Annotated in this window: 44 protein-coding genes (1 of these 44 running past the window's edge); 24 read left to right on the forward strand and 20 right to left on the reverse strand. The window is 72.8% G+C overall.

Going from position 1 to position 57,671, the window contains the following annotated elements; all coding sequences use genetic code 11:
- Positions 1-288 precede the first annotated feature (288 nt).
- Entirely contained in the window at positions 289-1,035 is a 747-nt protein-coding gene (locus ACLQ2X_RS20565; protein ID WP_425682691.1) for an alpha/beta fold hydrolase, read from the forward strand.
- A 6-nt stretch (positions 1,036-1,041) separates the two neighbouring features.
- On the opposite strand, the gene ACLQ2X_RS20570 is transcribed toward ACLQ2X_RS20565, so the two are convergent.
- From ACLQ2X_RS20570 to ACLQ2X_RS20585, 4 genes are all read right to left on the reverse strand, one after another.
- Positions 1,042-2,718 (reverse strand): CDP-glycerol glycerophosphotransferase family protein, encoded by a 1,677-nt coding sequence (locus tag ACLQ2X_RS20570; RefSeq protein WP_425682692.1) that lies wholly within the window; start codon positions 2,716-2,718, stop codon positions 1,042-1,044.
- Complete coding sequence (locus ACLQ2X_RS20575; RefSeq protein WP_425682693.1) at positions 2,718-4,235, reverse strand: D-ribitol-5-phosphate cytidylyltransferase; 1,518 nt, start codon at positions 4,233-4,235, stop codon at positions 2,718-2,720. The genes ACLQ2X_RS20570 and ACLQ2X_RS20575 overlap by 1 nt, the downstream gene beginning before the upstream one ends.
- Before the next feature lie 144 nt (positions 4,236-4,379).
- Entirely contained in the window at positions 4,380-5,180 is an 801-nt protein-coding gene (locus ACLQ2X_RS20580; RefSeq protein ID WP_425682694.1) for an ABC transporter ATP-binding protein, read from the reverse strand.
- Entirely contained in the window at positions 5,173-6,075 is a 903-nt protein-coding gene (locus ACLQ2X_RS20585) for an ABC transporter permease (RefSeq protein WP_425682695.1), read from the reverse strand. Before ACLQ2X_RS20585 ends, ACLQ2X_RS20580 begins: the two co-directional genes overlap by 8 nt.
- Positions 6,076-6,232: 157 nt before the next feature.
- On the opposite strand from ACLQ2X_RS20585, the gene ACLQ2X_RS20590 reads away from it, so the two are divergent.
- From ACLQ2X_RS20590 to ACLQ2X_RS20610, 5 genes are all read left to right on the forward strand, one after another.
- Entirely contained in the window at positions 6,233-6,865 is a 633-nt protein-coding gene (locus ACLQ2X_RS20590; RefSeq protein ID WP_425682696.1) for a TetR/AcrR family transcriptional regulator, read from the forward strand.
- A gap of 155 nt (positions 6,866-7,020) precedes the next feature.
- Positions 7,021-8,130, forward strand: a complete 1,110-nt coding sequence (locus tag ACLQ2X_RS20595) for a DegT/DnrJ/EryC1/StrS family aminotransferase (RefSeq protein ID WP_425682697.1) — start codon at positions 7,021-7,023, stop codon at positions 8,128-8,130.
- Entirely contained in the window at positions 8,127-9,146 is a 1,020-nt protein-coding gene (locus ACLQ2X_RS20600) for a Gfo/Idh/MocA family protein (RefSeq protein ID WP_425682698.1), read from the forward strand. Before ACLQ2X_RS20595 ends, ACLQ2X_RS20600 begins: the two co-directional genes overlap by 4 nt.
- Positions 9,143-10,825, forward strand: coding sequence for a glycosyl transferase family 1 (locus ACLQ2X_RS20605; RefSeq protein ID WP_425682699.1), 1,683 nt, complete (start codon positions 9,143-9,145; stop codon positions 10,823-10,825). The genes ACLQ2X_RS20600 and ACLQ2X_RS20605 overlap by 4 nt, the downstream gene beginning before the upstream one ends.
- Positions 10,826-10,872: 47 nt before the next feature.
- The gene (locus ACLQ2X_RS20610; protein ID WP_425682820.1) at positions 10,873-12,486 is read left to right on the forward strand and encodes a glycosyltransferase family 4 protein; all 1,614 of its coding nucleotides are present in this window, start codon (positions 10,873-10,875) and stop codon (positions 12,484-12,486) included.
- 59 nt (positions 12,487-12,545) lie between these two features.
- On the opposite strand, the gene ACLQ2X_RS20615 is transcribed toward ACLQ2X_RS20610, so the two are convergent.
- Together ACLQ2X_RS20615 and ACLQ2X_RS20620 are read right to left on the reverse strand one after the other, a co-directional pair.
- Positions 12,546-14,696 carry a glycosyltransferase family 1 protein gene (locus ACLQ2X_RS20615; RefSeq protein WP_425682700.1) on the reverse strand — a complete coding sequence of 717 codons (2,151 nt, stop codon included), beginning with the start codon at positions 14,694-14,696 and terminating at the stop codon, positions 12,546-12,548.
- The gene (locus ACLQ2X_RS20620) at positions 14,693-16,135 is read right to left on the reverse strand and encodes a glycosyl transferase (RefSeq protein ID WP_425682701.1); all 1,443 of its coding nucleotides are present in this window, start codon (positions 16,133-16,135) and stop codon (positions 14,693-14,695) included. Before ACLQ2X_RS20620 ends, ACLQ2X_RS20615 begins: the two co-directional genes overlap by 4 nt.
- Before the next feature lie 174 nt (positions 16,136-16,309).
- Between ACLQ2X_RS20620 and ACLQ2X_RS20625 the strand changes: the two genes are divergently transcribed.
- Entirely contained in the window at positions 16,310-18,217 is a 1,908-nt protein-coding gene (locus ACLQ2X_RS20625; protein ID WP_425682702.1) for a hypothetical protein, read from the forward strand.
- Between the two features lie 16 nt (positions 18,218-18,233).
- Here ACLQ2X_RS20625 and ACLQ2X_RS20630 read toward each other — a convergent pair whose 3' ends face one another.
- Positions 18,234-19,415 carry a hypothetical protein gene (locus tag ACLQ2X_RS20630; protein WP_425682703.1) on the reverse strand — a complete coding sequence of 394 codons (1,182 nt, stop codon included), beginning with the start codon at positions 19,413-19,415 and terminating at the stop codon, positions 18,234-18,236.
- A gap of 351 nt (positions 19,416-19,766) precedes the next feature.
- Between ACLQ2X_RS20630 and ACLQ2X_RS20635 the strand changes: the two genes are divergently transcribed.
- From ACLQ2X_RS20635 to ACLQ2X_RS20650, 4 genes are all read left to right on the forward strand, one after another.
- Entirely contained in the window at positions 19,767-21,332 is a 1,566-nt protein-coding gene (locus tag ACLQ2X_RS20635) for a glycosyltransferase family 4 protein (RefSeq protein WP_425682821.1), read from the forward strand.
- A complete protein-coding gene (locus ACLQ2X_RS20640) occupies positions 21,329-22,894 on the forward strand; it encodes a glycosyltransferase family 2 protein (RefSeq protein ID WP_425682704.1) in 1,566 nt (521 codons plus the stop codon). Before ACLQ2X_RS20635 ends, ACLQ2X_RS20640 begins: the two co-directional genes overlap by 4 nt.
- 3 nt (positions 22,895-22,897) lie before the next feature.
- Positions 22,898-24,181 (forward strand): nucleotide sugar dehydrogenase, encoded by a 1,284-nt coding sequence (locus ACLQ2X_RS20645; RefSeq protein ID WP_425682705.1) that lies wholly within the window; start codon positions 22,898-22,900, stop codon positions 24,179-24,181.
- Positions 24,182-24,383: 202 nt separating this feature from the next.
- Positions 24,384-26,132 carry a CDP-glycerol glycerophosphotransferase family protein gene (locus tag ACLQ2X_RS20650; RefSeq protein WP_425682706.1) on the forward strand — a complete coding sequence of 583 codons (1,749 nt, stop codon included), beginning with the start codon at positions 24,384-24,386 and terminating at the stop codon, positions 26,130-26,132.
- A 71-nt stretch (positions 26,133-26,203) separates the two neighbouring features.
- Here the strand turns inward: ACLQ2X_RS20650 and ACLQ2X_RS20655 are convergent, their stop codons facing one another.
- The gene (locus ACLQ2X_RS20655) at positions 26,204-26,746 is read right to left on the reverse strand and encodes an acyltransferase (protein WP_425682707.1); all 543 of its coding nucleotides are present in this window, start codon (positions 26,744-26,746) and stop codon (positions 26,204-26,206) included.
- A 201-nt stretch (positions 26,747-26,947) separates the two neighbouring features.
- Between ACLQ2X_RS20655 and ACLQ2X_RS20660 the strand changes: the two genes are divergently transcribed.
- On the forward strand, positions 26,948-27,604 hold the full coding sequence (locus tag ACLQ2X_RS20660) for a response regulator transcription factor (RefSeq protein ID WP_425682708.1): 657 nt from the start codon (positions 26,948-26,950) through the stop codon (positions 27,602-27,604).
- Positions 27,605-27,617: 13 nt separating this feature from the next.
- On the forward strand, positions 27,618-29,051 hold the full coding sequence (locus ACLQ2X_RS20665; RefSeq protein WP_425682709.1) for a sensor histidine kinase: 1,434 nt from the start codon (positions 27,618-27,620) through the stop codon (positions 29,049-29,051).
- Between the two features lie 6 nt (positions 29,052-29,057).
- Here ACLQ2X_RS20665 and ACLQ2X_RS20670 read toward each other — a convergent pair whose 3' ends face one another.
- From ACLQ2X_RS20670 to ACLQ2X_RS20685, 4 genes are all read right to left on the reverse strand, one after another.
- Complete coding sequence (locus ACLQ2X_RS20670; protein WP_425682710.1) at positions 29,058-30,011, reverse strand: TAXI family TRAP transporter solute-binding subunit; 954 nt, start codon at positions 30,009-30,011, stop codon at positions 29,058-29,060.
- A 56-nt stretch (positions 30,012-30,067) separates the two neighbouring features.
- Positions 30,068-30,715, reverse strand: coding sequence for a hypothetical protein (locus tag ACLQ2X_RS20675; RefSeq protein WP_425682711.1), 648 nt, complete (start codon positions 30,713-30,715; stop codon positions 30,068-30,070).
- A 106-nt stretch (positions 30,716-30,821) separates the two neighbouring features.
- On the reverse strand, positions 30,822-31,625 hold the full coding sequence (yaaA, locus tag ACLQ2X_RS20680) for a peroxide stress protein YaaA (RefSeq protein ID WP_425682822.1): 804 nt from the start codon (positions 31,623-31,625) through the stop codon (positions 30,822-30,824).
- Positions 31,626-31,641: 16 nt separating this feature from the next.
- Positions 31,642-33,246 (reverse strand): hypothetical protein, encoded by a 1,605-nt coding sequence (locus ACLQ2X_RS20685; protein ID WP_425682712.1) that lies wholly within the window; start codon positions 33,244-33,246, stop codon positions 31,642-31,644.
- Positions 33,247-33,364: 118 nt separating this feature from the next.
- Here ACLQ2X_RS20685 and ACLQ2X_RS20690 point away from each other — a divergent pair, with 118 nt between their 5' ends.
- Entirely contained in the window at positions 33,365-34,408 is a 1,044-nt protein-coding gene (locus tag ACLQ2X_RS20690) for an App1 family protein (protein ID WP_425682713.1), read from the forward strand.
- 108 nt (positions 34,409-34,516) lie between these two features.
- Here ACLQ2X_RS20690 and glgB read toward each other — a convergent pair whose 3' ends face one another.
- From glgB to glgA, 5 genes are all read right to left on the reverse strand, one after another.
- A complete protein-coding gene (gene glgB / locus ACLQ2X_RS20695) occupies positions 34,517-36,619 on the reverse strand; it encodes a 1,4-alpha-glucan branching protein GlgB (protein WP_425682714.1) in 2,103 nt (700 codons plus the stop codon).
- Positions 36,607-38,703 (reverse strand): maltotransferase domain-containing protein, encoded by a 2,097-nt coding sequence (locus tag ACLQ2X_RS20700; protein WP_425682715.1) that lies wholly within the window; start codon positions 38,701-38,703, stop codon positions 36,607-36,609. Before ACLQ2X_RS20700 ends, glgB begins: the two co-directional genes overlap by 13 nt.
- Positions 38,704-38,804: 101 nt before the next feature.
- Positions 38,805-39,650 carry an SDR family oxidoreductase gene (locus ACLQ2X_RS20705; RefSeq protein WP_425682716.1) on the reverse strand — a complete coding sequence of 282 codons (846 nt, stop codon included), beginning with the start codon at positions 39,648-39,650 and terminating at the stop codon, positions 38,805-38,807.
- Between the two features lie 366 nt (positions 39,651-40,016).
- The gene (locus tag ACLQ2X_RS20710) at positions 40,017-40,745 is read right to left on the reverse strand and encodes a class I SAM-dependent methyltransferase (RefSeq protein ID WP_425682717.1); all 729 of its coding nucleotides are present in this window, start codon (positions 40,743-40,745) and stop codon (positions 40,017-40,019) included.
- A gap of 19 nt (positions 40,746-40,764) precedes the next feature.
- Complete coding sequence (gene glgA, locus ACLQ2X_RS20715; RefSeq protein ID WP_425682718.1) at positions 40,765-41,958, reverse strand: glycogen synthase; 1,194 nt, start codon at positions 41,956-41,958, stop codon at positions 40,765-40,767.
- A gap of 93 nt (positions 41,959-42,051) precedes the next feature.
- On the opposite strand from glgA, the gene glgC reads away from it, so the two are divergent.
- Both glgC and pgm read left to right on the forward strand, forming a co-directional pair.
- Positions 42,052-43,284: a glucose-1-phosphate adenylyltransferase gene (gene glgC / locus ACLQ2X_RS20720; RefSeq protein WP_425682719.1), complete on the forward strand. Its 1,233-nt coding sequence runs from the start codon at positions 42,052-42,054 to the stop codon at positions 43,282-43,284.
- A 34-nt stretch (positions 43,285-43,318) separates the two neighbouring features.
- A complete protein-coding gene (pgm, locus tag ACLQ2X_RS20725) occupies positions 43,319-44,962 on the forward strand; it encodes a phosphoglucomutase (alpha-D-glucose-1,6-bisphosphate-dependent) (protein WP_425682720.1) in 1,644 nt (547 codons plus the stop codon).
- Positions 44,963-44,965: 3 nt separating this feature from the next.
- Here the strand turns inward: pgm and ACLQ2X_RS20730 are convergent, their stop codons facing one another.
- Positions 44,966-45,895, reverse strand: a complete 930-nt coding sequence (locus ACLQ2X_RS20730; RefSeq protein ID WP_425682721.1) for an NAD(+)/NADH kinase — start codon at positions 45,893-45,895, stop codon at positions 44,966-44,968.
- A gap of 107 nt (positions 45,896-46,002) precedes the next feature.
- Here ACLQ2X_RS20730 and wecB point away from each other — a divergent pair, with 107 nt between their 5' ends.
- A complete protein-coding gene (gene wecB, locus ACLQ2X_RS20735) occupies positions 46,003-47,127 on the forward strand; it encodes a non-hydrolyzing UDP-N-acetylglucosamine 2-epimerase (RefSeq protein ID WP_425682722.1) in 1,125 nt (374 codons plus the stop codon).
- Here wecB and ACLQ2X_RS20740 read toward each other — a convergent pair.
- On the reverse strand, positions 47,075-48,532 hold the full coding sequence (locus ACLQ2X_RS20740) for a hypothetical protein (protein WP_425682723.1): 1,458 nt from the start codon (positions 48,530-48,532) through the stop codon (positions 47,075-47,077). The two genes, wecB and ACLQ2X_RS20740, sit on opposite strands and share 53 nt — an antisense overlap.
- A gap of 216 nt (positions 48,533-48,748) precedes the next feature.
- Between ACLQ2X_RS20740 and ACLQ2X_RS20745 the strand changes: the two genes are divergently transcribed.
- The 3 genes from ACLQ2X_RS20745 to ACLQ2X_RS20755 are packed head-to-tail and all read left to right on the forward strand — an operon-like array spanning position 48,749 to position 52,069.
- On the forward strand, positions 48,749-49,402 hold the full coding sequence (locus tag ACLQ2X_RS20745; RefSeq protein WP_425682724.1) for a hypothetical protein: 654 nt from the start codon (positions 48,749-48,751) through the stop codon (positions 49,400-49,402).
- Between the two features lie 44 nt (positions 49,403-49,446).
- On the forward strand, positions 49,447-51,012 hold the full coding sequence (locus ACLQ2X_RS20750) for a hypothetical protein (protein WP_425682725.1): 1,566 nt from the start codon (positions 49,447-49,449) through the stop codon (positions 51,010-51,012).
- 10 nt (positions 51,013-51,022) lie between these two features.
- Positions 51,023-52,069 carry a glycosyltransferase gene (locus ACLQ2X_RS20755; RefSeq protein ID WP_425682726.1) on the forward strand — a complete coding sequence of 349 codons (1,047 nt, stop codon included), beginning with the start codon at positions 51,023-51,025 and terminating at the stop codon, positions 52,067-52,069.
- A gap of 62 nt (positions 52,070-52,131) precedes the next feature.
- Here the strand turns inward: ACLQ2X_RS20755 and ACLQ2X_RS20760 are convergent, their stop codons facing one another.
- Positions 52,132-53,361 carry a glycosyltransferase gene (locus tag ACLQ2X_RS20760; RefSeq protein WP_425682727.1) on the reverse strand — a complete coding sequence of 410 codons (1,230 nt, stop codon included), beginning with the start codon at positions 53,359-53,361 and terminating at the stop codon, positions 52,132-52,134.
- 196 nt (positions 53,362-53,557) lie between these two features.
- On the opposite strand from ACLQ2X_RS20760, the gene ACLQ2X_RS20765 reads away from it, so the two are divergent.
- The 4 genes in view from ACLQ2X_RS20765 to ACLQ2X_RS20780 are tightly spaced (at most 48 nt apart) and all read left to right on the forward strand, a layout consistent with a single transcriptional unit that may run on beyond the window.
- Entirely contained in the window at positions 53,558-54,598 is a 1,041-nt protein-coding gene (locus ACLQ2X_RS20765) for a polysaccharide biosynthesis protein (protein WP_425682728.1), read from the forward strand.
- Positions 54,592-55,713 (forward strand): NAD-dependent epimerase/dehydratase family protein, encoded by a 1,122-nt coding sequence (locus ACLQ2X_RS20770; RefSeq protein ID WP_425682729.1) that lies wholly within the window; start codon positions 54,592-54,594, stop codon positions 55,711-55,713. The genes ACLQ2X_RS20765 and ACLQ2X_RS20770 overlap by 7 nt, the downstream gene beginning before the upstream one ends.
- Before the next feature lie 48 nt (positions 55,714-55,761).
- A complete protein-coding gene (locus tag ACLQ2X_RS20775; protein ID WP_425682730.1) occupies positions 55,762-57,066 on the forward strand; it encodes a glycosyltransferase family 4 protein in 1,305 nt (434 codons plus the stop codon).
- A gap of 12 nt (positions 57,067-57,078) precedes the next feature.
- Positions 57,079-57,671, forward strand: partial view of a sugar transferase gene (locus ACLQ2X_RS20780; RefSeq protein ID WP_425682731.1) — the 5' portion only. 133 nt of this gene lie beyond the right edge of the window; only the first 593 of its 726 coding nucleotides appear in the window; it begins with the start codon at positions 57,079-57,081; its stop codon lies off the right edge, out of view.

Here is a 57,671-nt window from a genome sequence, read left to right on the forward strand (position 1 = left end):
CAACGCCACCGACCCGACCGCGATTCCGCCGCCAGAGTGCCGCCCACCACCGCCGAACCGGACACCCCACCCACACCACCCCAGCCACCCCGATCCTGCCTGCCCCGGCGGCGACATGTCGCATTCGCGAGGTTCGCCGGGGCGACAAGCGCAGGATCGGCGAGGTGGTGGCCCCGCCGCCACCCCCGACGCCGACGCGAGGGTCGGGACAGGGGCTGAGGGCGGAGCGGGGCTTTGGTGGTGTGGTTGCTCTCGCGTGTCCGGTTCTGGCGGTGGCAGACTGCGCCAATGGGCGACGCGACGGGGACCCGGCATCTGGTTCTCCTGCACGGCATGGGCGCCACCGGCGAGGTGTGGTTGCCCTGGGCGCCACTGCTGGAGCGCCGCTGGCCGGGACCGTGGCTCGCTCCCGACCTGGCCGGCCACGGCTGGTCACCGCCACTGCCCGGATACTCGTTCGCGGGTCTGGCGCAGCGCGTGGCGGACGGGCTCGACGCGGCCCGGCTGGGCCCGCGCGACCGGCTGGTCCTGCTCGGGCACTCGCTGGGCGGGGTGGTGGCGCTCACGTTGGCCGCCCGCCGGCGCGGCCTGCCGGTCGACGCCGTGGTCGGGCTGGGCATCAAGGCGGTCTGGTCACCGACCGAGCTGCTCAGGACGCAGGAACTGGCCGCCCGACCGGTGACCTGGTTCGCCACCCGGGACGAGGCGGCTCGCCGCTACCTGCGGGTCGCCGGGCTGTCCGGGCTGTTCGCCCCCGACCATCCGGTGGTGGAGGCGGGGGTGCGGCGGGTGGACGGGCGCTGGCGGCTGGCGATGGACCCGGCCGCGTTCGCGGTGGGCGAGCCCCGGTTGCCGGCCCTGCTCGCCGACACCGACGTGCCGGTGCTGCTGACCCGGGGAGAGCGGGACCCGATGGTGACCGACGCGCAGCTCAAGGAGTTGGGCGTGCCCGTGGCCACCCTGCCGGGCCTGGGTCACAACGCGCACGTCGAGGACCCCGCGTCGGTGCTCGCCCTGCTCGACCCGTACCTGTGAGCTGGGTCAGGCCACCGCGTGCGGGGTCGGCACCGCCCAGTCGGGTTCCAGCTCGCGGCGGGCCGCGGCGAGGAACGCCTCGGCGTAGCCGTCGGCGGGGAAGTCGCCCAGGTAGCGGGTCCGGGCGGCCCAGCGCCGCGCCGCCTTCGGATCGGTGTCCAACAGGTCGGCCAGCACCGCGTCCACGTTGGACATGTCGCGCCGCAGCACGTAGCCGGACGCCGCGAGGGGGAACCGTTCGGCGAAGTGTTCGCCGTCGACCCCGGTGTCGGTGACCGCGTACGGCTTACCGGAGTAGAGCCAGTCGGAGATGACCCCGGACACGTCGGAGACCAGTGCGTCGGCGCGGTTGACGCACTCGGTGAGGGTCAGCTCCCGGGTGGCCGCCGCGCCCCACAGGTGCGCCCGGCCGCTCTTGGCCCGGTCGGCGGCGAGCAGTTCGGTGAGCCGGGCGAGCCGGCGTGCCGAGGCCGGGTCCTTGTCGGTGTAGGGGTGGGCGCGCAGGATCACCGTCGCCCCCCGGTCGAGCAGGCGGCGGACGAGCGTCTCGGCCACCGGCAGCGAGCAGTAGTTGGCGTCGGCGTGGTGTCCGGTCCACGTCGGCGTGTAGAGGACGGTCGGGTGCGCCGAGGCGGGGACCGGCTCCCGGCGTACCTCGATCGCCTCGACCTGGGGGCGGCCCACCACGACGAACTTCTCGGCGGGGATCTCCACGCCGGCCCGGGCGTACCTGTCGATGGCGGCCTGCCCGGCCACGAAGATCTTGTCGAAGATCGCCGACACCGGGTTGGCGCTCGGTGCCTTGTCGCTGTCGCCGTGGTGCAACTGCACGTGGGTGAGCTGGTGGAACCGGATGCAGTGGCTGTTCTTCGCACCGTGGTTGACGTAGAACGCCGCCCGCAGGCTGGGCACCAGCACCTCGTCGAGGGCCTTCAGCGTGGGGCAGAGCACCACCGGGGCGCGGGTGGCCGCGGCCACCGCGGCCAGGAACTCCGGCTCGCGCAGCACCACCACGAACGGCCGGCCGATCCGCTCCAGGTACGGCAGCCACATGGTGACCTGGTACTCGGAACCGGGCGGGGCGGAGAAGTGCAGCAGGAACTCCGGCTGGTGCCGGCGCAACGCCCGGCCGACCGGGCCACCACCTGCGGGCGGCCGGAACCGGTGCCGGGCCAGGTCGAGGGCGACCGCGGCCCAGCCGGCGCCGGCGAGCAGCGTTGCGGCGAACGCCAGCCAGGCCGGAAGCGTCAGCGCGGCGGCGCCGGCCACCAGCGCGAGCAGCACCGGCAGCGCGTCGCCGAGCCGGCCGGCGACCACCGGGGTCCAGGTGCGTACGGGCAGGTTCGCGGCCCGGATCTCCAGCGCACCGGCCTGCCGCAGCGGGCCGACCAGCAGCACCAGGGCCAGCAGAACGAGCGCGGTGCCGGCCAGCGCCGGGTCGAAGCCGTCGTCGAGCCGACGCGCATAGCCGACCAGGATGCCGGCGGCGACCAGCACCGTCTCGGCGATGCCGTCGGCCGACGGTCGGACCCGGCGTTCCCAGGCGCCGGCGGCCAGCGCGGCGAGCGCCAGCGCCAACCCCCAGCCGGTGGCCCCGGTGAGTGCCACGACGAGGAAGGCCGACACCGCCAGCCCGGTGGTCAGCACCCGGGCGAGCAGCTTCCGGGCCAGGTCACCACGCATCAGACGCCGGCACCGCTGGACAGCTTCGACGGCTCGTCGTCACGCGCTCCGGGCTGGGTGGGCACCACGGCCGCCGGCTCGCCGGGCGGCCGGCGCACGTCGATCACCTGGCCGGTCAGTTCCGAGATCAGCACGTCCAGGGAGGCCTGGGCGACCGTCTCGGAGGAGAGCAGGGTGTGCTCCGGCTCCTCCCCGAACGCCTTGGTCCGCATCGGGGTGGCGGTGCGTTCGGGGTTGATGCAGTTGACCCGTACGCCGAACTCCGCCCACTCGTCGGCGAGCGCCTGGGTGAGGTTGACAAGCGCGGCCTTGGTGGCCGAGTAGAGCGCGTAGCGTGCCCGGCCCCGGGTGTAGGAGCTGGACGTGTAGAGCAGCAGTTGACCCTTGGTCTGCTGCAGGTACGGCAGGGAGTGGCGGGCGATGGTGACCGGGCCGACGAAGTTGACGTTCAGGAGACGGTCCATCGTCTCGGAGTCCATCTCGGCGAGGGCGCCCTTCTCCAGGATGCCCGCGGTGACCACCACGTGGTCGATCCGGCCGGTGGCCTCGAACGCGGTCTTCAGCGCGGCGGCCACGTCCTCGGCGCGTTCCACGTGCGTGCCGGTGGTGGAGCGGCTGAACGGGAACACCTGGGCGCCGTACCCGCGGGCCAGTTCGGCCAGGTCGTGGCCGATGCCGTAGCTGCCGCCAAACACCACGACGGTCCGGCCGGTCAGTTCCTCGGCGTAGCTGCGGTCGTCGGTGAGCCGGGGCGCCTGGGCGGCGGCGAGCTGGAACAGCTTGTCGGCCAGGTGCACGTCGACCGGGTGGGTGACCTTGATGTTCTCGTCGGAGCCGTCGATCACCTTGATCGGCGTGCCGGGCAGGTAGCGCAGCACCACGCCGCAGTCGTCGGTGGCGGCGAAGTCGGGGTCGCCCTCGGCCCGCCGGTACGCCTCGCGGATGGTGCCGGACCGGAACGCCTGCGGCGTCTGGCCGCGGCGCAGGCGGGCGCGGACCGGGATGTCGGTGATGCAGTCGTCCGCGTCCACCTGGACGATCGTGTCGGCGGACGGGATGGCCACGTCGACCGCCGAGTAGGTCCAGAGGGCGTTCACGCACTCGCGCACGATCCGGGCGCTGACAAGTGGGCGGACCGCGTCGTGGAAGAGGATGTTGACGTCGCCCTCGCCGACCGCGTCCAGCGCGATGCGGGTGGTGTCGTTGCGGGTCTCGCCACCCTCGATCACCTTGCCGACCTTGCGGAAGCCGGCGTCGGTGACGATCCGCTGCGCGTCGGGCACGTGGCCGGCGGCCATCAGCACGATGATCTCGTCGATCTCCGGCGCGGACTCGAAGACGGCGAGGGTGTGCTCGATGATCGGCTTACCGGCGATCTTGAGCAGCTGCTTCGGGATGCCCAGCCCGAGGCGGGTCCCGGTCCCTCCGGCGAGGATCACGGCCACCGTACGCGCGGGCCGCCAGGGTGCCGGGCTCGCCGGCGGGGCGTCCGGTGCGGCGGTGTGGTCCTGCGTCATTGCCGTTCCTCACTCTGCGTCTATGGGGGATGGGTGGTGCGGTGACCGAATCGTGAAGATTCAACGACGGTCGAGAAAACCTTAACGCGGACGACGGAGCGCACCGAGCCGGGCGATCACCCGGGCCGGTGCGCTCCGCGGGGGCTACTTCTGGCCCTCGTACGCGTCGCAGACCTCCTTGGTGGGCCCGTCCATCCTCAGGACGCCGCTCTCCAGCCAGATGGTCCGCTCGCAGGTGTCCCGGATCGAACCGATCGAGTGGCTCACCAGGAACACCGTGCCGGCGCTGTCGCGCAGCTCACGGACCCGCTGCTCGCTGCGGGCCCGGAACTTGCGGTCGCCGGTGGCCAGCGCCTCGTCGATGAGCAGGACGTCGTGCTTCTTCGCCGACGAGATGGCGAAGCGCAGCCGTGCCCCCATGCCGGAGGAGTAGGTGCGCATCGGCAGGGAGGCGAAGTCGCCCCGCTCGTTGATGCCGGAGAACTCGATGATCTCCGGCGAGATCCTCCTGACCTCATCCGGGTGCATGCCCATGGCGAGGCAGCCGAGCACCACGTTGCGCTCGCCGGAGAGGTCGTTGAGCAGCGCGGCGTTCACCCCGAGCAGCGACGGCTGCCCCTGGGTGTAGACCGCGCCGCGGGCCGGCGGGAGCAGCCCGGCGATGGTGCGCAGCAGGGTCGACTTGCCGGAGCCGTTGCTGCCGATCAGGCCGATCGCCTCACCCTCGTACGCGGTGAAGCTCACACCCTTGACCGCGTGGACCTCGCGGATGTTCGGCGCCTTGGTGCGGGAGACGATGCGCTTGAGCGCGGAGACCGGGTTGCCGCCGCTGCTCGCGCCCTTGTGGATCCGGTAGATCACGTGCACGTCGTCCACCACGACGGTGGGGACGCGACCGGAGTCGATCACCGGACCGGCGTTCAGTGGCAGGGTCTGCTCAGCCACGGCCGTACTCCTTCTCTCCGCGCCAGAAGTAGACGAACCCGCCGATGCCCATCACGACCGCCCAGAACAGGCCGAGCGCCCAGAGCTTCGGCGGCGAACTCACCAGGCTCGCCTGATGCGAGTCGAGCAGCGCGTAGCGGGCCAGCTCGATGAAGACCAGTGGCGGGTTCCACTCCAGGATGCTCGCGGCCCAGTTGGGCAGGTGCTCGCGGATGAGCGTCACCGGGTAGAGCACGCCGGAGGCGTACAGCCAGGTGCGCATCACGAACGGCATGATCTGCTTCAGGTCGGTGATCTTGGAGCCGAGGCGGGCCATCGTCATGCTCAGCCCGACGTTGAAGATCGTCTGGAGCAGCAGCATCGGGATCAGGAGCAGCCAGCGGAAGGTGATCGGCTCGCCGGTGATCAGCACGATCACGGCCAGCACCACCATCGACATGAGCAGCTGCTGGAGTTGCACCAGGGTCACCGTGATCGGCAGGGCCGCCCGCGGGAACTGGAGTGCCCGGATGAGGCCCAGGTTGCCGGTGATCGCGTTGGTGCCGTTGGACGCCGCGGTCTGGGTGAAGATGAAGACGAACACGCCGGTGCACAGGTACGCGATGAAGTTCGGCACGTTCCGGTGCTGGGCCAGGATCACGCCGAAGATCAGGAAGTAGACCGCCGCGTTGGTCAGCGGGGTCAGCACCTGCCAGAGCTGCCCGAGCTGGGTGTTGCTCAGCGAGGAGGCGACCTTCGCCCGCGAGTACGCGGTGATGAAGTGCCGGTACGCCCACAACCGGCGGGCGTATTCGCCCAGGGGCGGTCGTTCCCCGGCCACCCGCAGTCCGTACCGCCGGGCCAGTTGGGCCCGGGTCAGTCCGGATTCGGGGTCGGCCACCGCGGTGTTGGCCATGATCAGGCGGCTCCGATCTCTTTCGTGCTGATGGGGAGCAGTGCGGTGCACGGATCCAGCGTGACCTGGCGGGGAGAGGCCGCCTCGCTGCTGCATGGAAGGTAGTCCACCGAACGTCGGGACGCAACCGTATCGTCGTTGCGCTACATTGTTCCACGTGACGACCGAGAAGAGGCGTGCCCCGGCCGGCGCGGCGGTGCTGCGCGGGGAGATTACGAGTGCCATCCGCGTCGCCGTGATGCAGGAGTTGGCCGAGGTCGGATACGGTCGCCTCTCCATCGAGGCGGTGGCCCGCCGGGCCGGTGTGAGCAAGACCGCCATCTACCGGCGCTGGCGTTCCAAGCTCGACCTGGTGCTGGACATGGTCTCCGCCGTGGCCGGGCGCAACCTGCCGTTGCTGGACACCGGCAGCCTGCTCGGCGACCTGGAGATCCTGCTGCACGTGATGGCGCGGGCCCTGCGGCACCGACTGGCCGCGCAGATCATCCCCGACCTGCTGGCCGAGGCGGCCCGCAACCCGCAGATCGCGGAGAAGCTGCAGGCCGCCCTGGACGACTACCAGCAGACCGTGGGTCGGATCCTGATCGGCCGGGCGGTGGAGCGCGGCGAACTCTCCCCGCACACCGACCGGCGTGCCGCGGTCGACCTGATCGTCGGGCCGGTCTACTGGCGGATGGCGATCTCTCGGGCCCCGCTGGAGCTTGCCGAGGTGCCACGCATGGCGACGGCGATCGTCGCGGCGCTGCGGGTAGCATCCGTGGAGCCCGTCCGCGACGAGGTGGAAGTGTGAGCCCCGACGAGGCCGCCGAGGTCCCACCCGTCGATCACGACAAGCGCGCGACCACCGGTCGGACACTGGGCGCCGACAACGCGCTTTCACCGCAAACCAGTACCATCCCCCCGAACACCCCTCACATGAGTCACGCGTCGACAGGAGGAAGCCCCATGGTTGGGCCGCATCCAGAGTTCATTCCCCCAGCACGACCGATCATCGGCGAGGCCGAGATCGAGGCGGCTGTCCGGGTGCTGCGGAGCGGCCGGGTCGTGCAGGGCCCCGAGGTCGCCGCGTTCGAGGAGGAGTTCGGCGACCTGGTCGCCGGCCGGCACTGCGTCGCGGTCAACTCCGGCACCTCGGCCCTGCAGCTCACGCTGATGGCACTCGGCCTCGGCCCCGGCGACGAGGTCATCGTCCCCTCGTTCTCGTTCGCCGCCAGCGCCAACGCGGTGCGGCTGGTCGGCGCCGAGCCGGTCTTCGTGGACATCGAGCCGGGCAGCTTCTGCCTCGACCCGGAAGCGGTCGCCGCCGCCGTCACGCCGAAGACCGCCGCCATCATGCCGGTGCACCTCTACGGCCACCCGGCCGCGATGGACCGGATCATGGCCATCGCCCAGCAGCACGGACTGGCCGTCGTCGAGGACGCCGCCCAGGCGCACGGGGCCGAGCTGAACGGCACCCCGGTCGGCGCCTTCGGCACCGCTGGCTGCTTCAGCTTCTACCCGACCAAGAACATGCACTCCCTCGAAGGCGGCATGGTCACCACCGCCGACGCGGAGCTCGCCCGCACCCTGCGGCTGCTGCGCAACCAGGGCATGGAGCAGCGGTACGCCAACGAGATCGTCGGCGCGAACATGCGGATGACCGACGTGGCCGCCGCGATCGGCCGGGTGCAGCTCACCCAGCTCGCCGAGTGGACCGAGCAGCGCCGCGCCAACGCCAAGTTCCTCGACTCCGCCATCACCGGCATGCTCACCCCGCCGGTCGCCGACGGCGCGAAGCACGTCTACCACCAGTACACGGTGCGCGTCCGCGGCGACCGCGACGCTGCCCAGGCCCGCCTCACCGAGCTGGGCATCGGCAACGCCGTCTACTACCCGACCCCGATCCACCGGCTCAAGCCCTACCTCACCGAGGACGGCACGCCCGGCGCCTGGGACCTGCCGGAGACCGAGCGGGCCGCCGCCGAGGTGGTCTCGCTGCCGGTGCACCCGTCGCTGGGCCAGGCCGACCTGGAGCGGATCGCCGAGGGCGCGAACCTGGCCGGGGGTGCCCGATGAGCAAGCTGCGGGCCGGCCTGATCGGCCTCGGTGCGATGGGACGCAACCACGCCCGGGTGCTGTCGAACCTGGACGGTGTCGAACTGGTCGGCGTGGTCGACCCGGCCGGCGACACGACCGGCACGCTGCGCGCGCCGGTCGTGCCCGAGCTGAGCGACCTGCTCGCCCTGGGCGTCGACTACGTGGTGGTCGCCTGCCCGACCGCGCTGCACGAGCCGATCGGCCTGGAACTGGCCGCCAACGGGGTCTGCGCGCTGATCGAGAAGCCGCTGGCCCAGTCCGTGGACGCGGCCACCCGGTTGGTCGAGGCCTTCGAGACCGCCGGCCTGGTCGCCGGCGTCGGGCACATCGAGCGCTACAACCCCGCCCTGCAGAGCCTGCGCACCCGCCTGGAAGCAGGGGAGCTGGGCGAGGTGTTCCAGGTCGTCACCCGGCGGCAGGGCCCGTTCCCGCACCGGATCGCCGACGTCGGCGTGGTGATGGACCTGGCCACCCACGACATCGACCTCACCGCCTGGGTGACCGGCCAGCAGTACGCCTCGGTCGCCGCGCGTACGGTCTCGCGCAGCGGCCGGCTGCACGAGGACATGGTGGCGGTCGTCGGTCAGCTCGCCGACGGCACGATGGTCAACCACCTGGTCAACTGGCTCAGCCCGCTGAAGGAGCGGTCCACTGTCGTCACCGGCGACAAGGGCTGCTTCGTGGCCGACACGCTCACCGCTGACCTGACGTTCTACGCCAACGCCGCCATCGACACCGAGTGGGAGGCGCTGCGCGCGTTCCGGGGCGTGGCCGAGGGTGACATGGTCCGCTTCGCGATCCCGAAGCGGGAGCCGCTGCTGGTCGAGCACGAGCGCTTCCGCGACGCGGTGGAGGGCAAGGAGAGCGACATCGTCACGCTGCGGCAGGGCCTGCGTACCGTGCAGGTCGCCGCGGCGCTGCTGGAGTCGGCCTCCGACGGCAAGGTCGTGTCCGTCGCGACCAGCGGCAGCGACGCGGAGCCGGCGCTGCGATGAGCCCGGCGCCGGTGCGGCGGGCGGTCTCGGCGGTGCGGCGGCGGATACCCCGGCGGTGGCGCGTCGCGCTGCGCCGGGCCGCTGCCGGCGCGCCGCCGTGGGAGACGCCCTCGGTACGCGAACTGTGCGAGCTTCCCGCCGGCGCGCCGCTGCTGGTGCACGCCGGCGGGATCACGGGCGACCGGGCGCTGGCCGGCGTGATACGCGCGCTGGCCCGGCTGCCCCAGTTCCACCTGGCGCTGGTCTGCGCCGAGACGGAGCGGGCGGCGGCCCAGGTTCTGATCCGCAGCGCCGGCAAGGCCCGGCAGCGGGTGCACGAGGTACCGCGACCCCGGACGGTGACCGCCGCGTTCGTCGCCTCGGCGGACGTGGCGGTGTTCGGGTTCGAGCCGGACGCCGGCCTCGCGCTGCTCGACACCTACCTCGCCGCCGGGCTGCGGGTCGTCGCGGCGGACAGCCGGGCGGCCCGCGAGCACCTGGCCCGGCACCACGCCTGTGACTTCTTCGCGCCCGGCTCCCTGCCCTCCTTCGCCAAGGCGGTGGAACGGGCCTGGCAGCGTGGCAGCGACCCGGCACCGCAACCGCAGGAGCCGCCGGTGGCGCCGATCGAGGCCGGCACACCCGGCCCCTGGCGAGCGCTCGGCGCGGCCCCGGTCCGGTTGGGGCTGGGCACCGCGAACTACGCAGGGCAGCTCTCCGCCCTGGCGGTGGCGATCACCGCCGCACGCGCGGACGTCGGCATCGAGCTGGTCATGGCCAAGCCGCCGGCCACCTACCGCTATCCGGCCGACCGCTACCTGAACTACCCCGGCGAACACCGGCTGGACGTGCAGACGGAGCAGGCCCGCCGGGTGCTCGGCTGGTACACGCACCTGATCGTGGACGCGTTCCGCCCGGTGCTCGGTCGGGGCAACGGCGACGACATCGCCGCGGACCTGCCCGCGCTGCGCCGTGCCCGGCTCAAGGTGGCGCTGCTGGCACACGGCAGCGAGATCCGCCATCCGGGCGCGCACCTGGAGCGGCATGCCGAGTCCGCGTTCCGGGACGCGCCGGAGGAGCTGCGCGAGCGGCTCACCACGGTGACCGAGCGGAACCGGCGTACCGCCGAGGAGAGCGGACTGCCGTTCTTCGTGACCACCCCCGACCTGCTGGACGACGTGCCGTTCGCCACCTGGGCGCCGCTCATCGTCGACGTGGACGGCTGGGCCTGTGACCGCCCCGTGCTGGAACGCGCCCGGCCGGTGGTGCTGCACGCGCCGTCGAAGCGGTGGACCAAGGGCACCGACCGTCTCCTGCCCCGGTTGCAGGAGTTGCACGACCGACGGATCATCGAACTGCACCTGGTGGAGGGCCTGCCGCACAGCGAGATGCGCCGCCAGGTGCAGGACTGCGACATCGTGGTCGACCAGTTGGTGATGGGTAGTTACGGCACCTTCTCCTGCGAGGGGATGGCCGCCGGCAAGGTCGTGGTCGCGTACGTCAGTGAAGGGCCGCACCGGACGGCCGGGGTCCAGCCCCCGATCGCCAACGCCACCCCGGGCACGCTGGTCAAGACGATCGAGTCGCTGCTCGACGACAGGTCCGCCGCAGTCGTCCTCGCCGCGGAGGGCACCCGTTACGTCCGCGACCACCACGACGGGCGACGGACCGCCGAAGTCTTCGACGCCTTCCTCAGGTGATCCGCCCACCGCCCGCGCTCCGCACCGTCAACGAGGAGAACTACCCGATGCAAGCTGGCTCGACGACCGATGCCCGACCGACCCGGGGACGGGTGGTGATGCTGGTCGACAACGGGGTCCACGGTGACTCCCGGGTGCAGAAGGCCGCACGGTCGGCAGCGGACGCCGGCTGGGAGGTCTTCCTCCTCGGCATCCGCCACGCCCGCTCCGAGGCGGACACCTGGCAGATCGGCGGCGCCGAGGTGCGGCTGCTGCGCGTGGTCAAACCGCTGCACCGGCTGCCCCGGGACTACAGCCGATCGCTGCGCCGGCCGCTGGCGTACGGGTCGACCACCAAGGCCGCCTACCGGGTTCAGGAGATCAAGGCCTGGCAGGCCGACCTCTACGAGCGTCGGGTCCGGGCCCGGGCCCTCGGTGGTGGGCTTCCCGCCGCCGTGGGCGAGGCGGCCCAACTGCCGTCCCGCGCCGCCGCCACCGCGCTGGCCCGCTGGGTGCGGTTGCGCAGCCGGGAGACTCGGCGCCTGCGCAAGGTGCAGGCCGACCCGGAGGCGCTGCTCACCCGGTTGCCCGTCCGGTTCTGGCAGAGCCTGCTGGGCAACCGCGCCTGGCGGCGGCTGGATCCGGGCCTGTGGGACTTCGAACTGGCCTTCCGGCAGGCGATCGACGAGCTGAAGCCGGACATCATCCACGCCAACGACTTCCGGATGCTCGGGATCGGGGCGCGGGCGACGCTGCGGGCACGGGCCGTCGGGCGGGACACCAAGCTGGTCTGGGACGCCCACGAGTTCGTCGGCGGCATCACCGGCCGGGCCGACAACCCGCGCTGGTTGCCGGCCCAGATCGCCTACACGGCCGAGTACGCGGCCTACCCGGACGCGGTGGTGACCGTTTCCGACACCCTCGCCGACCTGCTCCAGGAGACCCACGCCCTGCCCGAGCGGCCGGCGGTGGTGCTCAACGCGCCGATGGCCCCGCCGGCCGAGGCCGACGGCGAGGTGCCGGACCTGCGTGCGCTGTGCGGCGTGGACGACCGGACGCCGCTGCTCGTCTACGCGGGCGCGGTGAACCCGAGCCGGGGCTGCCAGATCATGGTGGAGGCGTTGCCCGAACTGCCCGACGTGCACGTCGCGTTCGTGACGATGAACCCGCACGGCGACAACCAGTTCTCCGAGGGGTTGCGGGAGCGGGCCGTCGAGCTGGGCGTGGCCGAACGGGTGCACCTGCTGCCGTACGTGAGGCACTGGCAGGTGGTGCCGTTCCTGGCGGCGGCGGACGCCGGGGTCATCCCGATCCACCACAAGCCCAACCACGAGCTGGCGCTGATCACGAAGTTCCTGGAGTACTCGCACGCCCGGCTGCCCATCGTGGTCAGCGACGTGAAGACCATGGCGCAGACTGCCCGAGCCACCGGTCAGGGTGAGGTGTTCACCGCCGAGGACCCGACCGACTACGCCCGGGCGGTGCGGGCCGTACTCGCCGACCCGGAGCGCTACCGGGCCGCCTACGACAAGCCCGGCCTGTTGGCGGCCTGGACGTGGGAGGCCCAGGCCCGGATCCTCGACGAGGTCTACAGCTCGCTGCGGGGCGCTCCGCGGACCGGCGCGGCATGTCCGCCGTCGGCCGGGCGGCCCGAGCGGGAGTTCGTCCCCACCCCGCGCTGAGCCCGGACAAACAGTTCGGCCGGCTCCCGCCCGGGAGCCGGCCGAACTTCTTGCCGTCGTCAGTCGGCGGTGGCCGGCGGCTCCAGCAGCAGCCGGTCGAAGTCCTTCTGGGTGACCGACCAGTCCCAGGTGCTCAGCACATGCGACGCCGCCGCCCGGCCCGCCTCGCGCCAGACGTCCTCCGACGCCGTGTGGGTCAGGATCCGCTCGGCGGCCTCCTGCGGGGTGCCCACCACCCAGCCGCTGGGGAAGAGGCTCCGGGCGCTGTGCGGCCGGCCGGCGAAGAACGGCCAGTCGCGTACCACCGGCACGGCACCGCTGGCCGCGCCCTCGACGAGCGCGCAGTGGAAGCTCTCCCGCAGCGACGTGCTGAGGATCACCCCGACGTCGGTGAGCGCGCCGGGGACGTCCTCGGTGCGGCCGGTCCGCACCACGGCCCCGGACGGCTCCAACTCGGCCAGTTCGGCGTCGAGTTCCCGGACGTACGCCGCGATCGCCGGGCTGAGCTCCGGGTTGAGGTCGTCGCCGATCAACTTGAGGCGGTACCGCTCGTCCCGGCGGCGCAGTTCCCTCAGCACGGCCAGCGCCCAGCGCGGGTCCTTCGCCAGCGAACTCAACCCGACCAGACCGAGGGTGAACCGGCTGTCCGCGGAGACCTTCGGCGCCACGTACCGGTGCAGGTCCATGGCGTTGCTGATCATGTGCGTCCGGGGTCCCTGCGGGCCGCGCAGCCGCGGCACCGCGGCCAACGCCAGATCGCGGAGATGCTCGGAGACGAAGACCACGTCGTCCACCCGGGACCAGTCGGTCAGGTGCGGCCACCAGCTGAACGCCTCGAAGCTGTGCAGACGGACGATCACCCGGGTGGTGCCCGGGTCGATCATCGTCAGCATCGCAGCCCCGAGGTTGCACCAGTCCACGAAGACGGTGTCCGCCCAGTCGAGGTGGGGGCCCCACGCCTCTTGGACCTCCCCGGCCCGCTTGGAGGCGCCGGCGAGCATGTGGTGCACCACGTTCGTGCGGCCGTTGCTCAACACCGGGAGGATCGACTCCTCCATCAGATTCAGCCGGCGGACCTCCACCCCGGGCATCGCCTCGTAGCGATCCAGGATCGGCCCGAGGAAGTTGTCGTTCAACCCGGTGAAGAAGAGCATCCGGTGCGGCCGGCCGGCAGGCGGGAACGCCGCCGGGCTCTGCCGACCGCGCGGGGTCGCCATCGCCTGGCCGGCCTCACTGTGGTGCAGCGGCGCGAGGAACTTCTCCGGATCCTCGGCCAGCGGTGAGGTGGTGCCGTCGAACTGCACGATCCGGTGGAACATCAGGTTGAAGGCGCGCAGCACGTGCGGTGCGGCCTTGCCCGGGTTCCGCTTCCTGAGGTAGCCGTCGGCCAGCTTGAGCTGACCGCGCACCACGGTCATCAGGTGCTCGGGCACCCTGCCCTGGCTGAGCTCCGCGTCGACGATCGGGCCGAGGAGCTGCCCCCTGGTCGTCGGGCTCTTCAGGCGGCCCTGCGCGGCCAGCGCCAGCCGCTTCGCGCTGGTGTCGTGCCCGCTCTTGAGCATGGTGCCGGTGACCCGCCGGGCGATCTTGCCCCGGTGTCGTTCCGGCAGGCCGGGCGCGGTGACGGCCCCCTGCCAGAACCAGCGCACCGGGCTCAGCTTCATGGCCCGCTTCCCGGTGCTCATCTCGAACACCCGCTTCGCCAGGTCGACGGTCTGGGTGCGGGTGGTGCTGGCCAGCACGGCCGGGGCCGGACCGACGGTGTTGAGCCGGGGGCGGCGGTAGCGCGCCGGGTCGGCGGCCCGCTTCTCCACCGCGCGCAGCGCCGGGGCGATGCCGTAGACGGCATCGGCCCGCCGGTACCGCTGCGCGAGCTGCCACACGGTGTGCAGGGCCTGCGCGTCCAGGGCGACCAGGACATCGGCCCGCTTGGCATGCCGGCGGACCCACGGGTCGCGCTGCGCGCGCAGCCACGGCCGCCGGGCCGGGCTCGCCCGCTTGACCATCCGGCCGAACCGCGGGCCCAACTCCGTGGAGGTGGGTAGCAGGTGCACCTCGGCCAGTTCGGTCGCCGCCGGGATCTTCTCCACCGGGTCGAACGTGGTGGCCACCCGCACGGTGACGCCCTGGGCGCGGAACTGCTCCAGCGCGTCGGTCAGGACAGCCACCCGGCCCGGGACGGCGCCCAGAACCATCAGGACCTCGATCATGATCTACCTTCTCGGGCCGGGACGGGCGTGGCGGCAGGGGACGGCTGCGGGGCGCCGGTCGGTACGTCGGCGCCCAGCACCAGCTCGGTGACCTCCCGGACGGCGGGAATGAGCTGCTCCTCGCGGGCGTACTGCCGCGCCTCGGCGCGGGCCTTCTCCCGCTCCGCCACGTCGGCGGTGCGGGCCATCGCCGCGGCCCGCCGGAAGGCCCCGGACAACTCGGCCGGATCCAGCCCGACGGCACCGGTCCAGAGCGGATACGTGGACAGCACGGTGGAGGCGTCGTGGTCGGCCTCGTGGGCGGAGACCACCGGGAGGCCGGTGGCCATGTACTCGTAGACCTTGCCGGAGGTCATGTACCGGCCGCCGGTCACCATCAGCACCACCGCGTCCCAGCGGGAGTAGAGGTCGACCACCTCGGCCTTGGGCACCGAGCCGCCGACCAGCACGCCGTCCACGGCGGCGGCCTTGAGCAGCTCGGCGTGCGCGTTGTCACCGCGTGCCCAGGCCGCGCCGATGTGGCCGCGCACCTCGAAGCGGGCACCCGCCAGCGCCGGGTCCTCCGCGCGCGCCGTCCGCCAGCCCTCGAGGACGGCGTTCAGCAGCGGCACGGGCAGGTTCAGGGCGCCGAGGTAACCGAAGGTGAGCGGCCGGTCCGGCGGGGCCGGCCGCACCTGGGCGGGGATGCTCGCGGCGTCGTAGCCGTTGCGCACGATCCGCATCTTGTGCGCCAGCTCCGGGTAGCGCTCGCGGTACCAGCGGGAGATCGGCTCGTTGACGTTCCAGATGGCTACGGCGTTGGTGAGCAGCTTGATCTCCCACTGCCCGGAGACCGACTCCCTGGTGAACGCCTCACCGTTGTTGATCACGTCGACGGACCAGCCGTCGCGGAAGTCCACCACGTACGGAACCTGGTGCGTCTCCCACAGCTTCCAGGTCGCGGCCAGGTTGACGTAGGGGGCGCAGGTGGTCACCAGCAGGTCGACGTGCCGCTCCCGGTGGATCTGGAGCAACGCCCTCTCCAGGGCCGGCCGCCAGCCACCGAAGACCGGTTCCGGGAAGACCTTCAGGTTCTGCTTGCGCAGGTCGGCCAGGTAGTCCTTGTGAGCCAGGGCGCGACGCTCGGTGAAGGCCCGGATGTCGGTCTCCAGGTCGTCCCGGAACAGGGGCAGCTTCACCACCCGGACGTGCTGGTCCAGCCCTTCGGCGAGCGTGTGGTCGAGTCCGTACTCGCGTTCCCACGCCTCGTCGGCGATGGTGACGGCCGTCACGTCCCAGCCCGCCGCCGCGAACTGGTTGGCGGTCTCCCGCATCCGGTACGCGCAGCTCTTGGCCGCCGGTGGGAAGCCGATGGCCAGGTAGACCATGTGCGGCCGGGAGCCGGACCGTCGCGGCCGGGGGAGCCTGAACGAGTCCCAGAGAGTTCGCCCGTTGTTCATCGATTCCGATCCTGGAAGGGTGGGGAGAGCGGAACGCCCCTCGGACAGCGTGCGGACACTACAATAACGCCGTCCTGCGCGGCGGAAGTCCCACCGCGGGCCCGGCGCGACACCCGGTCACCCCACGCCGGGCGGTCCTCGCCCGGCTCCGGGTTTTTCGTAGACTTCTACGCCATGACCTCGCCCGTGCCCGACACCCGCGACCGCGAGCCCGTCCCCGTCGGGGACTCCGAGGCGGCCGGCGGCGACACACCCGGCCCGGCGCACGCCGGACCCGGACCGGCCGACCCGGAACGCCACGCGGCGGCCGAGGCGCCCACCGATCCCGCCCCGGCACCCGGGCGCCGTGGCCCGGCCTGGCGCCGGCACCGGATCGACGCGCTGGCCGCCCTGGTCTACCTGGCCGGCGCTCTCTGGGTGACCGGCCGGGGATGGCTGAACCCCGACGGGCGGCTGCTCGGCAGCCGCCCCAACGACCAAGGCTTCAACGAGTGGATGCTGGCGTACGCGGCGCACGCGGTCAGCAACCTGGAGAACCCGTTCTTCACCACGTTGCAGAACGCCCCGACCGGCATCAACCTGATGACCAACGTGGGGATGCAGCTCCCCGGACTGGTGCTCACCCCGGTCACCCTGCTCTTCGGCGCGTCCTTCTCCTACCTGCTGTTGATCACGTTGAACCTGGCGGGCACGGGTTACGCCTGGTACCACGTACTCTCCCGGCACGTGGTCGACTCCCGGGTCGCCGCCTTCGTCGGCGGCCTGTTCTGCGCCTTCGCCCCCGCCCTCGTCTCGCACAGCAACGGCCACCCGCACATCACCGCGCAGTGGCTGGTGCCGTTCATCGTCTGGCGGGTCGTCGCGCTGTCCCGGGGCGAGCGGGTGATCCGCGACGGTCTCGTGCTGGGCGGGCTGGTGGTGGCGCAGTTCTTCATCAGCCTGGAGATCCTCTTCCTGACCGCGCTCGGCTGCCTGATGCTGGCCCTGGCCTACCTCGCCTTCCAGCCCCGCGACGCGGTGCGCCGGCTGCGCCCGCTGCTGTCCGGGCTGGCGATCACCGCTGTGCTCGTGTCGGCCGCGGCGGCGTACCCGCTCTGGATGCAGTTCGCCGGGCCGCAGCACCGGGTCGGCCATCCGGGCACCCCGGACATCTACGCTCTCAAGCTCGGCTCATTCGTCAGGTTCGCCACCAAGTCGATCGCCGGTGGCCCGACCAGCGCGATCGGCTGGGCGCCGAACACCACCGAGCAGGCCAGCTTCTACGGCTGGTCGCTGCTGGTGCTCGTGGTCGGCGTGCTCGGGTGGCTGCGCCGGGAGGTGCCGGTCCGGGTGCTCGGGGCCGTCGGCGTGGTGTCGGCGCTGTTCTCCATGGGCACCACCTGGACCGCCGGCACCCGCCGCACGGACATCCCGGCACCGTTCGCCCTGGTGCAGGACCTGCCCGTGTTCGACTCCGTGGTGGTGGCCCGGTTCGCGCTGATCACCACCGTGGCGGTGGGCGTGCTGCTGGCCGTCGCCGGCGACCGGCTCGCCGCCCGTCGGCACCAGCCCACGGGTCGGCTGGCCGCCCGGGTCGGCGCGGTCGCGGTGGCCGCCGCGCTGCTGCCGATCCTGCCCGTGCCGCTCGACGCGCGTGGCCGTACCGAGGTGCCGGAGTTCGTCACCGGGGGAGCCTGGCGTGACCACGTGGCTCCCGGTCGCACGCTGGTGCCCGTGCCGGTCAACGGCATGACCTCGCTGTACTGGAGTTCCGCCGCGGTGGCCGGCTTCGCCGTCCCCGAGGGCTACTTCCTCGGCCCGGTCTCCGCCACCGACTCCACCGGCCGTTGGGGCGTCGACCCGCAACCCACCGCAGCGCTGCTCACCGCGGTGTCCCAGGGGGAACGGGACACGGCGGTCGGTCCGGCCGAGATCGTCCAGGCGCGGGCCGACGTCCGCTACTGGAAGGCGGACGCGGTGGCGCTGCCCGATCGCGGAGCCCGGCGGCACGACGACCTGAAGACCGTGCTCGACGCGCTGTACGGGCCGGGTCGGCGGGTCGCGGACGTCTGGCTCTGGGACGTGCGGCCGTTCACCAGGTGACGGCCGCCCGCGCCGGTCAGGGCGACTTCGTCCAGATCAGCAGCAGGTAGCCACCGAAGTAGGCGGAGAAGGCGACAAGCGTCACCAGCACCGTGGCGGCCCGGGCCCACCCGGCCCGGGCCAGGCCCACCGCGGCCGGCAGCAGGAGCGGGAACGCCGGCAGCAGGAACCGGGCCTTGGAATGGTAGTAGCCGGCCGCGCCGAGCGTGGTGACCAACATCAGGCCGCTGTAGAGCAGCAGTTGCCATGGCTGCCGGTCGAGCACGCTCAGCACGAAGAACATGATCGACAGCAGCGCCACCACGGTGACCACCAGCAGCGGCACCGCCGCCACCTGCACCAGCGCCTGCTGCCCGCGGTCGACGGTGTAGACACCGAAGTCGAACCGGGTGCCCCAGCCGGCCGACTGGATGTGGAACCAGCCGTCGATCCGGCCCGTCTGCGCCCCGACCCAGGCCAGGTAGGCGAGCCAGCCGGCCGGCGCGAGCAGCAGTGCGATCCAGGGACGCCAGCCGTCGCGCCGCCGGAGGATCGCCAGCAGCGCGGCCAGCCCCACGACCGGGATCAGCGACGACGCGGTCGGCCGGGTCAGGCCGGCGAACAGGCACACCAACCCGGCGGTGACCCACCGGCCGCGCAGCAACGCGTACAGCGTCCACGCGGCCAGGGCGGTGAACAGGCTCTCGCTGTAGCCCATCGACTCCACCACGGCGTGCGGCACCGCGCCCCAGAGCGCGGCGAGGAGGACGCCGGTGCGTCGGTCGTGCAGGTGGGCCCCGATCGCGTACAGCCCCCAGGCGGCGGCCAGGCCGGCCAGCCAGGCCACGATGAGGGCCGACTCGCGCGGGCCGAACGGGGTGATCCGTTCCAGGCCGGCGGTCAGACCGGGGTAGAGCGGGAAGAACGCCATGTTGCTCTGCGTCTTTTCGTATCCGTCGTACCCGTGCCGGGCGATCGCCAGATACCAGCCGCCGTCGGCCCGGGTGAGCTGCTCGAAGGGCGACCGGCCGGTGTTGCGTGCCCAGAGGTAGACGACGACCAGACCGACCAGCCGGGCCAGGGTGTAGGTCGCGAGCGCGGGCGCCGCGCTCCGGGCGGCGTCGCGTAGCCGCCGCAGGAGGCCGGGCCGGGGCGGGGCGGATTCCGCCGGCCCCGTGGACGGGTCCTGCGCCGGGCGGCTCGGTTCCTCGGTAATCACCGCGTCCAATGTGTTTCCCGTTCGCACTGAGCTGGGCTGTTTCGACGGCGGCAGGGCGGCACCGCGGCGGCTTGGTGGGCGACCGCGGCGGCCTGGTTGGCGACTGCGGCACGTCCTGGTGGGCGACCGTGGCGGCCTGGTGGGCGACCGTGGCGTCCGGAGTCGTCTACCGGATGGAGGGTAGCAATCGTCGCGGCGCGCGGTGGGGCACCGCCGCCGGTGGGCGTCCGTGCCGGATCCGCTGTCGTAGACTCGCTCGGGTCCGCGGGCGAGGTGCTGGCGACGACGAAACGGGCAGGAATGGGATCTGACGGCACGACCGCAGCGGTGGGCACCCGGGGACGGGTCGTGATGCTCGTGGACAACGGGGTCATCGGGGACTCCCGGGTGCAGAAGGCGGCCCGCTCCGCCGCCGACGCCGGCTGGGACGTCGTGCTGCTCGGCCGCGCGCCGGTCGGCCAGCCCCGCAGCTGGCGGCTCGGGGCCGCCGAGGTGCGCCTCGTCCCGATGCCCGAGCCGTTGGCCCGCCGCCGGCACGAGTTCCGCCGGGCCTGGCTGCGGCACCCGCTGGCCTACCCGCCCAGCGGCATCGCGGCGCAGCGTACCCAGGCGGTCAAGGCCTGGCGCGCGGACCTGGCGGTCCGGCGGGCGGCGCTGACCGTGGCGGCCCGCGAGTCCGGTGCCGGGCGGCCGGGCGGGCTGCCCTGGGCCGCGCTGCGGGCCGAGGAGAAGCTGTCCGGCCTGACCCGCAGGTGGGTCGGGTTCCGCAACCGGCAGCTCACCCGGGCCCGCAAGGACCGCAAGCTGGACGGCCCGTGGGACCGCGCGTACACGCAGTTCTGGCGCCGGCTGCGTGGCGACGGCGCGTGGCGGCGGCTGGAACCGGGCCTGTGGGACTACGAGCTGGCCTACGGCCGGGTCGTCGACGAACTGGCGCCGGACCTGATCCACGCCAACGACTTCCGGATGCTCGGCGTCGGCGCGCGCGCGAAGGTGCGGGCCGCCGCGGCGGGCCGCCGGATCGCGCTCGTGTGGGACGCCCACGAATACCTGCCCGGCGTGCAGCCGTGGCGGGACAACGCCCGCTGGCTGCCCGGCAACGTCGCGCACGAGCGGGAGTACGTGCCCTACGCCGACGCCGCCGTGACCGTCTCCGGCGGTCTGGCCGACCTGCTGCGGGCGGAGCACGGGCTGGCCGAGCGGCCCGCGGTGGTGCTCAACGCCCCGGCGGTGGGGGAGCTGCCGGCGGACCCGGCCGAGCCGGCGCCGGACATCCGCGCCCGCTGCGGCCTTGGCCCGGACGAGCCGCTGCTCGTCTACAGCGGGGTCGCCGCCGCCAAGCGCGGCCTCGGGGTGATGGTCGAGGCGCTGCCCCGGCTGCCCGGTGCGCACGTCGCTCTCGTGGTCAACAAACCCGACTCGGCGTACGTGCGGGGCCTGGTCACTCGTGCCGGTGAGCTGGGTGCGGCGGACCGGCTGCACGTGCTGCCGTACGTGCCGCACCACCAGGTGGTCCGGTTCCTCAGTGGCGCGCAGGTCGGCGTCATCCCGATCCAGCACTGGCCGAACCACGAGATCGCGCTGATCACCAAGTTCTTCGAGTATTCACACGCCCGCCTGCCGCTCGTCGTCTCCGACGTGCGCACCATGGCCGAGACTGTCCGGGAGACCGGCCAGGGTGAGGTGTTCCGCGCCGAGGACGTGGCCGACTTCGTTCGCGCGGTCACCGCGGTGCTCGCCGAGCCGCGGCGTTACCGCGCCGCGTACGACCGGCCGGGTCTGCTGGCCGGCTGGACCTGGGAGGCGCAGGCGCAGGTGCTCGACGACGTCTACACCCGGCTGCTGCCCGACGCGCCGCCCCGACCGGCCGCCGCTCCGCAGCCACCGACACCGATCTCGGTGGAGGTCGGCGCGTGAGCACTCCGGACGTCACGGTGGTGGTCGCGGTCTACAACACCATGCCGTACCTCACCACCTGCCTGGACTCGCTCGTCGGGCAGACCATCGGCCAAGACCGGCTGGAGGTCGTGGCGGTCGACGACGGCTCCACCGACGGCAGCGGCGCCGAGCTGGACCGCTATGCCAAGCGGTACCCGGGCACGGTCCGGGTGCTGCACCAGGCCAACTCCGGCGGCCCGGCGCAGCCCAGCAACCTTGCCCTCGACCACGCCCGCGGCCGGTACGTGCTCTTCATCGGCTCGGACGACCACCTCGGCCCGGAGGCGCTGGAGCGCCTGGTCGACGCGGCCGACCGGTGGGATTCCGACGTGGTGCTCGGCCGGATGGTCGGCACCAACAAGCGCTACGTGCACCAGGCCGTGTACGCCACCACCGTGGAGCGGCTCGGCCTGTTCGACAGCGACCTGCCCTGGTCGCTGTCGAACACCAAGCTGTTCCGCCGGGAGCTGATCGAGCGGCACGGCCTGCGGTTCCGCACGGACATGCCGATGGGCAGCGACCAGCCGTTCACGCTGGAGGCCTGCTTCCGGGCGAAGAAGGTGTCCGTCCTCGGCGACTACGACTACTACTACGCGGTCAAGCGGGACAACGCCCAGAACATCACCTACGCCAGCCAGTTCTCCGAGCGGCTGCGCTGCGCCGAGGAACTCGTCGGTTTCGTCGCCGGCCTGATCGAGCCGGGCCCGCGGCGTGACGCGGTGCTGGTGCGCCACTTCAGCTGGGAGGTGGCGAAGCTGCTCCGCGAGGAGTTCCTCACGCTCTCCCCGCAGGTGCAGGAGGACGTGCACGACCGGGTCCGCAGGCTGGCCGGGGCCTACCTCACCGACGGGGTTCTCGCCCGGATGGCGTGGCAGGAGCGGCTGCGGGTGGCGGTGGCGCGCGACGGCGACCTTGACGCGCTGCGTAACCTGATCGGCCAGCAGTCGGACAGGTCACTGCCCGACGTCACCGTGGCCGACGGCCGCTGGTACGCCAACCACGTCGGCTTCCGCGACCCCGCGTTCGGCTACCCGGACGACTGGTACGACGTCACCGACCGCGCCGGCGACCTCCTTGCCCGGCTCACCGCGACCGGGCTGGCCTGGGGGCGGGACGCCGCCGGGGCCCGGGCCCTGGTGGTCACCGCGCGAAGCCGCCGGGCGGAGCTGGCCGAGCTGGCCCCCGGGGCGCTGCGGGTCGGTGTGGGCGACCTCACGGGTGTCACGTCGGTCGAGCGGGACGGTCCCGGTACGGTCGTCCGGACGGACTTCGCGGTGGACCGGCTGCTGGCGGTCGCGGCGGGCGGCGGACGTCGTATCGTACGGGCCGAGGTCTCCGCCCCGGGCGGGACGGGCTCGGCGCCGCTGCGCACCGAACGCCCCGTCGCCGCACCCCGGCTGATGGCCCGGCGTGGTGCCCGGTGGCACCTCGTCACGCCCACCACGAACCACAAGGGCCAGGTGATCGTCGCGATCACGCCGGTGACCCCCGGTCGGTTCCTTGCCCGCCTGCGCCGAATCTGGCCCTCTGGAGGAAAGTAGTTCATGAACATCTGCGTCGTCGCGCTCGGCAAGATCGGTCTGCCGCTGGCCGTGCAGTTCGCGTCCAAGGGGCACCGGGTGATCGGCGCCGACGTCTCCGAGCGGGTCGTCCAGCTGGTCAACGACGGTGCCGTGCCCTTCCCGGGTGAGACCGACCTGGACGTCAAGCTGAAGGAGACGGTGGCCGCCGGCCTGCTGTCCGCCACCACCGACACCGCGGCCGCGGTCGCCGAGTCAGAGGCGGTCGTCGTGGTCGTGCCGCTGTTCGTGGACGCCGACGGCGTGCCGGACTTCGGCTGGATGGACGACGCCACCCGGGCCATCGCCCGTGGCCTGAAGCCGGGCACGCTTGTCAGCTACGAGACGACCCTGCCGGTCGGTACCACCCGCGACCGTTGGGCGCCGATGCTCGCCGAGGGCTCCGGCCTCACCGTCGGCACCGACTTCCACCTGGTGTTCAGCCCCGAGCGGGTGCTCACCGGCCGGGTCTTCGCCGACCTGCGCCGCTACCCGAAGCTGGTCGGCGGCATCGACGAGGCGTCGGCCGCGCACGGTGTCCGGTTCTACGAGGCGGTGCTCGACTTCGACGAGCGGGCCGACCTGGACCGGCCCAACGGCGTGTGGGACCTCGGCTCGGCGGAGGCGTCCGAGCTGGCCAAGCTCGCCGAGACCACCTACCGGGACGTGAACATCGGCCTGGCGAACCAGTTCGCCCGCTTCGCCGACACCGTCGGCGTGGACGTGACCAGGGTCATCGAGGCGTGCAACACGCAGCCGTACAGCCACATCCACTCGCCGGGCATCGCGGTCGGCGGCCACTGCATCCCGATCTACCCGCGGATGTACCTGTGGAACGACCCGGCCGCCACCGTGGTGCGTTCGGCCCGCGAGGCCAACGCGGCCATGCCCGACTACGCGGTCGACCTGCTCGCCGCCGCGTACGGCGACCTGACCGGGGTCGGCGTGCTGGTGCTCGGCGCCGCCTACCGCGGTGGCGTCAAGGAGACCGCCTTCTCCGGCGTCTTCCCGACCGTGGCGGCGCTGCGGCAGCGGGGCGCCGTGCCGTACGTGTCGGACCCGATGTACAGCAACGAGGAACTGGTCGCGCACGGCCTGCCCGGTTACGACGGCGAGCCGGTCGGTGCCGCGGTGATCCAGGCCGACCACGCCGAGTACCGCACCCTCGCGCCGGCCGACCTGCCGGGTGTGACGGTGCTGGTGGACGGTCGCCGGGTCACCGATCCGGCGCGCTGGACGGGTGTGCGTCGGGTGGTCATCGGCGGCTGATCCCGCCGCGCTCGCGGGCCCCGGTCGTCGGTGACGGCCGGGGCCCGTCGCGTGTGGCGGCCGTCACCGACGACCGGGACATCGTCGTGCGTCGTTCACCTTCCGGACACCCCGGCAATACTTGTGTCATGTGGCCCATCTAGGGTCGCAGCCGTCCGTATCGAACCCCACCGACCTCGTGGGGCAGACAGGGAGCGTGTCGTTGTTCAGCAGAGTACGCAGCCAGCAGGGTCTCGCCGCGGTGGGCGCGACGCTCCTCGGCTACGCGGTCATGGTGCTGTCCGGGATCCTCGGCCTGGTGATCCCGTACGCGGTGGCCGGTGCGGTCGCCATCGCCGGTGAACTGGCCCTGGGCCGGCGGCACGGCGCGACCGCCGAACTGCTGGACAAGGCCGGTCTCGGGGCGGTCTTCCGGCGGCTGGTGCGGGACCTGTCGGTGGTGCTGCTGGTGGTCGCCACGGTCCGCCCCGGCGTGGCCGGCACGATCGCGGTGCTGCTGCTGCCCGCCGCGCTGTGGACCGTGGCGGTGGGCACCAGCGCGATCACCAGGGTCGTCGAGGGGCGGGTGGACACGCCGGCGTACACCCGCAACATCGACCTCGGTGCGTTGCGCCGGGTTCCGGTCCCGCCGGCCTGGGCGCGGGCCCTGTCCGGGCTGCGGATGCCGCTGCTCAACGTGGCGCTGGTGCCGGCGGCCGTGGTCGCCGCCCTGCTCGACCGGGCCGCCCCGGTGGTGGTCACCGGCGTGGTGACGCTGGTCGCGGGCCTGGTCACCGCCGCGGCGTTGGCGTCCGCCGCGCTGCGCGGCCGGGGACCGAGCCCGGGTGTGCTGCCCGGTGTGCACGACTGGCTGGCCCGTGAGCGGCCGGAGGTGGCGCTCTATTTCGCCGGCCCGGCCAAGGACGTCTACCAGGCCAACATGTGGCTCGCGCCGGTGGAGGCGACGGGCCGCCGCGCGGTGGTGCTGCTGCGCGCCGCGGACGCGTTCACGGAGTTGGCCGACACCCGGCTGCCGGTGATCTGCGTGCCGGCCGGCGTGGACTTCATGAACCTCGACCTCGGTTCGCTGCGGGTGGCCCTGTACGCGGCGAACGTCGGCGCCAACATCCACCTGCTGCGGGAGCCGGGCGTGAAGCACGTCTTCGTCGGCCACGGCGACAGCGACAAGCAGGCCAGCGTCAACCCGTACAGCAAGGTGTACGACGAGGTGTGGGTGGCCGGGCCGGCCGGCCGGGAGCGGTACGCCCGGGCCGGGGTCGGTGTGCTGGACCGGGACATCGTGGAGATCGGCCGGCCGCAGCTGGCCGGGGTGCACACGTTCGGCTCGGGTGCCGCCGACCACCGGTTCACCGTGCTCTACGCGCCGACCTGGGAGGGGTGGCTCGACGACGACCCGTACCACACCTCGCTGGTGCTGATGGGCGAGCGGATCGTGTCGAACCTGCTGGCCGCGGGGAACGTGCGGGTGATCTACAAGCCGCACCCGTTGACCGGCAGCCGTTCGCCCAGGGCCCGCGCCGCGCACGAGCGGATCGTGGCCCAGGTCCGGGCGGCCGGCGGCCAGAGCGACCCGGCCGCGCTGGACAACGCCGCGCACCTGGTGGTGACCGGGCGCACGCCCGGGCTGTTCGACTGCTTCAACGTCACCGACCTGCTGGTCAGCGACGTGTCCAGTGTGGTCTCCGACTTCGTGCAGAGCGAGCGGCCGTACGTGGTGGCCAACCCGGCCGGCCTGCCGGAGGACGAGTTCCGCCGGCAGTTCCCGACCGCGCGGGCGGCCTACCTGCTCTCCACCGACTGCGGTGAACTGGCGAAGATCCTCGACGTGACCCGGGCCGGGGACGACCCGATGACCGGGGCGCGGCGGGAGTTGAAGGAGTATCTGCTCGGCCCGGCGGGGGCCAACCCGATGGACCGTTTCCGGGACGAGGTCGGCCGGCTCTGCGGCTGAACCGTGGCGACGACGCGGGGCGACGACCGAACCCGGTCGTCGCCCGTCGCGTGGTCGGCCCCGTCGCGCGGTCAGCCCTGGTGCGGCGGGTTGTCCACGTCGCGGGAGACGACCTCACCCTTGGCGTCGACCCAGCCCTTCGGCCGGGCCGGGTTGCCGGCCACCAGCTGGTACGGCTTGACGTCCCGGGTCACCACCGAACCGGCGGCGATCATCGCGTACTCGCCGACCTCGATGCCGCAGACCAGCGTGGCGTTCGCGCCGATCGAGGCGCCCCGGCGAACCATGGTGGGGGTGATCGTCCAGTCCGGATTCTGGGCGCGGGGGCGGAAGTCGTTGGTGAAGACCGCGCAGGGTCCGACGAACACCTCGTCCTCGATGGTCACGCCCTGGTAGACGGACACGTTGTTCTGGATCTTCACCAGGTCGCCCACGGTGACACCCGCGTCCACGTACACGTTGCGGCCGATCACGCAGCCGGCGCCGACCTGGGCGGTCGACCGGATGTGGGCCAGGTGCCAGACCTTCGTGCCGTCGCCGACCTGGGCGCCGGACTCCACGTCGGCCGTCGGGTGGACGAAGACGGAGGCGGACCGGTCCTTGCTGTCAGTCATCTCAACTCGCATCATGGCAGGGCGCGTCGGGCGCCGTCGGGCGGGCTCGACGCAGCATAACGACCGGTCACCCGAGCGGTTCGCCCACCGCGTGGCGGGCGGGGGCCGGGTGGCTCACCACCGCGGCCCGCAGCGGCTCGCGTCCGGGGGGCGCGTCTGCCACCATTCGCAGGGCAGCACATCGAGCGGACGGAGTTGACGGTGCGCATCCTCCTGGTCGAGGACGACCGTCGCGTCGCCGCAGCCCTGTCGTCCGCGCTGACCCGCCGCGGCTACCAGGTGGAGCACGCCCCCACCGTGGCGGCGGCGCTGTCGGCCGCCCCCTGCGACCTGGTGCTGTTGGACCTGACACTGCCCGACGGCGACGGCACCGACCTGTGCCGCGAGCTGCGCCGGCGCAGCAGTCAGCTCGGCATCATCGCGGTGACCGCGCGCGGCGAGGAACGCGACCGGGTGTTGGGCCTGCGCCTGGGCGCCGACGACTACGTGGTGAAGCCGTTCTCGATGGTGGAGTTGCAGGCGCGGATCGAGGCGGTGCTGCGCCGGGCCGCGCGTGCCGCGCCCGAGCGCAACCTCATCGAGGCCGGGCCGGTCCGCATCGACGTGGACGGCCGGACGGTGAGCGTGGCCGGTCGGGAGGTGGCGCTCACCCGCAAGGAGTTCGACATCCTGCTCTCGCTCGCCCGCCAACCCGGGGCGGCCGTGGCACGCGACCGGATCCTGCTCGACGTGTGGGGCACCACCTGGGCCGACCGGCACACCGTGGAGGTGCACGTCGGGTCGCTGCGCGGCAAGCTGGGCGACCCGACGCTCGTGGAGACCGTGCGCGGGGTCGGCTACCGGCTCCGGGGCGCGTGAGGGGAGGGGGCCGGTGCGCCGTCGACTGGTGATCAGCTACCTGCTGCTGATGGTGTTGGTGCTGCTGGCCCTGGAGACCCCGCTCGCGGCGACGCTCGCCTCCCGGGAGACCGACCGGGTACGCGCCGACCGCCTGGCCGACGCCACCCGCTTCGCCTCGCTGGCCGGGCCGGCGTTGCGCGGCGGCAGCCCGGGCCCGCTCGACGGGGAACTTGCCGCCTACGACGCGCTCTACGGCATCAGCGCGGCGGTGGTGGACCGGGAACGCCGTACCGTGGTCGCCTCGTCCGGCTGGGAGCCGGGCTCGGGCGCCGGGCCGGCCCTGGACACCGCGCTGTCCGGGCAGCAGTTCAGCGCCCCCGAGTCGATCCTGCCGTGGGCGGGCGAGCCGGTGGTGACGGCGGTGCCGATCAGCGACGGGGGCGAGGTGCTCGGCGCCGTGGTCACCAGCAGTCCGGCGGACGACGTACGCCGCAGCGTCACGCAGTGGTGGCTGGCGCTGGCCGGCGTCGGCCTGCTGGCGGTGCTGGCCTGCGTCTCCACCGCGTTCGGGCTGGCCGGCTGGGTGCTGCGCCCGGTCACCGAGCTGGACACGGTGACCCACGAGATCGCCGAGGGTCGCCGCACCGCCCGGGTCCGTCCCCGGCTCGGCCCGCCCGAACTGCGCCGGCTGGCGACCAGCTTCAACGACATGGCCGACGCGGTGTCCGACGTGATGGACCGGCAGCGTGCCTTCGTCGCGCACGCCAGCCACCAGCTCCGAAATCCCCTTACCGCGCTGCGGCTGCGGGTGGAGGAACTCGGGCCCAGCCTCGCCGACCCGGACGGCCGGCTCGAGCACCTGCTGGCACTGGAGGAGACCGATCGGCTGGCCACCGTGCTCGACGCGCTGCTCACCCTGGCCCGCGCCGAACGGGAGGAGAACCAGCGGGTCACCGTGGACGCCACCGCCGCGGCCGCCTCCCGCGTCGCCGCGTGGAAGCCGCTGGCCCGGCACCGGGCGGTCGTCCTGCGACTCGACGCCACCGACACCCCGGCGTACACCCGGACCGTGCCGACCGCCATCGACCAGGCGTTGGACGCCCTGATCGACAACGCGGTGAAGTTCAGCGGCACCGGGGGAGAGGTGACGGTGGCCGTACGCCCCGCCGACGGCGGGACGACCCTGACCGTCTCCGACACCGGCCCCGGCATGACGGCCAGCCAGCTCGACCAGGCCACCGAGCGGTTCTGGCGGGCGCCGGACGCGCAGAACGTCGAGGGCGCCGGGTTGGGGTTGACCATCGCGGCGGTGCTCGTGGACGCGTCCGACGGGCGGCTCACCATGCGTCGCGGTGAACCCCGTGGCCTGGTCGCCGAGCTGTGGTTCCCGGCGTCGGACGAGGACCCGGGCGTCGTCGGCGGGCCGGTGGCCGCGCAGCGCGCGGACGAGCCGGTGGGCCGCTGACCCGGTTCAGGGCTTCGCCGCGCGATACCAGTCGGCGGCGCCCGGATGCAGCGGCAGCGGGGCGGTGACGATCGCCGACCGGGGGCTCATCCGACCGGCCGCTGGGTGCGCCGCGGCCAACTCCTGACGGCGTTCCATCAGCAGCCGGGTCACCTCGTGGACCAGTCGGGCGGGCAGGTCGGCACGGACGATCAGATAGTTCGGGTTCGCCACCGTGCTGACCGGTTGCACCTGGTACGCCGACTGGGGAATGTCCCGGGTCACGTAGACCTGCCCGTACGCGCGCCGCAGCGGGTCGGTCCAGTCGCCCAGGTCGACGATCCGCAGCGAGGTCTGCTGGGCCAGGTCGGCGACGCCGCGCACCGGCAGGCCGCCGGAGAAGAAGAACGCGTCGATCCGCCCCTCCCGCAGGGCGATCACCGAGTCGTCCAGCCCGAGGTGCTCCCGGCGTACCCGGTCCCCGTCGAGTTGCGCCACGGCGAGCAGACGGGTGGCGGTGATCTCGGTGCCCGAGCCGTCGGCGCCCACCGACACCCGACGCCCGCGCAGGTCGGCGACCGTACGGATGGGGCCGCCGGCGGTGGTGACCAGGTGCAGCAGGTCGTCGTACACCCGGGCGACGGCGAGCACGGTCGGGTGGTCGGGTCCGCGCGGAGGCAGCACGTCGGCCTGGGTGAAGGCCAGCTCCGCCTGGCCCGAGCCGACCAGCCGGACGTTCTGCGCCGAGGCGGCGGTGACCACCGCCTCGGCGCGTACCCCGGGCAGGTCGCGGTTGAGCAGGGCGGCCAGCGACTGGCCGAAGGCGTGGTAGACGGCGGTCGGGCTGCCGGTGGCGATGCGGATCCGGGTCGGCTCGGCCGGGGTGTCCCGGCAGCCACCGAGGCCGGCGCAGAGCAGCAGCGCCAGCGCGAGCGGGGCGGCGATCCGGCGCCGCACGCGCACCGGCCAGTGTCGGCTCACGGGCTGCACTCTGCGCCGTGCGCCGCCGCCGCGCAAGCCCGGCCGCCCGCCGGCGGTCAGCCGGTCGGGGCCAGCTCCGCGCTTTCGGTGATCCGGGCCCGGTGCTCTCCGTTGGGCACCACCACCAGGAAGCAACCCGCGCCCGGTCGCAGCGCCGTCGGTACGTCCAGCAGCGCCGCGCCGCGCACCAGCACCGCCGCCAGGTCCCGGTCGGCGAGCCGGATGCCGAGGCAGTGCCGGCGGACGTGCCGGCCCCCGGCGAGCAGCGCCGCCCGCCAGGCCGCCGCGGCCAGCCGGGACCACCGGAGCCGCCGCGCCGCCGAGGCGCCGGGGAACGGACCGCCGAGCAGTTCCCGGCGCCCGCGCCGCCAGCCGTCGGCGAGCAGGGCCGCGTACGTCGGCCGGTGCTCCGGGGGCACCGACAGCCGGTGCAGTTCGTAGCGGCGGCGCAGGCCACCGGTGGTCAGTCCCTGCCCCACCGGCACGTCGAGGCGGTCCAGCAACTGCCGCATCCGGTGTGCCGCGTCCGCCCGGTTGAACTCGGCGACCCCGCTGCGGTAGGGGTCGGCGTCGGCGCGACGGGGGACGGGCGGTGGTGTCGAGCAGCGCACCATGCAGGCGAGTTCGAAGGCGTCGGTGACGGTCAGCCAGTCCAGCGGCGTCGGGTGGGGTGGGTCGAGCAGCGTTGCGGTTTCGGCGAGCATCGGGGTGCTCCTCGCTCAGAGTCGGGGTGCCTCTACCGTTGTCCCCTACTGGCGGGTCGGGAACGTCTGCGCCGCAGCCTTGAGCAAAACTTGCGGGAATCTCGGCTCAGAGTTCGGTGACCACCAGGTCGAGCTGCCGGGGCCGGCCGGCCACCGGGGGTGCCTCCTCCACTGTGTACTTCAGGTCCCGCAGCACGCCCACGAGCGCGTCGGCGCCGCGCGGCCGGGCGTCGGCCAGCAGGAGGTCCCGGACCAGCCGCCCCTTGGTGGCCTTGTTGAAGTGGCTCACCACCGACCGGGTCGGCGTGCCGTCCACGGACCGCTCGTGCAGCACCCGCACGGTCACCGTGCGCTCGGCGAGCGCCCCGCGCGGCGCCCAGGTGGCCGCGTACGCGCCGGAGCGCAGGTCCAGCACCGGCCCACGGCCCACCGCCGTCGCCATCGCCGGAGCGAGCGCGGCACGCCAGTACGCCGACAGCGCCCCGATCCCCGGCAGGCGCACCCCGATCGGGCAGCGGTACGGCGGGATGCGGTCGGCGAGGCGGACCGCGCCCCACAGACCGGAGCTGATCAGCACGCTACGGCGGGCCGCCCGCTGCGCGGCCGGGGGCAGCGTGTCCAGGTCGAGCGCCTCGTAGAGCACGCCGGTGTAGAGCCGTCCGGCCGGCGCGGTCGCCGCGGACCGCAGCCGGGCGTTGCGCCGCAGCTCGTCGCGCTGCCCCTCGCTCAGGCCCAGGGCCTGCCGGGCCGCCGCCTCGTCCGGGCTGGCGCACAGGTCGACGAGCGCACCCAGGACCGCCTCCCGGGCCGGGTTCAGCTCGGTCAGCGACAGCCGGGACAGGTCCAGCCGCCGGCCGGTCCCGACCTCGGCCTTCCCCTCCGACGGGGGCAGCAGGATGAGCACCGGCACAGCGTACGGGCCGGGTTCAGCGCCACGGCCGTACGGCACGGTCGGGGTGGTACAGGCGACTGTCGCCGACCCGGGCCACCACCGCCGCGTCGGCCCGCCCGCCCAGCGCCCGGCGCAGCGTGCGCTCGGCCGGGGAGCCGACACCCACCACGTACCCGGGGCGGTCCGCCCGGGCGACCCGCCGCCAGTACGCCGGATAGCGGTTCTGCCCGGGGCGCAGGGCATCGTCCAGCACCCCGCAGGCCACCGCCTCGCCGGTGTTGAAGACCAGCCGGTGGCAGGTCCAGTAGTCCCCGTACACCTCGTGCAGTCCGGCCCGCAGCACCGTGTCGGCGAGCCGGCGGGCGGTGCGTTCCTCGGACCGGACGCCCGGCACACCGGCCAGGAACGTCACGGTGCCGGCCAGCGTGGCGGCGGCCAGCCCGGCCAGTACGGCGGCGGCGGTGGCCCTGCCGATCCGGGCGGCCCGGCCGGCGACGGACCGCACCGGGTGCGCGGCGGCCAGCCAGAGCGGCCACAGCACCGCGGGCAGCGAGACCTGCAGCACCGACAGGTAGCGGGCGTTGCCCAGCGGGTCGGTCGCGGCCAGCGGGCTGCGCACGTACACCAGCAGGGTCGCGGCGGCCCCGGCGACCAGGGCGAGGATCGCCGCGGCCCGGACCCGCGCGGCGTGGTCCGCGGCCCGGCGGTACGCGAGCAGCCCGAGCACGGCGGCGGCCACCAGCAGCACCGGGTAGAGCAGCCCGAACCACCGCGCCCACGGCGCGCAGCCGTCCATCGGGCACAGGCCGGACGCCAGCGGCACCCCCTCCAGCAGCCCGCCGCGCAGCCGCTGCGCCACCGACGGCACCACCCCCTCCTTCGTGCTGATCTCCCGCAGCACGGACAGCGAGTCCTGCCCCGCCGGCGCCACGATGTTGTCCTTGACCACCGGCGCGATGCCGACCACGAACCCGGCCACCAGCAGCACGCCCGGCCAGCCGACCAGTTCCCGGGGCACGGCCAGGACCAGCACCACGCCGGCAGCCAGCAGGTACGGCGCGATCAGCCAGTCCGACCACAGCGCCAGCCCGGCGAGCAGCCCGAACGCGCCGGTGGCCAGCCAGCGGTGCCGCAGCCGCCCCGCGCCGAGCGCGACCGCGACGAGCAGCAGCACCAGCACCACCGGCTTCACCTCCGGCCGGCCGCCGACCGCGGTGAGCTGGTCGCGGACCACCCGTTCCGAGCCGAGCGCCAGCAGGCCCACCACGGCCACCGCCAGCCAGGGGGAGAACAGCCGGCGGGTCGTCAGGTACGCCAGCCATACGAAGATCCCGTACAGCACCAGCACCGGCAGCCGCAGCAGCGGCCAGCTCGGCCCGGCCACGCCGACCAGCGGTGCGGCCAGGTACGACTCCAGCACCCCCATGTAGTGCTGGCCGTAGAGGAACACCGGCCGTTCACGGCCCTCGGCGATGTGCAGCGCGGCCAGCCCGAACGTGGCCTCGTCGCTGTTCGAGGCGGGCACCGTGAGCAACGTCAGCACCAGCCGGTAACCCACACCGGCGGCGCCGAGCAGCGCCGCCGCCCACGCCGCTGCGTCCGGACGTCGTCGTACCCGGTCCCGTTCCGCTGTCGACACGACCAACGCCCCCGTCGCCGCCTCGACCGAAGTCTGTCACGGCGGTGGGCCGCCCGAGGGCCGATCGGCGTGGATCACTCGCGTGGCCGGCCCCCGCAGGTTGTGGCACTGTTGCAGCGTGCCGCCAACATCACCGAACCAACTGGCCGTGCCCCAACTGCACCGCGCCGCGCGCCTCGAGGACGCCCTGCACGGCCTGGTGGAACGGCGCTTGCGGCGCACCGGGTGGCAGCCCAACATCGTCGCGTACGCCGGCTACGGCGCCCCGGGTTGGGCGCGCGTGCTCTGCCGGGTGCTGCTGGGCCGGCCGGACACCCGGCGACGCGGCCGGGTGGACAAGGTGCGGGGCTGGCGCAGCTTCGCCACCCTGCCCGCCAAGCACATCCGGGTGACCGTGGAGGCCAACGGCGTACGCCAGGAGGTGACCGCCGACCGCAGCGGTTTCATCGACACGGTGATCGAGGGCGACTTCACCCCCGGCTGGGGCTGCGTACGCCTCAGCGTCCCGGACGCCGAGCCGGTGGAGGCGCTGGTGCGCGTCCTCGACCCGACCGTCCGGTTCGGCATCATCTCCGACATCGACGACACGGTCATGGTGACGGCGCTGCCCCGGCCGCTGCTGGCCGCGTGGAACACGTTCGTCCTCGACGAGCACGCCCGCAACGCCGTGCCCGGCATGGCGGTGCTCTACGAACGCCTGGCCACCGCCCACCCGGGCGCGCCCGTGTTCTACCTCTCCACCGGCGCCTGGAACGTCGCGCCGACGCTCACCCGGTTCCTGTCCCGGCACCTCTATCCGGCCGGGCCGCTGCTGCTCACCGACTGGGGGCCGACCGCCGACCGCTGGTTCCGCAGCGGCCGGGAACACAAGCGGGCCACGCTGGCCCGACTGGCCCAGGAGTTCCCCGAGGTGCGCTGGCTGCTCATCGGCGACGACGGGCAGCACGACCCGGAGATCTACCGGGAGTTCGCCGCCGCGCACCCGGAGAACGTGGCCGGGGTGGCGATCCGGCAGCTGTCACCGACGGAGTCGGTGCTCGCCGGCAGCCTGCCCGCACCCGCCGAACGGTCGTCGTCCTCGGGCCCGGTGGGGCAGAAGTGGCTGAGCGCCCCCGACGGCGCCGGCCTGTGGAAGCTCCTGCGCGAAGCCGACCTGGTCTGATCGCCGGGCGTGCTGTCGCTCAGCCGGCAGCCCCGGCCGGGCGGCTACCGCCCGGGGTCGGCCGCCGACCGGAAGCCCGCCGTCACGTGGCGGGCTCGCCGCGCGCGGTCAGGCCTGGTGCAGCCAGAGCACGCCCAGCGGTGGCACCCGAAGCGCCGCCGACGCCGGCAGCCCGTGCCACGGCACGTTCTCCGCGTGCACCTCGCCCAGGTTGCCCACGCCGGACCCGCCGTAGTGGTGGGCGTCGGTGTTCAGCGCCTCGGCCCACGTCCCGCCGGCCGGCAGGCCGATCCGGTAGTCCTCCAGCGGGGCCGCGGAGAAGTTCGCCACGCAGACGAGCGTCTGGCCGTCCGGAGCGATCCGGATGAACGACACCGCGTTGTTGGCCACGTCGTCCCCGGCGATCCAGCGGAAACCCGCCGGGTCGGTGTCCTGCGCCCAGAGCGCCGGAGTCTCCCGGTAGACCCGGTTCAGGTCGGCCACCAGCCGTTGCACGCCGGCCCGGGCCGGGTCGTGGGTCAGGTACCAGTCGAGGCCGCGCTCCTCGCTCCACTCCCGGTCGTCGGCCAGCTCGCAGCCCATGAAGAGCAACTGCTTGCCCGGGTGCGCCCACATGTACGCCAGCAGCGCCCGGGTGTTGGCCAGCCGCTGCCACGTGTCGCCGGGCATCTTCCCGGCCAGCGAGCCCTTGCCGTGCACCACCTCGTCGTGGCTGATCGGCAGCACGTAGTTCTCGCTCCACGCGTACGCCAGGGAGAACGTGAGCTGGTGGTGGTGGTGCTGCCGGTAGATCGGGTCCTTCGAGGTGTAGAGCAGGGTGTCGTGCATCCAGCCCATGTTCCACTTGAAGCCGAACCCGAGCCCGCCCTCGAAGGTCGGCCTGGTGACGCCGGGCCAGGCGGTGGACTCCTCGGCGATCATCAGCGCGCCCGGGTGGTGCCGGTAGACGGTGGCGTTGACCTCCTGGAGGAACGTGATCGCCTCCAGGTTCTCCCGGCCGCCGTGCACGTTCGGGGCCCACTGCCCCTCCGGCCGGGAGTAGTCCAGGTAGAGCATCGAGGCGACCGCGTCGACCCGCAGCCCGTCGACGTGGAACTCGTCGAGCCAGTACAGCGCGTTGGCGACCAGGAAGTTGCGCACCTCGTTGCGGCCGAAGTCGAACACGTACGTGCCCCAGTCGGGCTGCTCGCCGCGCCGCGGGTCGGGGTGCTCGTAGAGCGGGGTGCCGTCGAAGCGGGCCAACGCCCACTCGTCCTTCGGGAAGTGCGCCGGCACCCAGTCCAGGATCACCCCGATGCCGGCGGCGTGCAGCCGGTCCACCAGGTGACGGAAGTCGTCCGGGTCGCCGAACCGGGAGGTCGGCGCGTAGTAGCCGGTGACCTGGTAGCCCCACGAGCCGCCGTACGGGTGCTCCATCACCGGCAGGAGCTCCACGTGCGTGAAGCCCATCTCGACCACGTACGCGGTGAGCTGCTCGGCCAGCTCCCGGTAGCCGAGGCCGGGCCGCCACGAACCCAGGTGCACCTCGTACACGCTCATCGGCTCCTGGTGCGGCGCCTGCCGGGACCGGCGTGCGAGCCAGTCCGCGTCGCCCCACTCGTACCGGGACTCGTGCACCACCGACGCGGTGGCCGGCGGCACCTCGGCGCGCGCGGCCATCGGGTCGGCCTTGTCCCGCCACCGGCCGTCGGCGCCGAGGATGCGGTACTTGTAGCGGCTGCCCACCGGCACGCCGGGCACGAAGATCTCCCACACGCCGGTGGCGCCGAGCGACCGCATCGGCCAGCCGTCGTCCGGGCCCCAGCCGGTGGCGTCGCCGACCAGCCGCACGCCGCGCGCGTTGGGCGCCCACACCGCGAACGCGACACCGCCGTCGCGGACCCGGGCGCCGAGCGCCGACCAGAGCCGCTCGTGCCGGCCCTCGCCGATCAGGTGCAGGTCGAGTTCGCCGAGCGTCGGCGGGTGACGGTACGGGTCGTCGTGCGTCGTGCCGTCCACGTCCAGCCGGTAGTCGAGCACCTCGCCCGGCAGCACCGCCTCGAACACACCGGCGTCGTGCACCCGCTTCATCGGGTGCGGCTCGCCGTCGACGAGCACCGCCACCTCGCCGGCGCCCCGGCGCAGCGTGCGGATGACGGTGTTCCCGTCGGCCGGGTGCGCCCCGAGCACGGCGTGCGGGTCGGGCAGCGCGCCGGCGATCAACTGGTCCATCGGGTGTCGTCCTTGTCGGCCGGTGCGGTCGGGGCGGTGCCGCCGGACAGGTCGGCGGGTACGTCTTCGACGGTCAGGTCGGGCGCGGCCGGGTGGGCCGGCTCGGCGGGCTCCGGCGCCGCCGGGCGGCGCACGGTGAGCACGTGCGCCGGTTGCAGGTACGGGTCCAGGCGCACCGCGTTGCGCTGCCCCCAGTCGTACTCGGCGCCGGTCAGCTCGTCGCGCACGGTGAACCGTTCGTGCCAGTCGAAGCCGAGCGCCGGCATGTCCAGCGTGGTGTTGCCCCACTGCACGGTGCGGGAGTCGAACGAGCAGACCACGATCACCGTGTTGCCGGTGTCCGGGTCGTGCTTCGACCAGCACAGCAGCGCCGGGTTGTCGATGTCGTGGAAGCGCAGGTTGCGCAGCTGGTGCAGGGCCGGGTTGTCCCGGCGTACCCGGTTGAGCGTGGTGACGAACGGCGCCAGCGAGCGGCCCTGCGCCAGCGCGGCGTCCCAGTCGCGGGGCCGCAGCTCGTACTTCTCGTTGTCCAGGTACTCCTCGGCGCCGGGGCGCGCCACGTGCTCGAACAGCTCGAACCCGGCGTACATGCCCCAGGAGGGGGAGAGCAGCGCGGCCAGCACCGCCCGGATCTTGAACATCGGCGGCCCACCGTCCTGCAACGAGGAGTGCAGGATGTCAGGCGTGTTCGGCCAGAAGTTCGGCCGCATCCAGTCCACCGAGGCGACCAGTTCCTCGCAGTACTCGCGCATCTCGGCCGCCGTCGTGCGCCAGGTGAAGTAGGTGTACGACTGGGTGAAGCCGACCCGGCCGAGCCCGTGCATGATGGCCGGCCGGGTGAACGCCTCGGCCAGGAACAACACGTCCGGGTCGACGCTCTTGACCTCGGCGATCAGCCAGTGCCAGAAGTCGAACGGCTTGGTGTGCGGGTTGTCCACCCGGAAGATGCGGATGCCCTCGCCGACCCAGTGCAGCACCACCCGCAGCACCTCGGCGCGGATGCCCTCCGGGTCGTTGTCGAAGTTCACCGGGTAGATGTCCTGGTATTTCTTCGGCGGGTTCTCCGCGTACGCGATGCTGCCGTCGGCGCGGGTGGTGAACCACTCCGGGTGCTCGGTGACCCACGGGTGGTCCGGCGCGCACTGCAACGCCAGGTCCATCGCCACCTCCAGGCCCTGCTCGGCGGCGGCCGCGACGAAGTCGCGGAAGTCCTCCGGCGTACCCAGGTCGGGGTGGATGCTGTCGTGGCCGCCCTCGGCCGCGCCGATCGCCCACGGCGAGCCGACGTCGTCCGGCCCGGCGGTGAGCGCGTTGTTGCGGCCCTTGCGGTTGACCCGGCCGATCGGGTGGATCGGCGGCAGGTAGAGCACGTCGAAGCCCATCGCGGCGACGCCCGGCAGCCGGTCCGTCGCGGTGGCGAACGTGCCGGACCGGGCCGGCGCGTCGACGGTGGCCGGAATTGCGCCCTCGGAGCGGGGAAAGAACTCGTACCAGGCGGAGAAGAGCGCCCGGGGCCGGTCCACCCAGAGCGTGCGCTCCTCGCCGGTGGTGACCAGCCCGCGCACCGGGTGTTCCCAGAGCAGGTCGGCCAGGTCCAGCGCCGCGGCAACCCGCCGCGGCAGGTCCAGTTCGTCGTCGGCCAACGCCACCGCGGCCTCGCGTACCCGGTCGCGGTCCGCCTTCGGCACCAGGTCGAGCGCGGCGGTCAACACCCGCGCGCCCTCGGCCAGGTCGTTGGCCAGCTCGGCCGCGCCCTGGCCGGCGGCGAGCTTCTTGGTGACCGCGTTCTGCCAGGTCAGGTACGGGTCTCCGAACGCCTGGACGGTGAAGCGCCACAGGCCCACCGCGTCCGGGGCGATGGTGGCGTGCCAGCGGTCCTGCCCCGGCTCGCCGGGACGCATCCGGGTGAACGGGCGGGCCGCGCCGTCCGGACCGAGCCAGACCACGTTGCACCCGAGCGCGTCGTGGCCCTCCCGGTACGCGCGTGCCGACACCGGCACGACCTCGCCGACCACCGCCTTGGCCGGGTAGCGACCGCAGGAGACGACAGGGGAGACGTCTTCGATCGGGAACCGTCCAGTCACCCGCCCAACCTACTGCGCGAGATCCTTTCGCGCTCGGTTGCTCGCTGCTTCCACGGTGACGCGCCGGGCCCGGCCGCGCCCGGGTGGGCGGGCCTGCCGGGTCAGCGCCGGGCCCGCCACGCCCTGGCACGCCGCACGTAGCGCAGCACCCCGGCCGGCCCGGTGGAGACGGGCCAGTCGTCGGTGCGGAAGTAGGCGTCCGAGCCGCCGTCCAGGAAGATCACCGAACCGCAGAGGAAGTCGGCGGCCGGAGACAGCATGAACGCCACCCACTCGCCGACGTCCGCCGGCCGGCCGCGCCCGCCGATCGGCACCGGCAGCCCTTCGACCGACTCCTTCTCACCCCGGGCGATCTGCTCTTCCAGCAACGGGGTGGCGATGATGCCGGGGGCCAGGACGTTCACCCGGATGCCGGCGCCCGCCCACTCCGGCGAGATCGCGGCGCGGCGTGCCCACCGCGTCACCGCCAGCTTCGAGCTGGCGTACGCGAACGGCGCCGAGCGCTTGCCGAAGCGCCCCACCGCGCGTAGCGCCCTGCCGGCGTCGCGGTCGAGCAGGGCCCGCACGGCGCGCTCCGGCACCATCGGGGTGAGCGTGACCGAGTTCGAGCCGAACACCACGACCTTGCTGTCGTCGGCGGCGGCCAGCGCCGGTCGCCACGCCTCGAGCAGCTCCACCACGCCGAAGAAGTTGACCTGCTGCACGAGCCGGTCCCGGCCGGGGATGCCGCCGAGCCCGGCGGCGCAGACCGCCCCGTCGAGCCGCCCCCCGGCGCGCTCCAGCACCTCGGTTGCCGCAGCCGCGCGCCCGGTCGGCGTGGAGAGGTCGGCGACAACCTCCACGTCCCGCAGGTCCACGCCGACGACGGTGTGCCCGTCGCGCCGCAGCCGCTCGGCGGACGCCCGGCCCATGCCCGAGGCCGCGCCGGTCACCGCGTACGTACCCATGTCGGTTCCTCTCCGCTTCGCCGACGGTCGGTCCGGACCGGCCTCGTGCGTCTTGCCGGATGCTGGCATGCCCGGCGGCCCCGGGTGCGGCGATCGGGACAGGACGACCCGGACGGCATGCAGGGTGCCGGCCACGGGTCGCAGCTTCGGGTTCGGCGTCACCGTCGGGTCGCCGTAGTAGCGGTCGTACCCGCCGGCGCCACGCGCGAAGTCGTCGTCGACCCCGGCCGCGGCGGGCTGGTTGAACCGCGCCAGGGTGGTGCCAGCGCGTCGGCTTCCACGCCCATCGACCGCGGCCGACGGCCACGTGACCCGCGCGCGGATCCAACCGGTTTGCCCCGGACTTTCTCGCCTGAGAGCCCGCGCCTAGGTCGTCCGCTGCGCGACGAACACGAACTCCCGACCGGGGCGGTCAGGCGCCTCCCGCACGTCGAGCACTCGGTATCCGGCGGCGGTCAGACTCGACTCGACCTCGTCGCGCTCGCGGAACCGCAGCGTGGAGTCCGACGTGACCACTGCCCCGTCGGCCAGGAACCGGTAGGTGAAGCGGAAGGAGACGAACGGCAGGTCGATCGCGGTGACCTGAAAACGCCGTTCCACCCGTCCGACGCCCGGGACGGATCGGATGACCGGGTCGGCATCCGTCGCCCACTCCTCCCAGGCGCGGTGTTCGGGACGCCGGGTCTCGAAGACGAGATGCCCCTCCGGTCGGAGCGCGGCGTGGATGCTCTGGAGCGTCCGTCCCCAGTCGGCATCGGTCAGGAACACCTGCGCCACGTTCCCGGTCATCGTGGCCAGGTCGGCGTCGAGCGCGGGCAGCGCCGTGGCCTCGCCGTGGATCCAGTGGGCCGTGCCGGCCCCGTCCTTGGCCCGCGCGACATCGAGGGACGCCTCGGCCGGATCGACGCCGACGACCGCGTGTCCATGCCGGGCCAGCAGGACCGCCAGCGACCCTGTCCCGCAGCCCACGTCGAGCACCGTGCGGGCGCCCAGCTCACGGGCGAGCGCGAGGTAGGCGACCAGGTCGTCCCGGTCGGAGTCGAAGGCGTCGTAGACCGGCGCGAGGCGCGGATGGGCGAAGATCGCATCGGGCATCCGGCGACCATGCCCTTCCTTACAGCCCCGCCGAGCGGTACACCTCGATCGTGCGGTGGGCGATGGCGTCCCAGGAGAAGTGCTCCACCGCGCGCCGCCGCCCGGCCGCCCCGAACGTCGCGATCCGCTGCGGGTCGGCCAGCAGTTCGTTGATCCGCCCGGCCAGGTCGGCCACGAAGCGCTCCGGGTCCAGCGGGGTGCCGGAGCCGTCGCCGGCCTGCTCGATCGGCACCAGCAGCCCGGTCTCGCCGTCCGCGACCACCTCCGGGATGCCGCCGGTCGCGGTGGCCACCACGGCCGTCTCGCAGGCCATCGCCTCCAGGTTGACGATGCCCATCGGCTCGTAGACCGACGGGCAGGCGAACACGGTGGCGTGGGTGAGCACCTGGATCACCTCGTGCTTGGGCAGCATCTCGGCCACCCACACCACGCCCGACCGGTTCGCCCGCAGGTCGGCCACCAGGCCCTCCACCTCGGCGGCGATCTCCGGGGTGTCCGGCGCGCCGGCCAGCAGCACCAGTTGGGTGTCCGTGGGCAGTTCCCGGGCCGCGCGCAGCAGGTAGGGCAGGCCCTTCTGCCGGGTGATCCGCCCGACGTAGACCACGCTGGGCCGGTCCGGGTCGACGCCGAGCCGGTCGAGCACGTCGGTCTTGCGGTCCGGGGCGTACTGCGCGGTGTCGATGCCGTTGTAGACCACCCGGACCCGGTCCGGGTGCACCGCCGGGTAGGCGGTCAGCACGTCGCGGCGCATCCCCTCGCTCACCGCGATGATCGCGTCGGCCGACTCGAACGCCGTCCGTTCGCACCAGGAGGACAGCGCGTAGCCGCCGCCGAGCTGCTCGGCCTTCCACGGTCGCAGCGGCTCCAGGCTGTGCGCGGTCACCACGTGCGGCACCCCGTGCAGCAGCTTCGCGGTGTGCCCGGCCAGGTTGGCGTACCAGGTGTGGCTGTGCACCAGGTCGGTGCCGGCGCAGCCCGCGGCCATCTCCAGGTCCACGCCCATGGTGCGCAGCGCGGCGTTCGCGCCGGCCAGCCCGACCGGCTCCGGGTACGCGGTGACGCCGGCCTCGTCGCGCGGCGCGCCGAAGCAGTGCACCCGTACGTCGGCGAGCCGACGCAGCTCGCGGGCCAGGTACTCCACGTGCACCCCGGCGCCGCCGTACACCTCCGGCGGGTATTCGCGGGTGAGCAGGTCGACGCGCAACGGTGACATGCCCGCACCCTAGTGCAGGCGGTCGGCTCACACCGGGTGCCCAAGTCGGCCGTCCGAGTGGTGAAGTCGCTGCCGGGTGGTTAGCGTCTGGGCATGGCTGCCAAGGTGCTCGCGATCGTCCTGGCCGGCGGGGAGGGCAAGCGCCTGATGCCCCTGACCACGGACCGGGCGAAGCCGGCCGTCCCGTTCGGCGGGATGTACCGGATGGTGGACTTCGTCCTGTCCAACCTGGCGAACGCCGGCTTCCTGAAGATCGTCGTGCTGACCCAGTACAAGTCGCACTCGCTGGACCGGCACATCACCAAGACGTGGCGGATGTCGACGTTGCTCGGCAACTACGTGACGCCGGTGCCGGCGCAGCAGCGCCGCGGCCCGTGGTGGTTCTCCGGCTCGGCCGACGCGATCTACCAGAGCTTCAACCTGATCAACGACGAGCAGCCCGACTACGTGATCGTCTTCGGCGCCGACCACATCTACCGGATGGACCCACGGCAGATGGTCGAGGCCCACATCGCCTCCGGCGCCGGGGTGACCGTGGCCGGCATCCGGCAGCCGCTGTCCATGGCCGACCAGTTCGGCGTGATCGAGGTCGGCGAGGACGGCCGGCGCATCCGCGCGTTCCGGGAGAAGCCCACCGACGCGGTGGGGCTGCCCGACGCCCCGGAGCAGATCTACGCCTCGATGGGCAACTACGTGTTCACCACCCGGGCGCTGTGCGAGGCGGTGGAGCGCGACGCGGCGGACAAGACGAGCAAGCACGACATGGGCGGCAGCATCATCCCGATGCTCGTCGAGCGCGGCGAGGCCAACGTCTACGACTTCCGGGACAACGAGGTGCCGGGCAGCACCGACCGGGACCGCGGCTACTGGCGCGACGTGGGGACGCTCGACTCCTTCTACGACGCCCACATGGACCTCATCAACGTGCACCCGGTGTTCAACCTGTACAACTTCGAGTGGCCGATCTACACCGAGCAGCCGCCGTACCCGCCGGCCAAGTTCGTGCACGCCTGGGGTGAGCGGCTCGGCCGCGCGGTCAGCTCGATGGTGTCGCCCGGCTCGGTGGTCTCCGGCTCGCTCGTGGAGAACTCCATCGTCTCGCCGAAGGTGAAGGTGCACTCCTGGGCGCACGTGGACGGCGCCGTGCTGATGGAGGGCGTCCAGATCGGCCGGCACGCGGTCGTGCGGCGGGCGATCCTGGACAAGAACGTGCACGTCCCGGAGGGCGCCGAGATCGGCGTCGACCTGGAGAAGGACCGCCAGCGCTACACCGTGTCCGACAACGGAATCGTCGTCATCGGCAAGGGCCAGCGCGTCGAGTCCTGAGCAGTCCCACCGAAGCATCGAGGAGGATCCCGCAGTGGCCCACCCCCGTGCCGGCCGACCGGCCGAGCCCGCCGACCTCGTCGACGTGCCCCGGTTGGTCACCGCCTACTACGCCGAGCATCCGGACCCGGACGACCCGGCGCAGCAGGTCTCCTTCGGCACGTCCGGGCACCGCGGGTCGAGCCTGCGTAACGCCTTCAACTCCGACCACATCCTCGCCGTCACCCAGGCGCTCTGCGACTACCGGCGGGAGCAGGGCCTGGACGGGCCGCTGTTCCTCGGCCGGGACACCCACGCGCTGTCCGCCCCGGCCGAGGTCGACGCGCTCGAGGTGCTCGCCGCCAACGACGTCACCGTGCTGCGCGACAGCCGTGACGGCTACACGCCGACGCCCGCCGTGTCGCACGCCATCCTCACCCACAACCGGGGACGCGCGAGCGGTCTGGCCGACGGCATCGTGATCACCCCGTCGCACAACCCGCCGTCCGACGGCGGATTCAAGTACAACCCCACCCACGGTGGGCCCGCCGACTCCGACGTCACCGGGTGGATCCAGGACCGCGCGAACGCGATCCTCGCCGCCGGGCTCAAGGAGGTGAAACGCGTCCCGTACGCGCGGGCCCGCGCCGCCGACACCACCGGGGAGTACGACTTCCTCGCCCGTTACGTCGACGACCTGCCCGCCGCGATCGACATCGACGCGATCCGTGACGCCGGGGTGCGCATCGGCGCGGACCCGATGGGCGGGGCGAGCGTGGCGTACTGGGGGGAGATCGCGCAGCGGCACCACCTCGACCTCACCGTGATCAACCCGACGGTCGACCCGACCTGGCGGTTCATGACGCTCGACGGCGACGGCAAGATTCGGATGGACTGCTCCTCGCCGAACGCGATGGCCTCGCTGATCGCCGCCCGAGGCGACTACGCGGTCTCCACCGGCAACGACGCCGACGCCGATCGGCACGGCATCGTCACCCCCGACGGCGGGCTGATGAACCCCAACCACTACCTGGCGGTGGCGATCGGCCACCTGTTCCGTACCCGGCAGCGGTGGGGTCCGGACGCGGCGGTGGGCAAGACACTCGTGTCCTCCTCGATGATCGACCGGGTCGCGGCCGACCTGGGCCGCCCGCTGCTGGAGGTGCCGGTCGGGTTCAAGTGGTTCGTGCCGGGCCTGCTCGACGGCACGGTCGGCTTCGGCGGCGAGGAGAGCGCCGGGGCGTCGTTCCTGCGCCGAGACGGCGGCACCTGGACCACCGACAAGGACGGCATCCTGCTCTGCCTGCTCGCCGCCGAGATCATCGCCACTACCGGGCGTACGCCGAGCGAGCACTGGGCCGAGCTGGCCGACCGCTTCGGCGCCCCCGCGTACGCCCGGATCGACGCCCCGGCGGGCCGGGAGGAGAAGGCGGTGCTGGCGAAGCTGTCACCGGAGCAGGTGAGCGCGACCGAGCTGGCCGGCGAGCCGATCACCGCGATCCTCACCACCGCCCCCGGCAACGGCGCGGCGATCGGCGGGCTGAAGGTGACCACCGGGTCGGGCTGGTTCGCTGCCCGGCCGTCCGGCACCGAGGACGTCTACAAGATCTACGCTGAGTCGTTCCAGGGGCCGGAGCACCTGGCCCGGATCCAGGAGGAGGCCAAGGCGCTCGTCGACGGGGCGCTCGGCGGAGCGTGACGCTCACCGGGGCGAGGGCGGCACCCGCCTGTTGAACTGCTCCCGCAGCCCGTCCGGCAGCAACTCGCGCAACTGCTCCGGCAGCAGGGGCAGGTCGAGCAGGCTCAGCTTGAGCTGGTTGCGTTCCTGGTGCCGGCGCGGGTCGAGGCGGACCACCTGGCCGGCGTCGGGCACGTACCGCACCTGCACCGCGTCGCCCTCGCCGGCGTCCCGGACGATCAGGCCGTCCATCTCCACGGCCACCGGCGCCGAGTCGGCGCGCAGTTCGAGGCGAACGGTCTCCGAGGCGGCGAGCACCACCGACCGGGAGATGCCGGCCATCGGCGCGGAGGGCGTCACCACCACGGCGTGGCTGGCGGGGGAGACCAGCGGTCCGCCGGCCGCGTAGTTGTAGGCGGTGGAGCCGGTGGGGGTACTCACCACCAGCGCGTCGCAGCGGTAGAACCCGTACCGCTGGCCGTCGATCGCCAGCGTGGCGGTGACGAAACCCGCGCCGGGGCGGCGGACCAGGGCGATGTCGTTGAACGCCACCACGTCGTCGCCGCAGACGTCGCAGGCCAGGCAGGCGTGCGACTCGACGGTGTAGTCGTGGGCGACCAGCCGTTGCAGCGCGTCCGGCAGTTCGGCCGGCGCCACCTCCACCAGGAAACCGAGCCGACCCAGGTTGACCCCGAGGACCGGCCGCGGGTCGTGCACCGCCGAGCGCAGCGCACCCAGCATGGTGCCGTCCCCGCCGATGCTGATCAGCGCGTCGCACCGGGCGACGAACTGGTCGGCGGGCAGGGCCGCCACCGACGGGGGCACCCGGTGGTGGTCCTCCGCGCGTACCGCCAGGGTCCGGCCGTGCTGGTCGGCCCACCGAACGATGATCCGGACCACGTCGGAGACGTCCCGGGTGGGATGCAGGACCAGTCCGAACACATATCCCGCCACCGGCACAGCTCACCACAGCGTCCGGGCACCCGGAGTAACTCCGTCGAGGATCTCTCGTTGAGGCGACAGTGGCGATGGCCGCGTTTGTGGGTACGGACGGGGGACGCATGACTCGCGTGATGACGGTGGTCGGCACCCGACCGGAGATCATCCGGCTGGCCCGGGTCCTCGACCGACTGGACCGGACCGTCGACCACGTGCTCGTGCACACCGGGCAGAACTGGGATCCGGCGTTGTCCGAGATCTTCTTCACCGAGCTGCGCCTGCGGCCGCCCGACCGCTACCTGAACGTGGACACGTCCTCGCTGGGCCGGGTCCTCGCCGGGGTGCTGACCGGTGTCGAGCAGGCCGTCGCGGAGGTGCGTCCGGACGCGTTGCTGGTGCTGGGCGACACCAACAGCTGCATCGCCGCGCTGATCGCCCGGCGTATGCGGGTTCCGGTCTATCACATGGAGGCGGGCAACCGGTGCTTCGACCTGAACGTGCCGGAGGAGACGAACCGGCGGCTGGTCGACCACGTCGCGGACTTCAATCTGGTCTACACCGAGCACGCCCGACGGAACCTGCTGGCCGAAGGGCTGCACCCGCGCCGGATCCTGCACACCGGCTCGCCGATGCGGGAGGTGCTGGAGCACTACCTGCCGGACGTCGAGCGCTCGACGATCCTCGACCGTCTGCTCGTGTCGCCCGGCGGATACTTCCTGGTCAGCGCGCACCGGGAGGAGAACGTCGACCGGCCGGACCGACTCAACCGGCTGCTGGAGTGCCTGCGGGCCGTGCAGGACGAGTGGCGGTTGCCCGTGCTGGTCTCGACCCACCCGAGAACCCGTAAGCGGCTGGAGGCGCTCGCCCCCGACCCCACCGTGCTGGACGGCATCGCCTTCCACGAGCCGTTCGGCCTGATCGACTACGTCCGCCTGCAACGGCAGGCGCGCTGCACGCTCTCCGACAGCGGCACGATAAGCGAGGAGGCCGCCATCCTCGGCTTCCCGGCGGTGACGTTGCGGGACTCCATCGAGCGACCCGAGGCGCTGGACGCCGGGGGCATCGTGATGACCGGGCTCGACCCGGCGGGCCTGGTGGAGGCGATCGGGGTGGTGGTCGAGCAGGTGGCGGCGGAGGGGGTGCCCTGCCCGGCCGACTACCGGGTCACCGACACCTCCCGGCGGGTGGTGGACTTCATCCTTTCGACGGTCCGCCGTCATCATGAGTGGGCGGGCATCCGCCGCTGACGTCTCGGGCGGCCGCCGCGGTAGCCCGCTCAGTTCTCCGAGCGGTGGCGCTCACCTGCTGGAGCTGGGCCAGCCCGGTCGTGGCGGTCCGGGCCGGCTGCTGCGCCGTGGCCGATGCCGGGCGCGTGTGTGCCCGCCGGCGGCGTGACAGCGCCACAACCGCGATGACCGCCGCCGTGGACACCTCCGCCACGGTGGTCGCGCCGGCCGTCCCCGCCGGACCGAGGTGGGGTAGCTGTACCAGAAGCGTGGTTCCCAGCAGCGCGGCCGGCAGCAGCGTCAGGCGTGTCGCGCCGGGGTAGTCGCCGTCGCCGAGGCGGTTGAGGATGACGGCACGGCTGACCGTCATGAAGGGCAGGGCCACCAGCAGGAGCTGCAACCAGCCGGTGGCAGCCTCGGGCAACCGTAGTAGTTCGGTGCAGATCGGGCCGGCGAGCACGAGACCGCAGGCGGCCGTGACCGTTGCCGCGGCGACGACCATGAGTTCGCTCTCCCAGCTGGTCGGTCCGCCCACCGCAAGTCCGTGTCGCCGACGCACCCGCACCGCCATCGGAACCTGAAGCCCGCCGTAGAGCACCACCGCCATCGCCTGGTACACGGCGTAGACCGCGCCGTAGATGCCGACGGTGTGCGGTGACGCTGCCATCGATAGCAGAACGCCTCCGCCGCGTCCGGTGAAGGCGTCGCCGAGGCTCAACACCATCAGGTTGCGGTTCAGCCGAAAGGCGGTGAAGGCCGTGCGGACCGAGATTCCTCTCCAGATCGGCGTTCGCCCGCTGACACCCCGGCAGGCCAGCACCTCGCCGACGGCGAGCTGGGTGAGCACGCCGACGGCGAGGGCCACGGTGAGCGGGACGTTCGTGAGTAGCAGCGCCAGCGCCAGGCCGCGACCGGTGACGGTCACCACCGCACCGGCGACAAACCTGAACTGACGGGTCAGGTCGGCGGTCAGCAGTTCGAACAGGTTGTTTCCAACGGCCATCACCGCGGCGGCGGCCAGCGCGACGACGTCGTAGCCCCGCTGGCCGTACACGGCGGTGAGACAGCCGGCGGCCATCAACATCACGGGTATCGCGATCACGATTCGCTGACAGCGCACCGCCTGGCGCTCGTGGTCGTCTCCGGCGGCGTACAGCAGCGACGTCCCACCGGCCACCAGCACGGCCACGCCAGCCAGGGCCGACCCCATGACGGTGTAGGCGGCGATCTCGCCGGTCTGCCCGGCGCGGGCGCTGAGGGCCAGCATCGTGGCGTTGAGAAGGGCGCCCGCGAGCGCCGACGACGCCGTGATGATGGTGTAGCGCCGAGTTCGCGACAACTTGCCGACGCCGCGCAGCCCGGTGGCGCTCAGTTCGCCGGGATCGGTTGGAGGCGCTGGGAATACATGTCGTGCGGGTCCGGTCACCGGCGGCCCTCCACCTCGGGGCGTGCGATCCCGCCCTCAGGGACGCAGGTTCCTGATTTGTACCAGATCGGCCAGTTACAGGAGGGCCGATGTGAATTTATGGGGTTCTCCCGGCGCGATCTGCGGAAAATGCTGACGATTTGAGTGCAGCAATCGCCATTTGTCCGGCAAGCCGAAACGTCGTACCGCCCTTGGTCGTTGGAGAAAAAGTGCCGGGTGCTGCTCGGCCCAAGCGCATCGTCGGAGGCGAGCTTGCGAACCATTCGACATTGGACTCCCGGCTACGTCCTGCACCGCTCCCGCGAGTGGGCCTACCGCCATAGCCATCCGGGCACCCCATGGCTGACACCGCGGGCGACGGAGCTGCTCGACCAGATGCTGCTGCCCACGGATCGAGGGCTCGAGTTCGGGTCCGGATGGAGCACCCGGTGGTTCGCCCAGCGGATCCACCATCTGGTGAGCGTCGAGCACGACCAGACCTGGCACCACGCGGTTTCCCAGCAGCTCAAGGACGACGCGGTCGACAACGTGGACCACGTCTTCGTGCCGGAGACGGACGGCGGTGGCAGCGAGTACGTCGGGGTCGCCGCGCGATTCGCCGATCAGAGCCTCCATTTCGTCCTCGTGGACGGGATCTACCGCGACCACTGTGCCCGCCGGGCGCTGCCGAAGATCGCGGCGGGGGGCATGTTGGTGATCGACAACGTGAACTGGTTCCTCCCTTCCAACTCGCGGTCCCCGCACTCGCGATCGCCCGCCGACGGGGCCGCGAACGAAGTGTGGCAAGAGGTCGCCGAGACCGTGGCCGGCTGGCGCACCATCTGGACTTCCTGCGGCGTGACGGACACCGCGATCTTCGTGCGGCCCTGAACACCGTTCGGCCGTCGTCGGCAGTCCGCACACCCCACATCACCATGCGCGCTGCCCGTTCCGAGGTGGCGGTAGCTTCGGAGGTTGTCGTCCATGAGGAAACCGAGGTGAACGGGCCGGGTGCCGGCGCAACGGTACCGACCGGGCGCTCGTCGGCGAGACACGGGCGCGGGGCCGCCGTCCTGGCCGGCGTGGGCTGGCTGTGCCTCGGCAGCCTTCCGCTCCTCCTCGGCACGACGGCCGGACGCGGTCAGTGGGGATTCGGCGGCACCGTCCTCTTCGGTGCGCTGTCCGTGCTGTTTGGGCTTTGGGTCTTCTGGCGGGACGGAGGTGCCCGGGTCACCACGGTCGGCGCCTACAACCTCGGGTTCGCACTCTTCGTCGGCTTCGCCGCGCTGTACCAGGCGCTCGCCTCCGGGATCGAGGCTCCGGAGTTCCCGCTGTTCCGTCCCGTCGCGCTCGGCTACTTCGTCCAGGTGTCGACGTGGCTGGCTTTTTGGGCGGGCAGGAGCACCCGCGCAACCGCCGGAACGCTCGTGACGACCACACCGGAGGTGGCTCGCTGGGCTGTGCGCTGCGGCGCGCTGCTGTTGGCGCTCGCGGTACTGCTGCAACTGTCGTTGCCAGAGCGGTTCCAGCATCTCCTGATCAGCTCTGCGGGATTCGTCGGGGTCATCATGCTGGGTGTCGGGCTGCTGCCGACGACCCGCAGGAGGCCGTCTTTGATGTACGGGTTGGTGCCGGTCGCCGGGCTCGTCATCTACTACCTGACTCTCTTCGACAGCTTCGGCCGTCTGGTGCTGGGCGCGCTCGCGCTCGCCCTGGCGGTCATCGTCGCCAATCGGGGCAACGGCCGACCGGTGAAGGCGGTGATGCTGGCCGTGGCTCCGCCGACTCTCGCCTTCCTCGCCAAGATCCGTGCATCCCCGACGCCGCCTCCTGCGGGTACCCCCAGGACGGAGTGGGACAGCGATGGGCTCTTCTCGGTGGTGGGCCCCTTCCACGACTTCGCCCAACTGTTGAGCCTGAGTGACCTCGGCCTACTGCCCAAGGCGTGGGGGGAGAGCTTCTACGCGGCGGCGGTGATCCTCGTACCCCGTTCCATCTGGGAGGACAAACCGCGCGGCCTGGGCGCGGTGCTCGTGCCCTACCTCTCTCCCCAGCTGGCCGGCACGGAACACTCCGACGCGGCGCTCTTCTTCGGCGAATGGCTCTACAACTTCGGCCTGGCCGGCCTGGTGTTGATGATTCCGGTCACCGGGCTGGCGTTGCGAGCGGCGGACCGCGTGGTCCTGGCGGCCAGTAAGCCCCTGATCGGGACGAGGCGCGGGGTGATGGCATACGTCGCCGCGATCGTACTGCTCGTCGGGGCACTCGACCTGATCTGGGTCGGCACCGCGACGTTCGCCGCGCGCGCCGGGTGTCGACTGCTGATACTCGCCGCGCTGTTCGTCATTCATGCCCTGTTCTCCCGTGCGCCCACCGCCGCGCCACCGCAGAGCCCGCCGTTGCCGTCCCGACCCGTGCCGTACTCGCGGCCGGGTACGACCTCGATGGCGTCCCTGGCTGGCGGCGGCGCTCCCGAGCCCGTTCGCCGGCGTTGTAGATGAGAGAGCGGTCATGATCGTATTTGTCCTCGAGTCCCGCACACCCCATCACAACCCGGTTCTCGACCGGCTCGCCGCCCGACTGTCCCGCCCGGTCCAGGTTTTCTACGTCTCGGCCGACGACTCCGCACGCGGCTGGGGCACGGTGGAGCCGTCCCACTCGCACAGCATCCTTCGAGGGCGCACACCCTGGTGGCTATTTGTCCGTGCCCTGACGGCGCCGGATCTCGAGGCCGTGTGCCTCTTCGGTTACCGGGGCGCGGCCCGGATCGCCGCGGCAGTGGTAGCCCGTCTGCGTCGGGTGCCGCTGGTGATGCGCAGCGACAGCAACGTGTCAGCGGAACTACGCCGGTCGCGGAGCCGGCGGGCGGCCAAGAGGTGGTATCTGCGGATGCTGCTCGGCGAGCCGGAGATCTGGTCCGTGGGCACCGCCAACGAGGCGTACTGGCGGCTGCTCGGCTTCCGGCGGCTCCGGCACATTCCCTTCGCGTTGCCGGAACTGCCCGACGGGGAGAGCGGAGCGTCGGCAACGCGGGCGACGCTCGGCGTCCGGGACCGGTTCGTCTTCGTCTTCGTGGGCCGGCTCGAGCCGATCAAGGGGGTGGATCTGCTCCTCGGCGCGTACGACATCGTGCGCGACAAGGTGCGCGACGGGGCCACGGCCCTGGTGGTCGTCGGCGGCGGCAGTCTGGCCCCGGACGTGGCACAGCACTGCGCGACCAGGGCGGACTGCCACTACCTGGGCCCGATCGATCACGGTCGCCTCGGCGCGGTCTTCGCCGCCGCGGACGTGGCCGTCGTGCCGTCCCGGACGGATGCCTGGGGCCTGGTGGTCAATGAGGCACTGGGCTTCGGGACGCCGGTGATCGCCACTGTCGAGGTGGCCGCCGCCAATGACCTCGTCACGCCGGAGAACGGCCGCCGGTGTCCGGCCGACGTCGTCGGGCTGGCCGACGCGATGCTCGCCGAGTACCACGGCGGGCCACGACGGGTGCCGCGACTGGTCGCGGTGGACGTGGCCGCGGCGATGGCCGAGCGGCTCGACCGGCTGAACAGCTGACCGGGCCGGTGGTGGGCGGGCGCGTCGCGCCGACCACTGACCACCCCGGCCGGCCGGGGTGGTCAGTGGTCGGTGAGCACCCGACGTCCGGAGTCGGACGGGCCGAGCCGGCGGGCCCGGCGGTGCGCGTCCTGGACGGCGCGGAAGTAGGCGTCGCGTTGCGGCACGAGGCGTCCGGCGGCGTACCGGCGGGCGCGGGCCAGGTTCTCCGCGGAGGCCTCGGTCATCAGTTCCGGGTTGCTCGACAGCCGCCGGACGGCCGCGGCCAGGCCGACGGCGTCGTCCGGCGCGACCAGGTGCTGTGCCGGCAGCAGTTCCGGGATGCCGCCGACGGCCGACGCCACGGCCGGCAGCCCGCGGGCCATCGCCTCGACGAGTGCCTTGGGGAGCCCTTCCGTGCGCGACGGCATGACGAAGAGGTCGGCCGCGTCCAGTTGTTCCCGGACCGCGTCGCCGGAGGGCAGCGGGCCGGTGAAGGTCACCTGCCCGGCGATGCCGAGCCGCTCGGCCAGCTGGGCGAGCCGGGGCCGGAAGCGGCCGTCGCCGACGTGCACGAGCCGCGCGGCGAGACCGTCCGCGCGCAGCCGTGCCACGGCGGCGAGCAGGGTGTCGATCCCCTTGTACATCTGGTCGAGGGAGCCGACCGAGACGAGCGTGACGTGGGGGAGCTGCGGTGCCCGGCCGCGGGGCTGGTCGGCGTAGGCGTGCGGCGGCAGGTCCACGTCGGAGCAGACCGCGGTCACCGTGCGCGGGCCGGCCGGGTACCGGTCCTGCAGGTACCGCTCGGTCACGTAGGAGACGGCGACCGCCGAGCGGCACAGGTGTCGCAGCCGGCTGGTGTACCGCTGCCGCAGCAGTGGCCGCAGCGGATGGTCCACGACGCCGGGTGCGAACACCGCGTACGGGTCGGCCATCACGTCGAGGGCGTAGGGCAGCCGCTGCCGGTCGCGCGCGGCGGCGAGGACCGAGCCGATGGCGGACGGCACGCGCAGCACCACCGCGTCCTCCGGGGACGCCGCCGACGCCACGGCCCGCCGGATCGCCGGGTACTGCTGCAGGTACTGCCGGGGACCGTGGTAGTGGGGGATGGGCCAGACATCCACGTCCGGCCCGTCCACGCGGTTGGCCGCCCGGTCCAGCTCCGGGACCGCCCGTACCCGGGCGACGACCCGGACCTGGTCGAACACCCGCAGGTAGTCGGTGAAGAAGCGGTAGGCGGGTCCGTCGTACGTCCAGACCGCCCCGTCGGGGGTACGGACGTAGCGCGACTCCACCGTGACGGTGGCTCTCATCGGTCCTGCCTTTCCGGAGGGCGCCGGGGCCGCCGGCCGAGCGGCCCGGCGGCCGAGGCGTGACCTGACGACCCGTCTTTCGTTGAGAAAGTGTTGTATAAGACAGAACGTGCCAAAGGTGCTTTTCGGTACGGCAGACCGGCCCCCTCCCGTGATCGCGACGGCCCGTATCCCGCACGAACCAAGAGGAGTGGACGTGTCCTTTCTGCCCTCCGGGTGCCGCGTCACCGTCACCGGTGGTACCGGGTCATTCGGCAAGACCATGGTGCGCCGGCTGCTCGACCACGACGTCAGCGAGATCCGCGTGTTCAGCCGGGACGAGGCCAAGCAGGACCTCATGCGCCGGGGCCTGGGCGACGACCGGGTGCGGTACTACGTGGGCGACGTCCGGGACTTCGACAGCGTTCACCGGGCCACCCGGGACGTCGACTTCGTGTTCCACGCCGCCGCGCTCAAACAGGTGCCGTCCTGCGAGTTCTTCCCGATGGAGGCGGTCCGGACCAACGTCCTCGGCAGCGAGAACGTGATCATGGCGGCGGAGCGGAACGGGGTGGCCTCCGTGGTGCTGCTCAGCACCGACAAGGCCGTCTACCCGGTCAACGCGATGGGCATCAGCAAGGCGTTGATGGAGAAGGTCGCCCAGGCGCACGCCCGGAACCGGCCGGACAGCACGACAGTCGTCTCCTGCGTCCGCTACGGCAACGTGATGTACTCGCGCGGCTCGGTCATCCCGCTGTTCGTGGAACAGATCAAGGCCGGGCGGGCGCCGACGGTGACCAGCCCCGCGATGACCCGGTTCCTGATGTCCCTGGCCGAGTCGGTGGACCTCGTCGAGCACGCCTTCCGGCAGGCCCGTCCCGGTGACATCTTCATCCACAAGGCGCCCGCGTGCACCGTGGGTGACCTGGCCGAGGCGGTGTGCCAGCTCTTCGACGTGCCGACCAAGCTCGAGGTGATCGGCGTCCGGCACGGCGAGAAGCAGGACGAGACGCTGGCCAGCCGCGAGGAACTGGTCCGGGCCGACGACTTCGGGGACGTGTTCCGGGTGCCGGTGGACGCCCGTGACCTCAACTACGAGCTCTACGTCTCCGAGGGCGAGGTGGGCCGCCCGCCGATCGAGGACTTCACCTCCGCGAACGCGCCCCGGCTCGGGATCGCCCAGATCAAGGACCTCCTGCTGACCATTCCGGAGATGCGCGCGGAACTGACGCTGCGGGAAACGGTGCCGGCGTGCTGAGGCTCGCGCTCACCGGCGCCGGGGGTTTCCTGGGCTGGCACGTACGCGTGCTGGCCCTTGCCCTGGGCTGGCCGGCTCCGGTCGTGGTCACCCGCGCGGACCTGGCCGACCCGGCGCTCGTGGCGGCGCGGATCGACGGCGCGGACCGAGTGCTGCACCTGGCCGGGGTCAACCGGGGCGATCCGGCCGAGGTCGCGGCGGGCAACGTGGGACTCGCCTCGGCCCTCGCGCGTGGGCTGGAGCGGTGCGCCACGCCGCCCGGCGCCGTCGTCTACGCGAACTCGATCCAGGCCGGCAACGGCAGCGCCTACGGTGATTCGAAGGCGGCCGCCGCCGCGACCCTCGCCGCCGTGCGCCCCGACCTGGTCGACCTGCGCCTGCCCAACCTCTACGGGGAGCACGGCCGGCCCGGTTACCACTCGGTCGTGGCGACCTTCTGCCGTGTGCTCGCCGACGGCGGCCGGCCCGAGGTGCACCAGGACCGGCAGTTGGCCCTGGTGCACGCCACCGACGCGGCGGCCCGCCTGCTCGACGCCCCGCCGGGAGGGCCGTGGGACGCCGCCATGCCGCAGTTGCGCATCGGTGTCCGGGCGCTCGCCGACCGGCTCGCGGAGATCGCCGGCTGCTACCGCACGGGTGAGATCCCGGCGTTGACCGATCGGCACGCGGTGCGCCTGTTCAACACCTACCGCTCGCACTGCTTCCCGTCGCACCAGCCGCTGCCGTTGCCCCGGCGGTCGGACGCGCGGGGCGACCTCGTCGAGGTCGTCAGGGCGCACGGCGGGCCGGGGCAGACGTTCTGTTCCTCCACCCACCCCGGCGTCACCCGGGGGGAGCACTTCCACCTGGCGAAGGTGGAACGGTTCTGCGTGGTGCAGGGCAGCGCCGAGATACGCCTGCGGCGAGTCCTCGACGACGAGGTCGTCCGGATCCGGGTGGACGGCCGCGAGCCGGTCGTGGTGGACATGCCCACGATGTGGGCCCACGACATCACCAACACCGGCTCGGGCGCCCTGGTCACCCTGTTCTGGGCCAACGAGGTCTTCGATCCCGCCCGGCCGGACACCTGGGCGGAACCGGTGGAGCTGCGACCGCGCGCCCCGGTCCCGGCCTGACCGGTTGCCGGCCGTCCACCCCCGAACTACCCACGACGAGGTGCCGAGATGCGGTTCGGCTTGCTGACCCAGTGGTTCGACCCGGAGCCGGGGCCGGCCGGGCTGCCCGGTGTGCTGGCCCGCGGTCTGGCCGCCCGGGGTCACGAGGTGCGGGTGCTCACCGGCTTCCCGAACTACCCGACGGGCCGGCTCGCGCCCGGCTACCGGATGTCCCGCCGCCGCGACGAACACCTCGCCGGGGTGGAGGTTCGTCGGGTCGCGCTCTACCCCAGCCACGACGCCTCGGCCGTACGCCGGATGGCGAACTACGGTTCGTTCGCGCTGTCCGCGCTCGTGTCCGGTGCCGGGGCGCTGCGCGGGCTGGACGCGCTGTGGGTGGGGAACTCCCCGGTCACGGTGGCGTTGCCGATGTGGCATGCCCGGCACGTGTGCCGGGTGCCGGTGGTGCTCCACGTGCTCGACCTCTGGCCGGACACCCTGCGAGCCAGCGGCTTCCTCGGCGCCGGCGCCGGCACCGGCGGCCGGGCCGTCGAGCGCTGCCTGCACGGCTGGTGTGGGGCGATGTACCGGTCGGCCACCCGGGTGGCCTACATCTCGCCCGGCGTGCGGGACGTCCTGCGGGGCCGGGGGGTGCCCGAGGACAAGCTCACCTACATCCCGTTGTGGGCGGACGAGAGACCCCCGACACCGCAGCGGGACCTCCGTGCCGAGTGGGGACTGACCGACGACCGGGTGGTGCTGGTGTACGCCGGAGCCCTGGGGGAGGCGCAAGGGCTCGACGCGTTGCTGGACGCTTGCGCGCTGGTGCGTGACCCTCGGCTGGTGTGCCTGATCGCCGGGTCGGGTGTCGCGGAGGACCGGCTGCGGGCGCGCGCCCGGTCGGCGGGCCTGGACCACGTGCGGTTCCTGGGCCGGGTGCCCGCCGAGCGGATGCCGGCGGTGATGGCGGCCGGCGACCTCCACTTCGTGAGCCTGCGGGACACGGCGATGTCCGCCTGCACCATGCCGAGCAAGATGCAGGCGACCCTTGCCGCCGGCCGGGCGCTCCTGGTGGCCGCGCCCGGCGACGCGGCCGAGGTGGCGCGGGAGAGCGGTGCCGGCATCACCGCCCGGCCCGGTGATCCCGAGTCCATCGCGGCGGGCCTGCGGGAGGCCTGCCAGTTGGGGCGGGAGAAGCTTCGCCTGCTCGGCCAGGCCGGCCGCCACCACTACGAGCGCCACTTCGCAGCCGACCTGGGGATACGCCGGGTGGAGCAGGAGTTGCTGGCTGCGGCGGCCGGCGGGCTGAGGCCGGGCGCCGTGGTGGGACGCATGACCTTTGACCGATCGTACTTCGACGCAACTATGTCCTGATATGGGTAAGTAATGACCTCTGATGTCTCGTGGCGACGTGCCACCGCCGAACCGCACCGACCCCCGCGCGGCACGTCGCGCCCGTACGACCGCTGGAAGCGCCTGTTCGACCTGCTCGGCGCCACGCTGGTGCTGGTGCTCGCCGCGCCGGTCATGGCCGCGGTCGCCCTGGTGGTGCTGGTGACGCTGGGGCGGCCGGTGCTGTTCCGGCACACCCGGCCGGGGCTCGACGGGAAGCTCTTCGACATGGTCAAGTTCCGCACCATGCACGATGTCGACCCGGCCCGCGGGCTGGTGAGCGACGCGGCCCGGCTCACCCCGGTGGGGCGGTGGCTGCGCGCCACCAGCCTCGACGAGCTGCCCGGATTCTGGAACGTCCTGCGCGGCGACATGAGCGTCGTCGGCCCTCGCCCGCACCTGGTCCGCTACCTGAGCCGCTACGACGCCCGCCAGGCCCGCCGGCACGAGGTGCGGCCCGGCATCACCGGCCTCGCCCAGGTGCGCGGCCGCAACGCGCTCAGCTGGGAGCAGAAGTTCGAGTACGACGTGGAGTACGTCGACAGGCGCTGCCTGACGCTGGACCTGCGGATCCTGGCCGCCACGGT

The sequence above is a fragment of the Micromonospora sp. DT31 genome, assembly GCF_049841795.1.
Classification (GTDB): domain Bacteria; phylum Actinomycetota; class Actinomycetes; order Mycobacteriales; family Micromonosporaceae; genus Micromonospora.

Excerpts from the sequence above, each read along its gene's own strand:
- ACLQ2X_RS20570 (WP_425682692.1), bottom strand. The coding sequence starts at position 2,718 with ATGCGTGGTGACCTGGCCCGGAAGCTGCTCGCCCGGGTGCTGACCACC.
- ACLQ2X_RS20635 (WP_425682821.1), top strand. The coding sequence starts at position 19,767 with ATGCTCGTGGACAACGGGGTCATCGGGGACTCCCGGGTGCAGAAGGCG.
- ACLQ2X_RS20755 (WP_425682726.1), top strand. The coding sequence starts at position 51,023 with ATGATCGTATTTGTCCTCGAGTCCCGCACACCCCATCACAACCCGGTT.
- ACLQ2X_RS20615 (WP_425682700.1), bottom strand. The coding sequence starts at position 14,696 with ATGATCGAGGTCCTGATGGTTCTGGGCGCCGTCCCGGGCCGGGTGGCT.
- glgA (WP_425682718.1), bottom strand. The coding sequence starts at position 41,958 with ATGTCACCGTTGCGCGTCGACCTGCTCACCCGCGAATACCCGCCGGAG.
- ACLQ2X_RS20655 (WP_425682707.1), bottom strand. The coding sequence starts at position 26,746 with ATGACTGACAGCAAGGACCGGTCCGCCTCCGTCTTCGTCCACCCGACG.
- ACLQ2X_RS20775 (WP_425682730.1), top strand. The coding sequence starts at position 55,762 with ATGCGGTTCGGCTTGCTGACCCAGTGGTTCGACCCGGAGCCGGGGCCG.
- ACLQ2X_RS20620 (WP_425682701.1), bottom strand. The coding sequence starts at position 16,135 with ATGAACAACGGGCGAACTCTCTGGGACTCGTTCAGGCTCCCCCGGCCG.
- ACLQ2X_RS20565 (WP_425682691.1), top strand. The coding sequence starts at position 289 with ATGGGCGACGCGACGGGGACCCGGCATCTGGTTCTCCTGCACGGCATG.
- ACLQ2X_RS20585 (WP_425682695.1), bottom strand. The coding sequence starts at position 6,075 with ATGGCCAACACCGCGGTGGCCGACCCCGAATCCGGACTGACCCGGGCC.
- ACLQ2X_RS20760 (WP_425682727.1), bottom strand. The coding sequence starts at position 53,361 with ATGAGAGCCACCGTCACGGTGGAGTCGCGCTACGTCCGTACCCCCGAC.
- ACLQ2X_RS20610 (WP_425682820.1), top strand. The coding sequence starts at position 10,873 with ATGCAAGCTGGCTCGACGACCGATGCCCGACCGACCCGGGGACGGGTG.
- ACLQ2X_RS20605 (WP_425682699.1), top strand. The coding sequence starts at position 9,143 with ATGAGCCCGGCGCCGGTGCGGCGGGCGGTCTCGGCGGTGCGGCGGCGG.
- ACLQ2X_RS20575 (WP_425682693.1), bottom strand. The coding sequence starts at position 4,235 with ATGACGCAGGACCACACCGCCGCACCGGACGCCCCGCCGGCGAGCCCG.
- ACLQ2X_RS20710 (WP_425682717.1), bottom strand. The coding sequence starts at position 40,745 with ATGCCCGATGCGATCTTCGCCCATCCGCGCCTCGCGCCGGTCTACGAC.
- ACLQ2X_RS20750 (WP_425682725.1), top strand. The coding sequence starts at position 49,447 with ATGCGCGCTGCCCGTTCCGAGGTGGCGGTAGCTTCGGAGGTTGTCGTC.
- ACLQ2X_RS20705 (WP_425682716.1), bottom strand. The coding sequence starts at position 39,650 with ATGGGTACGTACGCGGTGACCGGCGCGGCCTCGGGCATGGGCCGGGCG.
- ACLQ2X_RS20600 (WP_425682698.1), top strand. The coding sequence starts at position 8,127 with ATGAGCAAGCTGCGGGCCGGCCTGATCGGCCTCGGTGCGATGGGACGC.
- ACLQ2X_RS20645 (WP_425682705.1), top strand. The coding sequence starts at position 22,898 with ATGAACATCTGCGTCGTCGCGCTCGGCAAGATCGGTCTGCCGCTGGCC.
- wecB (WP_425682722.1), top strand. The coding sequence starts at position 46,003 with ATGACTCGCGTGATGACGGTGGTCGGCACCCGACCGGAGATCATCCGG.
- ACLQ2X_RS20595 (WP_425682697.1), top strand. The coding sequence starts at position 7,021 with ATGGTTGGGCCGCATCCAGAGTTCATTCCCCCAGCACGACCGATCATC.
- ACLQ2X_RS20675 (WP_425682711.1), bottom strand. The coding sequence starts at position 30,715 with ATGCTCGCCGAAACCGCAACGCTGCTCGACCCACCCCACCCGACGCCG.
- glgB (WP_425682714.1), bottom strand. The coding sequence starts at position 36,619 with ATGGACCAGTTGATCGCCGGCGCGCTGCCCGACCCGCACGCCGTGCTC.
- ACLQ2X_RS20625 (WP_425682702.1), top strand. The coding sequence starts at position 16,310 with ATGACCTCGCCCGTGCCCGACACCCGCGACCGCGAGCCCGTCCCCGTC.
- glgC (WP_425682719.1), top strand. The coding sequence starts at position 42,052 with ATGGCTGCCAAGGTGCTCGCGATCGTCCTGGCCGGCGGGGAGGGCAAG.